We start from the raw sequence: 57,671 nt of genomic DNA on the forward strand, positions 1-57,671 counted from the left end.
TTCCAGGCTTCCATTTCAAAGTGTGACAACTTAGAAATCTACTGACAGCTGTCTCACATCTCAAGTTTTAGCCTGTTGCACTTATTGTATTACTCCAGCGTCCACAGCGGAGAAAAACGCTTTAAATGCGATGTCTGCGAGAAAAGGTTTGCCCGTAAATCCGACCTCATCAAGCACGGACTAATCCATACTGACAACATGCCCTTTAAATGCGATAACTGTGGCAAGGGTTTTGTCCGAGGTGATCGACTCAACAATCACATGGCAAGCCAACACTCAGGAGAACGGCCCTTTAAATGTGACCTCTGTGGTGGCGCCTTTCCAAATGTTACTGCTCTCAAAAGACACGAAAGAGGTCATGCCAGTGGCAGAGTCCTTTTTTATTGCCCTGCCTGTCCGAAAACATTCAGGCTCGAAAATTACTACAGGAAACACTTAAAGGATAACCACCCTGACCAGGGGCGCCAATTATCCATTAGTAACCAGGAAGACAGTGATGCTGGCCCGATTAGCTGTGTCACTCATACGTCAGAGTCAGAAATGGGTATAGTCACCGCCGTATCACAGATAACTTCTCGCCGTGGAAAAATGGTTTTAACTGAAACGAGAACGACGGGCACGGACACGGACACGGACACGGACACATCCAACGCTCACCCGTATCCCATATCAACAACAACGATCGTACAAGACTCAGGCGCTGTTTCAGTGACTGAGCACCCAACAAATACGGGTTCCTTACCCAAATTATTCAGCCTTAACGAAATACTCGATGAACACGACCTGGATTTCGCAAAGTGGCGAGAGGACTCCTGATGCTCCCAAGTGATCCCAACGACCTGATACTAAGTCTGAACTGAGACTCGTACTATACTTTAAGGGTAAATTCATCAGTTGAACGCTATTTTCCCCAAAGGAGTATGGCCCCTGGCAAGTTAAAAGCGGTCAACCGCTGCGTTGCGATTAAATGAAACGCCCTATACTCAGCAGAACAGAGGACTCTATGCATATCTGTCAAGAATGTGGAAAGCAGCTTTCGTCGCAAAGTAAATTAATTGACCACATGCGAACCCATACGGGAGAAAAGCCCTTTAAATGCGATACCTGCCAGAAAAAATTTTCCCACCAACGTGATCTCTCCAGGCACGTACTAAGGCATACCGGAAACATGCCCTTTAAATGCGATAACTGTGGGAAGGGTTTTCTCCGAGGTGATCAGCTCAGGGCTCACCTGTTAAGCAGGCACTCAACAGAACGGCCCTTTAAATGTGACCTCTGTGGTGGCGCCTTTGTAGATGCTAATACTCTGAGAAGACACAAAAAACACCATGACAGTGGCACAGCCTATCTTTATTGCCCTGTCTGTCCCTCAAAGTTCAGGCTTGCGACCCTCTACAATCAACATTTGACCGATAACCACCCCGGCCACCAGAAGCATCAAGTATCCATTAATAGACAAGAACTCCCTGGTACTGGCTCGATTAGCTGTATCACTCATACGTCAAGCTCATCAGAAACGGGGATCGTCGTTGCTGTATCACAGATAACGTCTACCCATGGAAACGTCGTTGTAACGCAAACGAGTACCACTAGCACAGCCACAGGATCATCCACAGCCACAGGACCATCCACAGCCACAAGCGCATCCGCCGCTCACCCGTATCCCATATCAACAACAACGATTGCACAAGACTCAGGCGCTGTTTCAGAGACAGAGCACCCAACAAGCCCTCCACCGGGATTACTCGGTCTCACCGAAATACTCGATCATCACGATTACCAATTCGCAAAGTGGCGGCATGATCCTGATGCTCCTTTGTAGCACCAATAACCTGTTATTGCCCTGACAAGCTGAATGCCAGCGGTGCGTTGCGGCTCCTTTCAAGCAGGCGTTACTGGTCATTTCTACTGTCCGCTGTCCAGTTTGCCAGTTCTTACGGTCGTTAGAAGCCGTCTTAGAAAAGGCGATTGGTATTAAAATGCCGCATTGCAGTTAAATGATTTGTTGCCATTTGATCGTTGGTAGCAAGGTCAGCGGTTTCTCAATCCACTGATCCGCCAGATTTTACCAAAAGTATCACAGATTGATGATTGACAATTGATGCAATTTTTTTCAGTGACTATATGCTTATCAAGCCACTGACTCTTCAGCTTATTACCAATAACTATCACAGACGCGTGATGTGCAATTTTAAAATTCATGCGATTTTTTTTCAGTAACTATACTCTTTGCTGAAGCACATTCTGGTGGCATAGCTCGTAATGATCTGTTCGCGATCAGTAAATGATTAATGCTGTCCAGTCCGCCTTTCTCGCACTTTCTGGATTTTAGGCCGAAATTATCTTAAGTCCGACAGGCTCCTGGTACTTCCACCAGAGTTGGTCTGGAGCAAACGTTTTAGTTTTGATGATGTGCGAATAAAAAATAGTATTTCAACCAACACAACCCATTAAGGAGGAAAGGAGTATCTGCGGTTATAAGTGTTAAGAGTCCGTAGTTATTCCTTGTTAATAACCATGCCAGTCTTGTTACTTTTTTTGCTGTTTCTTTTCTCTCACCAGTGCAGCGCTGCAGGAGGTGAGGAATATGCTTGTTTTTATGAACCATCAATTGAACCATCAATATTGAGCAACCAACAAGTTGAAGCTGAGGCATTGAGTGCTATCGCCAATTGTATGTCCAGTTCCAGTATGCTAAATAAGGACTGGGCACCGAAACAAGTAAAAATGATACACGATGAGATAAATAGTATATCCACTGAGATAAATGATTTTTTACACTGTAAAGTTTATCAATCAAGTAACAACCACTCACTTAATCAGTTTTTTTTTAATTACGGTCTTTCAAAAAAAAATAAAAATAGAAGTAAAGTTATACACGTAAATACTGAAGGCAGCTTTCTTGCGACTTTTATTTTTTACGGAAATATCAATAATGAAAATGCTGTCATGGTAATCTCTCATATATTATCTAAAGGTAATACAGATCAGGTTTTGGTAATAAAGTCATCCGATCTTGAATCTAACATTACCGAGATTAGCAGCATTTCCAGATTTATCGACAGTCACGACGGAAATTATTCACATGACCGAATTGTTTTTAAACTTCATGAAAAAATCTCAACTAATCGTACTAATTTCATCTATTTGTGTGATATAGAGAATGATCCAGAAGAGGCTGGGGCTGATATATTAGAAGAAAATGGATACACTACTTTCACAGTACGTTCAGGGAGAATAAATATTAACCAGGTACCCAAGTAAAATGTGTTATAACATTTTTTAAAAACAGTTTCCTGGGAGCCGGTGTGACTGCGCCACCCCGGCGCAGTTTGAGATAAAGGTTCAAAAGCTTTCTTGTAGCCGTTCTCTCACATCATTAGCGAAATCTTCATACTTACGCAGAGCTGTTACTTTTACCTGAACATGCTGGCCATGCTTTTTCATAATCGGGAGGTCAAATAAAATTCTATCGAGATCATCGGGACTTCCTACCTCGACGACACAGAGTACCTTTCTCTCGCCTACACATTTCCACAGATCAACAACCGTTCCTCCTGCTTTTGCAGATAGCGCTGTATCTGCTTCCTCTGCCCATACACTGAACAATTCTTTTTGTGACATTTCAGTCGGGTACTCAACTTGAAAATCCAAAAAATACAACATTTTTATACTTCCTTTTTTTGTTATGAATCGCCATTATAGCCCTGCAAAAAAGGAAAGCACGTAAAAAATTGCCCCTGAATTCAGGTTTAGCCCACTGCCACATTCGGCAAGCTTTTTGCGGCCTTTTTGCCACAAGGTGTGGAGAGAAGGTTCCGGGGTAGCTTAACAGCATGCTTCAGCAATAGCCCCTTTATTAAAGCCTTCATAGGCGATGACCTGAACAATTTGCCCGGGATGTTGAGCAGCGAGTGTTTCAGCAATGTGCTTCACTAAAAGCTCAACAGTAGTGTCACTTTGGATCACGCAGGCGCATTTTTTGGGAATCGTCAGCTCAAAATCCCCTTGTTTAGCCGTGTATCCAAACGTCAGGTGCTCCTGCCCATGGATAGTCTCCGTGGTCAGCAAGTCTTCTTCGCTACCAATGTAAATATCTTTCCATAAAGCTGCCCAGTCACTTTCCAGTAACGGGTTTCTCTGCCCGTTGACAGTAATATTGATTGCTGAGCGATGGCCGTGAGCAATGCGCTGGCAATCACCCTGGTGCTTCTTAAGCCCATGGCTGTAGTGATAATAAGCCCCGTCAATAACCTCAGGGGACAGAGTCAATTGGATACCTGACAGATTATCGGGAAGCTCTGCCATAACACGGCTTTCCAGAATTGGCTTAAGGTTGGCAGGTGTGATTTCATCAGCAGCAACAGTCAAAATGGCTTGTTCAGGCGCTTTGCATTCAATCAGCCCACCCTCATCTGTTGTAAGGCGAACAGTGAGATAACCATTCTCGCCAGTGCAGTGCAGTTTGTCATGGGATAATGGCACTAACAATCGGTGATCAGCCAGATGATCGATCCAGGCCTTTACCTGCTTTTTGACATGACCAAAGTCAAAGACCATCCCCTCTTCATTCAGATCACCGGTTAAGATAACATCCACAATCCAGGTCTCACCAACCAAACCGCGCTTTGGGCAAAGGTAACTAAAATCCAGCGTTGTCAGATGGTTGACAAATAGTGATGCCATAATCATAAAAAAACTGAGTGAAAGGATGAGGCATTCTACGCCTCTTTCCCGCCCTTGAAAATGCCCTTTGTTTTTTTCTTTGATTTCTATTATAAAAAGCAGTCTTAAAAGCCCTGCTAAGTACATGACCATTTGCTTTTCAAGTTGGTCTACAGGCCTTGCAAGGCCTGCCAGAAAGAAAATATATGTTTTCATTTGGTCATGTACTTACCACTTCGGCGTGCCATAAACGGGTCTAAATAATTGCGGTAAGAGAAAGAAAGGCTTTTTTGGTGTAGGGTATGACCAACAGCCCATGATATCCCGGGAACCTGTCGAACCTAAGACAATTTCGGCCTAAAATCCAGAAAATTCTGACTCGCCCTACTGAATTTTATGCTCGAAAGCATAAGTCCGACAGGCTCCTGGCGTGAGGAACGGTTATTGAGCACAGAAATAACACAACAAGATCTTGATTTTGATAGCACCCATATATGGCATCCTTATACTGCTACGGTGAATCGTCCTCCCATGTACCCTGTTATTGGTGGTGAAGGAGTCCGGTTAACCCTCAGTGATGGTCGCGCCTTGATTGACGGTATGTCTTCCTGGTGGTGCACGGTTCATGGTTACAACCACCCCCGGTTGAATGCTGCCCTAAAGACACAGGTGGACCAATTCTCCCATGTAATGTTTGGCGGGTTAACCCACAAGCCCGGCATTACCCTGGCGCGTCAGCTGGTAGCTATGACACCTGAGCCATTGAATACCGTGTTTTTTGCCGATTCAGGCTCTGTTGCTGTGGAAGTAGCCATTAAAATGGCCATGCAATACTGGCAGGCGAGGAAGCAACCCCGTAAGCGAAAGATGCTAACCGTGCGTGGGGGGTATTTCGGTGATACATCCGGCGCAATGTCAGTGTGTGACCCGGAAAATGGGATGCACCACTGGTTTTCGGGCATTCTTCCTCAGCATCATTTTGTCCATCGCCCCGGCTGCCGTTTTGGTGAGTCCTGTGAAGACCAGCATCTTTATGAAGCGCGGACGTTTCTGGCCGATCACCACCAAACCATTGCCGCTGTCATTATTGAACCCGTGGTTCAGGGCGCTGGTGGAATGTACTTTTATTCACCTGACTATCTGGTCAAACTGAGGGCATTATGTGATCAGTATGGTGTCTTACTGATTCATGATGAAATTGCCACAGGGTTTGGACGCACGGGTCAATTATTTGCACTGGAACACGCGAATGTCATCCCCGATATTATGTGTGTCGGTAAAGCGTTAACAGGGGGCTACATGACCCTGGCGGCGACTCTTTGTTCAGAGCACGTTAGTACAACTATTTCTGAGCAAGGCCCGTTCATGCATGGGCCTACCTTTATGGCTAACCCACTGGCCTGCGCTGTAGCCACTGCCAGTCTGGACATTCTTCAGGAAGGGCACTGGCGTTCACAGGTTCAAATGATTGAGCAAATGTTGACAGAAGGGTTAATGCCGTGTGCCAGTATGCCAACAGTTGCCGATGTACGGGTATTGGGCGCTATTGGTGTGGTGGAGATGAAAAAAGCCGTTGATATGCAGCAAATCCAACCAGAATTTGTCAAACGGGGCATTTGGGTACGCCCCTTTGGTAAGCTGGTCTATGTGATGCCTCCCTACATTATCAGCCCTGATGACCTGAATACATTATGCTCAGGGATTCGCGATGTTGTTTGTAGACAGAATGTCTAGTGCAAACAAGCGTTAATAGACATACAACCATCACTTTGGTCACTCCTGCGAAGACGGGAGTCCATTTTCTGGTAGATTCCCGCCTTCGCGGGAATGACGACTGTATGGGTACTAGCGCTTAACAGCACTAACCATCGTTTTTTCTCAACCAATAGCCAAAACAGGCCGCCAAAACCGCCTGCTACCCATCAATGGCTATTTATAACTGATCAACTCAATGATGCGGTTGAACGGGGCTCTCGGGTAGTTGTCTCTCAAGGCGAACTTGGTGTTAGTGCTGTTATCTCCGGGGTTATAGGCCACCTGAGCCCCATAGAGTTTCATCGTCTTTGATTGCGCCTTTCCCAGCCTGTTATGAATAGCATATACCTGCTTTGAGTTCGGTAGCGCTATGGCCAGGTGAGCAACAGGTTCGGGAAGACGTTGTACAGAGGCTTCCCCCTTTTTTTGTAGCAAAGCCATCTCGCTGGCAGTCATGAATAAACTGGCCTGCCTTTGCAGGGTTGCCTCAATGGATTGCGGATTCTGGTTATTGAGCGCGGATGCCTGAAACAGCTCAAGACCCGCTTTTGTAGCGGGGTCACCATTAACAGTGAAAAAAATTCTGCCGATGGTGACGCCAACAACCTGAGGATCCGTCTTACGGAAAACTTCAACCACTTGTACGGACGGGAATATCAGGTTTCCCTCTTTGGTAACGCCTTTGCCTGGTGGATATTTGTCATGACGCAAGCCCAGTTTGGCAGACTGTTCAGACAATATTTGCAAGTACACATCCATAGGGCCAAAAAGCTCTCTACCCACATGATCAATACGGTGCGCTTCCAGCCGCATACCTGGAATATCATTTTGAACAAGGCGTTTAATCACCTCAGAGTGAGGCCGGGCAAAAAGCAGTGTCAATGCCTGATCAATGGCTCGCAAGTCAAGCGCTACCAGATGGTCTATGGTTGACCTGTCTTTTACCCCCCTTGCATGAAAGTAAGGGATCACCTTTTCTACATAGCGTTTATCCTGTTTAATAGCATAATACCGCAAATTGAAGGTAGCCGCTGGCGCAATACCCAACCAATCCCTGGCTTCGACTACTTTAAGAGGTGATGGCGTGTTGGAATAGTTGGGATAGTTGGGATAGAAAGCGCAGCCTGAAAAAAATGGCAAGGGCAACAATACCAGCAACAGGCTGACTGCTGCTTTTGTTGTCATTGGTGATAGCATAACTGTTCCTCACATCGTGCTCTGTATATAGCATTTCTTTATAATTAGTGTCTGCCCGAAAACCCACAAATAATCCGATTCAGGGAGCAGCAGCCAAAATTTTTGGTTAAAATTCAGCCTACTCATTTGTGGGTGCTACTTTTTGGTTAATTTTTGCTCATTTTGTGAACAACTTTCCGATTTTTGAGCACAGGGCAACCTCACCCAAAGGTGAACCTGGTTGCCAACAAGCCCGTTTCTCTTTTCAGGCCGCTTTTTTACTTGTCTGGGCTGCCTGCTTTTGCAGCAAGGTACCCAATCGATACAGATTCGTACCCAAAACTGCCAGCGACACATAACGACGGAAGCCATCAATGCCAGTATCCGGGCATCGGTCCAGCCCATGTCGTTCGAGGGCATTAATATCAGATTTTACAGCGGAGTGCTTCCTTTTTGCTCTGATAAACTCCGGGTGTCGCTCACGGAGCCTGTCCTGTTCTGACCATTTGCCCTTTTTGGGCAACACTGTCCGGTCGAGTAATTCTTCCAGTTTTTCAAGATTTTCTTTTGACCAGAAACCCCGGTCATAACTGACTTGTGATACCTGGGGAAATCGCTGTTTGGCACCTTCCGCAATAGGTACAGTCATTTGGTCGTCCGTCTGTTTTTCCATGACCAGATGATGCAGGGTAAAGCCAAACTGATCCTGCAATACGCAGACTCTGAGGCCAAGTTCCACGGGGGTGCCAGCCTTACCTTTGCTGATCCATTCAGTATGACGTTCGAATAAAGAAAAAACCTTCTCATTATGAGGGATACTTTCATGATTCAATACACGACGGACAATCAGCTGACACTGGTAGTCTGAATCTTTTACCCAACGTTCCAGTTCTTTTAGCCGCAAGTCCCCTGGCGTACGTGCTCTCAGGAGCTTTAAGGTGACTTCTGCCTTGCTAATAAGCTTCTGACTGTAGGCAACATAGTCGGCATGGGCAGCTTCAATATCATTCTGCCGGACATCCCGAAGCGCCTCGTTGGCCGAGGTGGATCGTTTCAGGTTGCGGGCTTTGTGAAATCGCTTCTTATGCTGCTCCTGCAAATAGCGGCTCTGCCGCCACAGGCTTTCATGCTGCTCCGAAGACAAAGTGGTTGCCCACTCTATCAACTTGCAAATAGCATCCCTGAGCAGGTTGATATCCGTCGGAAAGTGAACATTGGTTTTTACGACGAACGAGTCAGCGCGGGCGCATAGCCGCTCTTCTTTTTTTTTACCAATTCATGGCCAGCATTGACGACGATCTGATTGATCTGGTCCAGAATTTCCGGTGTGAACAACGAGATGTTGTCTTGCAGGGTTTGCAGTTTGTACTGGTGTTCACAGTAAGGCCCATGGCCTAGCATCTTTCGGAGAGTTCCATGCTCGTTAGCCAGCTCAAGAAGCCGGTCGTAGTCGCAGTTAATGACCAGCCGCAAGGTGCCAAAAACCAACACCCTCCAGAGATCCATTCCGGGACGCCCGTTACCTTGGTCGGTAGTTATCATCCCCTCAAGCACGTGAAAAACCTGATTCCTCAACTCTATATTTGTCCAGATATATTGCAATGCCAGGAGCAAGCGGGGAATGTCATCCCTTGACCTGAGATTGAATGTAATGGCAGAGATATCAACCTCGCCAGGGTGCATTTGTGGATTAATGGTCTGTCGCATAAATTCGGGAACCGTCTGTCGTGGAAAATCCTCGTTTCTTAAATTAGGCTATAAGCCGCTATTTTCAAGTGTTTGAGGGTTTTCGGACAGGCACTACTTAGCAGTTTTTTCAACCTGCTGTCAATGCGTAAGTTCTAAAAACAGTTTTCGCAAAAAAGTTAATGAATCTAAATATAAATTATTTTATTTCAAACAGTTATAAGAATATGATGAGACGATAAATTATATCCATTGTCTTTTTTCATGTCGGTAAGCGCCATTGCAACAGCTACACTTTCCCCAGCTTATGGCTATTTTGGTCATGCTGGTCATCTTCGGTCCCATGGGTATCGATATTTTCCTTCCGTCCTTTACGGTGATAGAGGACTACTTCAACACCACTGCCGATCATGTGCAGTACACCCTGAGCCTGTTTATTTTAAGTATGGGACTGTGCCAGCTCATTGCCGGCCCAATGATCGATAAGTATGGCCGGCGTAGAGTAGTTCTCGTCGGCATTGCCTTGTACGGTGCAACGGCATTACTGGGCGCCATGGCGCAGTCTATTAATATGCTGATTATTGCACGAGTCCTTCAGGGAGCCAGTGCCTGTTGCACGACAACCGTTGCTTTTGCCGTGGTCAGGGACATCTTTAGCACCCGTGAGTCTGCCCAGGCGTACAGTTACCTCAACGGCGCACTGAACATATCACCAGCATTGGCGCCGATGATTGGCGGGTTTTTAGGGACAGTATTTTCCTGGCAGGCGAGCTTTCTGTTTATGGCCACCTTTGCCGTCGTCGCTTTTGTAGTTGTCTGGTTTAAACTCCCAGAAACCCAGCCACCAAAGTCTGAGAATCCTTCGTTATCCATAGCAGACAGTTATAAAGTATTGCTTACCAACTCTGAATTTATGATCAACACGCTGTTCGGCTTGGGCGCCATGGCATTTATCATTAGCTATGTGTCGTTTGCGCCGCAGCTGCTAATAGGTCAATTGGGGCTGAGTGAGGCTGTTTTCTCCCTGCTCTTTGGTGCTAATGCGCTAGGCATTATGGTTAGCTCAGTTTTAGCAGGACGCTACATGCACGCCCTGGGCGAAAATGGCTGCACTCTAATAGGTTGTTTACTGATGACTGTTGGTGCTGTGGGAATGCTGACAGGTTACTGGCTGCACGGTGTCACTGTTGCGGGCTTTATTATTCCTGTCATGGCAGCCAGTGCCGGTTTTGCCTGGCTCCTTGGTGCCACTACAGGCAAAGCTATTGCCGGCTTCTCTCATATTGCTGGGACGGCCTCTGCATTATTGGTGTGTATTCAGATGTTAGGCGCAGCGTTGATTAGCATCCTGATACAGGCCAGCCCCTCCCCTGTCCTAATAAATCTGGCCGTATTAATGGCCATAGCGGGCTTGTTGCCACTGATCCCGTTTTTTTTCAAAAAAAGATAAAACTTGCTCCTTAAAAGCTGCTCATATTAAATTGATCTGAGGCACTACTTCTGAACACCCCACTCTTATAGTTAGACGACTATTTGAGGTGAGCAATGGCTACTTTCATAGCGTCAGAGGTAGCCAATACTGCTGGGCTAAACACAAGATAACACAAATCATGAGCCGAAAAACTGATTGCTGAGCGTCAATGCCTGTGTAAGAAGCTATTCACTATGATCCACTGATGAACAGAAAAATACTCGCCAGACAGTGTTTGAATACCTCGAAGGATACCACTACAATAGAAAACGGCGACACAGCACTTTATTCTATTTCAGCCCATAGCAACGCCAATCAAAAAAAATTGTATTGTATAGACGGATGTCTAATTTTAATTTCTCAGATCATTCTCCAAGTTTTTTCTCTCTGCCAGGTGCTAACCATGACGATTATAAACGGCTCCCTGTTTGAAGATATAGTTAAGTTTCATAAGCCAGAACACAAAGCCAATACAGCAGCAATCGTAATTGACGAAATGGATAAAAAATCTGGATTTGAAACTGTTAAAAACTGGGGTATAAGAAAACAAAACCAGGAAGAAACACTTCTTTTTTGTAAAAAAATAGGGTGTAAAATTATTGTTGTGCATGAAGAAAGTTATTCACGCCCAAAGCATATTTATGGCTCTATCGGGGAACCCGATTTTTCATGCATAAAGCACGATTCAGGGGTGCTTGAACAGAGGACAAATCCGCCTTTACTCCCTTATTTGATAAAAAATGAGATTACTAGCCTCGTTCTTATGGGAGGAAGGTATGATATGTGTGTACGAGCCTGTTTGATAGGACAGAGTTGTTTTGGGTCGAAATATCCTGGCCTTCTAAATTGTCAATTCACAGTGCTTACATCTCCAAGCTTACTTTACAGCTATGAGCCTGAACTTTATGATTCAGGTAATAAATTTTCCCTATCTGCAACCTATTTCAGTTATGAGAAAGTTGAGTATATGGATGAAGATTGTTGGCCAATCTTTGCGCTATTTCGGGGAATGAGATTCTATACAAAAATTCATGAATAACACTATTGATCTGATGCGCTACTCTACTTCTGGATCTACTTCTGGACACCCCACTCTCATAGTTAAACGACTATTTGAGGTGAACAATGGCTACCACAATAAAAAACGGCAACACAGTACTTTAGCTATGTCAGCCCTGAACAGTACGAGCCACAAATAGTTGCGCCGTAGGGTGTCCATTTTTAATGTTTTTAATGCCTCAGATAACTACCTATGTATGGGTTTTCCATGTCCATGCTCCTGTCTCAATGTTCGGGATTTGCTGCACTTCCCCTTGCTTGTGACTGGATCAATGTTTGACCTGCCGTTCTAACTTCTTGTAGAAGTTTTCATGAGACCCAAAAGACACCAGCTCCAGAACAAGCTCTCCATCATTAAAGTAATAAGCCAGCAGGGTGAGTTGACTCACCATTTTAAACTTATGCACTTGCAGATGGCTTATAGCTCCTTTCTTCTTATCTCCAATGCTCGGATCAGCAGCGATGGCTTTGACAGCCTTATCCAAATCAGCTTTTTGGTTCTGATTGAGTCTCTTAGCTGCACGCTGAAACTTTGCTGTCTGGAGTATCTTGATAGCTTTAGCCAAAATTGTACTCCGCCAGGAGCCCGTGTTTTCGCTCTTCTTCTGCTTCAAGTAGCTCCTCAATGAAGTCTATGGGTAAATCAGGGTTCTCCTTTGCAGCCCTCCCGAGACTGGCCCAATATTCCACCTGCTTGGCAGCAGAACGCTTTTTAACTTTGCCGGTAAGCATTGCTGCATCGACTAACTCTGCGTCAAGTCTGAGCGATTTACTTGCCATTATAATTTTCTCCTCAAGAATTGTTGCCAATACATCAACATTGTAGCAAAAAGCAACATTTAAGGCAGAAGTGGTACATGGCCCGTAACCGTGATAAAACTTCATACAGGCAGGACGAAATGCTTATCTAATGCTGAGTAAACCAGATGTTGAATGGTCAGACTGGAAAAATTAACCATTTTACAGTTGCTTCGGGCTGTTTCGGTGCAGATTTTGCCCGTTTAACAAAACGATCATTTTATCAAACTGCTATCTGACTGATTGGTAAATAGTGCCTGTCCGAAAACCCTCAAATACTTGAAAATAGCGGCTTATAGCCTAATTTAAGAAACGAGGATTTTCCACGACAGACGGTTCCCGAATATTACTCAACCGGGCCGTGTTGCCAAAAAAAGGCAAATGGTCAGAACAGGACAGGTGAGGTTGCCCTGTGCTCAAAAATCGGAAAGTTGTTCACAAAACGAGCAGAAATTAACCAAAAAGTAGCACCCACAAATGAGTAGGCTGAATTTTAACCAAAAATTTTGGCTGCTGCTCCCTGAATCGGATTATTTGTGGGTTTTCGGGCAGGCACTAACTAACAAGGGTCATGGCTTCTAGTGTTGTATCTGTTGAGTAAAAAAGAGCAAAACCTACTTTCTTCTTCCATTGCGTTCTCAGCATGACAAGCCTGATCTGGCGTTTTAAACATTTAGAGTAAACGACTGCTGCCCAAACCTCTTCACCTGTTTCCAGCACACCGGTATAGGTGAATCTACGCAAGTCACTTTCAAAACACACCTTGCCATCGTAAACTTTGGGGCGTCCACGACCTGAATAGGTGCCTGTGTAGAGCCATAGAAGGTCTGCATCGCGCCTCAGCTTACCAACAATTTGAAGCCCTGTTGCGGTAACTGGAGAGACAAACCTTTCTTTGAAATAGTAAGCGTCAACGGCAAGATAGCTAATTCCCATAGATGCAAGTTGTCTGGCCAAGCCTGTGACTTGTTCAGCGTAAAGGTCAACACGACTCTTCCCTGTTTGATCTAACGTCTGGAAAGCCTTTAAAGCAAAAGCAGTATTGGATAACAGCTCAACGACACAAAACAGGGACAGTTCAAGGCCAGACTCAGTACGGCTTGTGCAGCCACGCCAGAACATACCCAGTCCATCAGTGAGTTTGCCGCTTTTGCTCATAAAACGGGCATCCAGCGCGGCAATCAATACGGTTGCCCTTTGGCACAGATCTTTAAGCGTCAGGTGGTTGAACTCAAAGAAATCGAACACTTTGGGATACCAGCGCTGAAACCGCTTCTCACTCATCGGTGAGTATCGACTCATATCGCGAAAATTGGCTTTCCCTTGCACGACAATGAGCGCAGAAAGAAGCTGAGCGATAACTGTCTTCTGAGGCTTTTTGACACTGGACATAGTATTCAGCGTAGTCTTAACTATGGTATCCATGAGAAGCATCTGGGGATAGTTAGACTTTTAAATCTCTCTGATTATCGTTGATGTCTTCTCATGGCGCCAGCTTGGGAAAACTGTCCGCAGTATTGATTTATTAGTACAAAAGAAAAATAGACCGAAATTAGCCTTAGTCAAGTTTATGGGTGTCCTATATATTGTACTGTATACTGTCTGTGCGAATTGGTGAAGGCAATCATCTGCGAGGGATAGGAACTCTTGGCTATACTTGTTCATGGCTTGCTCGGAAGGGAAATATTTACTCTTGTGACTTTTTATAGTCGCTTCTTTCCGAGTAAGCCTTGAATTATCAAGGGCTGCGACCTTAAGTCAGTGCCATTGCTCTATATTTCTCTATATTTTTCGTAGACCAACTTGAAAAGCAAATGGTCATGTACCTAATGCCACGCTAGCTAAAAGATCAAGCCCTTGTAGAGCGGGTTTTCCATCTTGCGAAACCGTTACTGACTCTCCGCCATTGAATTCCCGAACCGTTACAAGCGCGCTGCCATAACGAGAATGTAACTGAGATACCTTTTCGATAATGCCTTCAGCTACAACAGTCTCATGGGTTACGCAGTCAACTGTGGTTCCATCGGGTAATTGCTCGCTGATTGTGGTTGTGGTTGGGGTTGTGGTTGTGGTTGTGGTTGTGGTTGTGGTTGGGGTTGTGATTATTCCGGCATCATCAACGCCAGGATGTTGTTTTGTTACGTGCGTTTTGGCATTGGATGATTGAGAAAACATTTTACCACAAATGTTACAACTGTAGGGTTTCTCTCCGGTATGGATTCTTAAGTGAGTTTTGCGTTCGGAGGCAGTTGTAAACTTTTTATCACATTGAGAACAAGGAAAAGGTTTTACCCCCCCGTGTCTTCTTATTTCGTGTCTTTTGCGAGTCTCATTTGTAGCAAATTTTTCATCACAGTGCTTGCAAGCATAACGCTTTTTTCCCGTATGAAGTATCATGTGAGCTTTAAGATTACTATCGCTAACAAAAGAACTTTCACATTGAGTGCAAACACAAGGTCTTTCTCCTGTGTGTGATCTAATGTGTATGAGGAGTGTGCCTCGTCTATCAAAAGCTTTATTGCATAATTTGCACACATGTTTAGTCATATCGAAGTTCCTTCCAATGGGAGAGCTCCTGTGCCAATTGTAGCCCATCACCCATGAAAAACCACAAAATTTGCACTTTTGTTTAACACTTTTGTACAGTTATTTTTTCGCTATTTCTGTTAGCCACTTCGAGCGGTTTTCTTCAGCAAAATAGTCGTTCAGGGACACGAACCAGTAAAGCCATACAGCACAAAAGCTCAAAAGCGTTAACCGAACGGCAGTTGTTTTTTGATAATAATCTCTAGGGAGAGCTGTATATGATACGGATCTGATATATTAACGTAAATTGACGTCTATAAGGTGAGCTCAGAGTAATAACAATCAGGTGCTACGGAAAATCACGCTCGTCTGACCTTAATCCTTAAACTCCAATGCTACGCTAGCTAAAAGATCAAGCCCTTGTAATTCACTGAGGGCTGAAAGAGCGGGTTTTCCGTCTTGCGAAACCGTTACTGACTCTCCGCCATTGAACCCCCGAACCGTTACAAGCGCGCTGCCATGACGAGAGTGTACCTGAGATACCTTTTCGATAATGCCGTCAGCTACAACAGTCTCATGGGTTACGCAGTGAACTGTGGCTCCATCGGGTAGTTGCTCCCTGGTTGTGGTTGTGGTTGTTGTTGGGGTTGTGATTATTCCGGCATTATCAATGCCAGGATGTTTTGTTGTTACGTGCGATTTGGCATTACCCTCCACATTAAACCTTCTATTACAAACGTTGCAAATGAAAAGTTTGTCTCTGGTATGAATTCTTAAATGATTGGTGAGTCCGGTGGCAGAACTAAACTCTTTACCACATTCAGAACAAGGAAAAAGTTTTCCCTCCGGGTGTACTCTTGATACGTGACCTCGGACATGTTCTCTTCTAACAAATGTTTTACCACAGTATTCGCAACTAAAAGGCCTCTCTCCCGTATGTGTTGTTTTGTGCCTTATAAGGGCACTATGGTCAGCAAAAGCCTTTTCACATTGACGGCAAATATAAGGTTTTTCTCCTGTATGTGTTCTCGTGTGCGTGAGGAGTTGCTCACTTCTGTTGAAAGATTTATCGCATGCTGAACACTGATATTTACCCATGTCGAAGTTACCTCCAGTGGTAGACTCCATTTGTCAATTGTAGTCTATCTCCCCTGAAAACTACAGAGTCTGAACTTTTGTTTAACATTGTTGTCCAGTTAATTTTTCGCTATTTCTGTTAGCGATTTCGAGCCGTATTCTTCAGCAAAATAATCGTTCGGACACGAACCAGTAAAGCCATACAGCACAAAAGCTCAAAAGCTCAAAAGCGTTAACCGAACGGCAGTTGTTTTTTGATAATAATTTTTGAAGTAGAGCTGTATATGATACGGATCTGGTATATTAACGTCATTTGACGTATATTAGATGCGCTCAGAGCTATAACAATCAGATGCTATCGAAAATCACACTCTGACCTTAATCCTTAATCTTTGATGCCACGCTAGCTAAAAGATCAAGCCCTCCTAATTGACTAATGGCTGAAAGAGCGGGTTTTCCATCTTGAGAAACCGTTACTGACTCTCCGCCATTGAATCCCCGAACCGTTACAAGCGCGCTGCCATGACGAGAATGTACCTGAGATACCTTTTCGGTAATGTCGCCAGCTACAACAGTCTCATGGGTTACGCAGTGAACTCTGGTTCCATCGGGTAATTGCTCGCTGGTTGTGGTTGTGGTTGGGGCTGTGATTATTCCGGCATTATCAATGCCAGAATGTTGTGTTGTTACGTGCGATTTGGCATTATGCTCCACTCTAAACCTTCTATTACAAATGTTGCAAATGAAAGGTTTCTCTCCGGTATGGGTTCTAAAATGAATGTTGAGCGCGCGGGAAGAACTAAGCGCTTTACCACATTCAGAACAATGAAAAAGTTTTCTCTCCGGGCGTATCCCCTTGTGTACCCTTAATACGTGATTTCGGGCATTTTCATTTCTAAAAAATCTCATACCACAGTCTTCGCAACTAAAAGGCTTGTCTCCCGTATGTGTTCTTTTGTGCCTTTTAAGGTTACGACGGTCAGCAAAAGTCTTTTCACATTCATCGCACATAAAAGGTTTTTCTCCTGTATGTGTTCTCGTGTGCGTGAGGAGTTGCTCACTGTTGGGGAAAGATTTATCGCATGCTGAACACTGATATTTACCCATGTCGAAGTTACCTCCAGTGGTAGACTCCACTTGTCAATTGTAGTCTATCTCCCCTGAAAACTACAGAGTCTGAACTTTTGTTTAACACTGCTGCCCGGTCAACTTTTTCAACATTGCGTCAGGTTCTGTTGACAGTCTTTTTAGGCGCTGCAACCACAATACAAGCACTCACTTTATTGTCAGTCCCTTGTTTTCCAGCCGGTTAACCGGCAAGATAAAAGACAAGTAGTTACTGATAGTTGCTGACAAACCAATAATAACAGGCACACTGGCATGTTTAATGACGGAGTCTACTCAATCACAGCAAATAAACACGCACGTTTCCAGGCTGCTCTCACTTACCTTGGTCAACCCATCGGTCATGCTGAACTCAAGCACAGTGGCATGTGGTCTGTTTATATTAACGATCTGGATATCTTCAGAGCGTCCCCTCCAAAGCAGCGGGCAGCGGGCAAGTTTATCTCCCTCGGTGCTGCACTATCTGCCTTGTGGGAACAGCGGTTTGATGCGGTAGCAGAGCTTCATACCAAGGCGTTGCCCCAGACTTTCGCCTAGGAGCCTGTCGGGCTTAAGGCAATGTCGGCCTGAAATCCAGAAAGTGCGAGAAAGTGCGAGAAAGTGCGGCCAGAACTTCCGATCAATTTGCTTAAACAGGTCAACTATTCGCACAAATTGATCGAAAATTCTGACTCGCCCTACTGAATTTTATGCTCGAAAGCATAAGCCCGACAGGCTCCTAACAAAAGCCCTTGCCTTGCGCTTTTTACAAAAGATCATGAACAGCTTCTCAGAGATCAGGACTCCTGTTCACGCTGGCGTGCGACTTCCTTCATGCTTAACTTAACGCGGCCACGGCTGTCGATATCCATCACCACCACATCCACCTGCTGATCCATTTTCAGGTAATCACCCACGTTTTCAACACGGTGATCAGCAATCTGAGAAATATGAACCAGACCATCAGTACCCGGCATAATGTTGACAAACGCACCGAAATCGACAATACGAGTAACGGTACCGCTATAGATCTTGCCAATTTCTGCTTCAGCGGTAATACCGTATACACGATCGTACGCCGCCTGGCAGGCTTCCCTGGAATCGGCAAAAATCTTTACCATGCCATCGTCATCAATATCAATAGCCGCGCCTGTTTCTTCACAGATAGAGCGAATGGTTGCACCGCCTTTACCGATCACGTCACGGATTTTGTCCGTATCAATTTTGATCTTCATGGTCATCGGTGCGTTCGGTGAAAGCTCAGTACGGGAGCTGGCAATCACTTTATTCATTTCACCCAGAATGTGGAGGCGTGCCTGAAGAGCCTGCTCCAGGGCAATATCCATAATTTCTTCGGTAATACCGGCAATCTTGATATCCATTTGCAAGGCGGTAATTCCTTCGGCAGTCCCGGCCACTTTAAAGTCCATATCGCCAAGGTGATCCTCATCACCCAGAATATCGGTCAGAACCGCGAATCGCTCCTCTTCTTTCACCAGACCCATGGCTATACCGGCCACTGGCGATTTCAATGGAACACCTGCATCCATCAACGCCAGGCTTGAACCACAGACAGATGCCATGGAGCTGGAACCGTTGGACTCAGTGATTTCAGAGACCACACGAATGGTATATGGAAATGCTTCTTCCGTTGGCAGAACTGCCTGCACGCCACGACGTGCCAAACGCCCATGACCAACCTCACGACGCCCTGGCGCCCCCAAACGACCACACTCACCCACAGAGTATGGAGGAAAGTTGTAGTGCAGCATAAACGGGTCTTTACTTTCACCTTCAAGGGCATCAATCAACTGCGCATCACGAGCAGTACCCAAGGTAGCGGTGACTAACGCCTGGGTTTCACCACGGGTAAACAAAGAAGAACCGTGGGTCTTTGGTAAAACGCCCACTTCCGCATGAATACCACGAACAGTCTTGCTATCACGACCGTCAATGCGTGGCTTGCCTTCCAGGATATTCCCACGTACGACGGTTTTTTCCAGTTTGCTGAACGCCGCGCTAACGTCACCTTCAGCAAACTTGCCTTCTCCTTCGCCAGCGAGTGCAGCAATTGCATCCTGACGCAGTGCATTCAGCCTGGTATTACGATCCTGCTTGACAGTAATCTGGTAAGCCCCGCGAATACCCGCTTCAAACTGTTCCGCCACAGCAGCTTTTACTTCAGTTTTTTCTGGGGCTGGCTCCCAGTCCCAACACGGCTTAGCGCACTCAGCTGCCAGTGCTTTCACTGCATTAATAACAACCTGATACTCTTCATGGGCAAAAAGTACGGCACCGAGCATTTCGTCTTCAGTCAGCTCTTGTGCTTCAGACTCAACCATCAGCACCGCATCAGCCGTCCCGGCGACGACCATATCCAGCTCAGAGACTTTCAGCTTTTCATAAGATGGATTCAGGATATAACCTTCTTCTTCGGTAAAGCCAACACGGGCAGCACCCACAGGACCATCAAAAGGAATACCGGAAATAGCCAGAGCGGCAGATGTCGCCACCATACCCAGAATGTCGGGATCATTTTTCTTGTCCACAGACATCACGGTAATCACCACCTGCACTTCGTTCATAAAGCCTTTCGGAAACAGGGGGCGGATAGGGCGGTCTATCAGACGGGAGGTCAGCGTTTCTTTATCACTGGCCCGGCCCTCACGCTTCATGAAGCCTCCAGGAATACGACCGGCCGCATAGGCTTTTTCCTGGTAGTGAACAGACAGCGGGAAAAAGTCCTGGCCGGGCTTCGCTTCACGGGCACCCACAACGGTAGCCAGCACAGTTGTCTCGCCCATTGTAGCCAATACAGCACCACTGGCCTGACGTGCCACACGCCCGGTTTCCAGGGTGATGGACTTTCCTCCAAATTGGAAGGTTTTGGTTATCGCAGTCACAATAGTTTCCTAAGTCAGTGAGTAAAACAATCATCCGACCAGCATCCCTACTGCCACAGAGATGGATGCAATTCCAAAGGTCGCGGCCTACCCCTTGGAATTGCACCCCTGATTGACAGTCTGCCGATACACAATGATTAGGATTTTATAACGCAAAACACCGCCAGCCACAGGATTGCGGCTCGCGGTGCTTTGACTATCAGCAGCAGCAGAAACTCACCACCGCCGTGTACAGCTGAGTGCTGACTAACGACGCAGACCCAGGCGGCCAATCAGCGTACGGTAACGCTCAACATCCTTGCGCTTCAGGTAATCAAGCAGCCGACGGCGCTGGTTTACCATACGGATCAGACCACGACGAGAGTGGTGATCTTTATGGTTTGCCTTAAAGTGAGACTGCAAACCTTCAATGTTTGCGCTGAGCAGTGCAACTTGCACTTCAGGTGAACCGGTATCGCCTTTAGAGCGACCGAATTCTTTAACAATCTTCACTTTCTTTTCAGCAGTCAAAGCCATGAAACATCTCCAATACAGTATGCGTTAACCAGGGATACTGGTCTTCAAATCGGGCATAACCGTGCACACTAACAGTTAGCCTTCCGCCAAAGTCTCCGTAAACCCGGCAACTCTGGCTACAGTACCATCCAGGAGCCTGTCGGACTTAAGACAAGCTCGAAAGCATAAGTCCGACAGGCTCCTGGAAGCTATCATTCCAGGATGCGGAGTTTATCACTCTATTCGCGTTCTCACCAGTCGCTTTGGCGCAACGCGTCCATCATCCATAATTTCACCCATACCGAGAAAGTAACGACCTGCCTGCTGCCCCTGCAACTCACCATAAAGACGGACCAGTCCATGGGTCGGTGCCCGGGGAACCAGTACCGGCTGCCCCTGTAAGACATAAAAACTGCTGTGCTCACCCAGCATCACCTCAGGCCAGTCGCTAACGGCGGTATCCAACGGTTTTAACAGTGCGTCCAGCGCAGCATTACCGGCGCGATTTCGCTGGCTGGACAGGGCTTTGAGCTGCTCAAGCTGGTCAGCTTCCAGTGAGTCACGACCTGCTTCATCCATTTGCCCGAATAACGCTTCCAAGTCAGTAGCCTGCTCTGCGCTCAAGGCTGCTGAACGCGCATTATTTTTAATCGCTTCCAGCTGCTCCAGGGTATAGGCAGTCTGTTCTTCATAAGGTCCCGCTTTGATTCGGCGCAACTGTGCCACATAGGCCAGGCAACCCAACGCGTGACCAATATCTTCAGCCAGCGCGCGAATGTAGGTGCCCTTTGAGCAGTCTACTTCCAAAACACACTGCGTACCGGTAAAGTCAATCAGCTCAACCCGGTGAATCATCACTGTGCGTGATGGTCGCTCCACTTCAATACCCTCACGTGCCAGCTTATACAACGGCTGACCATTATGTTTGAGGGCAGAGTACATGCTGGGCACCTGCTGAATTTCTCCACGAAACTGTGTCAGTACCGCTTCAATATCAGAGCGGGTCACCTGGACGGGTCGCTTTTCCACCACCTCACCTTCAGCATCGCCTGTCGTGGTTTGCACGCCCAACTGAACAACAGTGCGATAGGATTTATCTGACTCCAGCAAAAAACGGGAAAATTTGGTCGCTTCACCCAGACAAACTGGCAACACGCCTGTTGCCAATGGATCAAGGCTTCCGGTATGACCTGCCTTGGCCGCGCCAAACAACCGCTTCACTTGCTGGAGCACATCGTTGGAGCTGAAGCCTGACATTTTATCGACCACAACAATACCATTAACCGGACGGCCCCGGTTACGTCTTCTGTTTGCCATGCTGTTACTCCCCGCTCTTTTTCTGCTGATCTTTCGCTATGGCACGCTCAATGAGCGAACTCAGGTGCTGACCTCGTCGAAGACTGTTGTCAAAATAAAAACGCAACCGGGGAGTGGCGCGCAACTTCATGGCCCGTGCCAACTGGCTTCGCAGGAAGCCGGCCGCACCGTTTAACACGTTAATGGATTCATCGATTTGTTCCTGACCCTCAACGCCCATGCATGAAACATGAATATCGGCAAAGGCCAGGTCACGGCTGATATCAACGGCACTCACCGTTATCAACCCCAGGCGCGGGTCTTTCATCTCCAACTGAATGATCTGAGCCAGTTCTTTTTGAACTTGTTCAGCCACTCGCTGGGTACGACTGTATTCTTTAGCCATCGGTACTTTCTGTATTACACATCAAACAGCACTGATAAAAATATCAGTGTTCACTGACACCAACCCTGCCTTGTCATGGGCTGTCAAAACAGCGTTGGTATAAACTACAAAAGCCCGCAGGGATAATTATCACTGCGGGCCTTGCCATGAAACAATCAAGAAACCTTGATTACAGTGTACGCTTCACTTCAACGGTCTTGTACACCTCGATCTTGTCACCCGCTTTTACATCGTTGTAGCTCTTAACAGCGATACCGCACTCCATGCCGTTACGGACTTCGTTGACGTCATCCTTATAGCGTCTGAGGGACTCCAGCTCACCTTCGTAAATCACCACATTCTCGCGCAGTACGCGGATACGATCATTACGATAAACAGTCCCTTCAACCACCATACAGCCGGCAACCGCGCCAAACTTCGGTGAACGGAAGACATCACGCACTTCAGCAACACCCACGATGTCTTCACGGGTGTCAGAACCGAGCATACCGCCCAGTGCTTTTTTCACATCATCCACAATGTCATAGATCACACTGTAATAACGCATGTCAAGTTCTTCCGCTTCCACTACCTTACGGGCAGAGGCATCCGCACGCACATTGAAGCCAAAGATGACGGCATTGGAAGCCAGGGCCAGGTTTGCGTCAGTTTCAGTAATACCTCCAACGCCGCCGGAAATCACCTTCACTTCCACTTCTTCGTTACCCTGCTCCTGCAGCGAAGAAGCCAGCGCTTCAAGGGAGCCACGAACGTCAGCCTTCAGAACGATATTCAGGACTTTCTTCTCCGTAGAACCCATGCCGGAGAAGACATTTTCCAGTTTGGCCGCTTGCTGGCGAGCCAGTTTCACCTCACGGAATTTACCCTGACGGAACATGGCGATTTCACGGGCTTTTCGCTCGTCCTTCACAGCCTGCATTTCATCACCCGCATCGGGTGTACCATCCAGACCCAGAATCTCAACCGGGATAGAGGGTCCAGCTTCCTCAATGGCCTTGCCATTTTCGTCCAGCATGGCACGCACACGACCGTACTGCTGGCCCACCAGAATGTTGTCACCCTGCTTCAGCTTACCGCTTTGTACCAAAATCGTAGCCACAGGACCGCGACCACGATCGAGGCGTGACTCCACCACAACACCTCGAGCCGGACCATCATCAACGGCTTTCAGCTCCAGGACTTCAGCTTGCAGCAAAACGGCTTCCAACAGGGCATCCACACCTTCACCGGTCAATGCGGAGACAGGCGCAAACTGGGTATCCCCCCCCCACTCTTCGGGGATAACGTCACGGGCAGATAGCTCATTCTTTACCCGATCAGGATCAGCTTCTGGCTTATCCATCTTGTTCACCGCAACAACAATGGGTACCCCCGCTGCTTTTGCATGCTGAACAGCTTCTTCAGTCTGAGGCATAACACCATCATCGGCAGCAACCACCAGAATAACGATATCCGTTGCCTGGGCACCACGGGCACGCATCGCGGTAAATGCCGCGTGACCGGGCGTATCCAGAAAGGAGACTATGCCCCGTGGGGTTTTCACGTGGTAAGCGCCAATATGCTGGGTAATACCGCCCGCTTCACCCGCTTGTACACGGCTCTTGCGGATATAATCAAGCAAAGAGGTCTTACCGTGGTCAACGTGTCCCATAACGGTCACGACCGGCGCACGAAGCTTCTCTTCACCATGGAAATCTGCTGCCGCATCTTCAACCAGCGCGTCCTCAATCGCATCTGCCTTGGTTAGTTTGAATTTGTGCCCCATCTCTTCAACCACGATAGATGCCGTATCCTGGTCGATTACCTGGTTGATGGTGACCATTGAACCCATCTTGAACATGGTTTTAATCACGTCAGCCGCTTTAACCGCCATCTTCTGCGCCAGCTCACCCACAGTCACAGTCTCGGGAATAGAGACCTCGCGCACCACAGGTGCCGTCGGCTTGGTAAAGCCATGGGCTGACATGGAATCCGGTGTCACGGTTCTTTGTGCACGACGGTTATTACTGCCGCGACGACCTGATTCACGACCACCTTCACGACCGCTACCACGACGCTCACCGCGGCGTGGGCGATCTTCCAGATCTTTACGGTCTTTACCTTTAGCCCGCTTGTTACGGCTCTTACGACCATCTTCAGACGGAGGCGGTGGTGCATCTGTGGCTACAACCGGACCACGGCCGCTGGCCTCATCACGACGCGGCGGGCGGGAGCCGCTATCACGGTATGACGGACGGGCATCACCCTCTCGACGGGCCGGACGCGCATCACCACCGCGGCGCGCTGGGCGATCACCTTCGCGGCGAGAACGGGTGTCACTGTCACGGCGAGAAGCGGTATCACTGTCACGGCGAGAAGCGGTATCACTGTCACGGCGAGAAGTGGTGTCACTATCACCGCGCGTATCAGCTACTTTGCCATCACGACCACGACGGTTATTTGTCTGCGCCTCATCTTTCTTAACGTAAGTCCGCTTCTTACGCACTTCAACGTTAACAACCTTGCTCTTGCCAGTGCTGCCAGCTACCTTCATTTGCTGAACAGTACTTCGCTTCAGCGTCACCTTACCTGCTGCCGATGAGCGATCATTGCTGCCATGGGTGTTTTTCAGGTGTGTCAGCAACTGGTGTTTTTCCGCATCCGATACTGACTGGCCACCTTTTGTCTGTGGCAAGCCGGCATCCTGCATCTGTTTTAACAACCGCTCGACGGGGGCACCGACCACTGCTGCGAGCTGTTCTACGGTTACTTCTGCCATTAACGCTTCTCCTCTCGGTGACCCACTCAGTTACCTGCTTCTTCAAACCAGGGTTTACGCGCGGTCATAATCAACTCACCCGCCTGCTTTTCATCAACACCTTCTATATCCAGAAGTTCATCGACAGACTGCTCAGCCAGATCTTCCATTGTTAATACACCGCGACTGGCAAGTTCATAAGCCAGCTGCTGATTCATGCCTTCCATACTCAGCAAATCCTCAGCCGGCTGGGCACCTTCGAGTTTTTCTTCCTGAGCTATGGCTTGAGTGAGCAGTTTGTCTTTGGCTCGAGTCTGTAACTCATTAGCCAATTTTTCATCCATACCGTCGATTTCAAGCACTTCTTCAACGGGTACATAAGCAATTTCTTCCAGACTGGTGAACCCGGCAGTAAACAGCTGTTTTGCCAGTTCACTATCAAGGCCCAGCGTATCGACAAATTTCTGAACAGCTTTGCCTGCTTCTTTCTGCTGCTTCTCAGCAGCATCGCTTTCAGTCATCACGTTCAGGTTCCAGCCGGTCAACTCACTGGCCAGTCGAACGTTTTGCCCATTGCGGCCAATAGCCTGAGCCAGATTGTCTTCTGCCACCGCGATGTCCATGGAACTGGACTCTTCGTCTACTACAATGGAAGCCACTTCAGCAGGCTGCATGGCATTGACAACATACTGCACCGGGTTTTCATCCCAGAGCACAATATCCACACGCTCATTGGCCAACTCACCGGATACAGCCTGGACACGCGCGCCGCGCATACCGACACAGGCGCCCACAGGGTCAATACGCCCGTCATTCGTCTTTACGGCGATTTTTGAACGCAGCCCCGGATCACGGGCAGCCCCTTTAATCTCAATCACTTCCTCAGAGATTTCCGGTACTTCAATACGGAACAGCTCAACCAGCATTTCCGGGCAGGTTCGCGACAGCATCAGCTGAGGGCCACGGCCTTCGGTGGAGATTTCATTCAGGTGCGCCCGAACACGCGTCCCCACCCTGAAGTTTTCACGAGGCAGCATTTGATCTTTGCGCATCACAGCTTCAGCATTATTACCCAAATCAATAATAATGCTTTCACGGGTGGTCTTCTTCACTGTCCCTGAAATCAACTCGCCCAGGCGATCACGGTAAGCCTCCACCATTTGCAGGCGCTCTGCCTCACGCACTTTCTGAACAATGACCTGTTTGGCCGTTTGTGCCGCAATACGACCAAAACCGACAGACTCAACTTCCTCTTCCCAGATACCACCAATCTTGATGCTTTCATCTTTTTCCTGACCTTCGTCAAGCGTCAAGTGCATACCGGGAAATTCGAAATCCTCATCAGCCACAACCGTCCAGCGACGAAACGTCTCGTATTCTCCAGTATGTCGATCAATAGCAACGCGAATATCGACCTCAGTTTCGTAACGTTTTTTGGTTGCCGTTGCCAGCGCTATTTCCATGGCCTCGAAGATCACTTCGGGCGGCACACCTTTTTCATTGGATACGGACTCTACGACCAACAGAATCTCTTTACTCATGCTCTGCCTCGCCTATGCTTATGCCAACACTTCTCTGGCCGCAAACCGGCACTCGCCGACCTGAATGGTTCAAAACCTGCCCATAGCTTTTTATATAAAAAGCCATGAACAGGTTCTTATATTAAATACTCTCTCCCCTGATTTTCTCAGAACCGGGGAATCACCTGCGCCTTCTCAATACTCTCAATGGGCAGAAGAAGCTCATGACCATCCGTTTCAATCACTACATCCTGACCTTCAATGCCTTTGATCAGGCCACGGTATTTTCGGCGACCTTCAAACGGTATACGTAACCGCAGCGCCACTTCTGAGCCCTTCCACGCGTCATAGTGCTCCAGCCTGAACAACAGACGATCCACGCCAGGAGAAGATACCTCCAGGGTATACTCTCCGCTAATGGGGTCTTCAACATCCAACAGGCTGCTGAGCTGGCGACTGATTTTCTCACAGTCTTCCAGAGAAACACCATTATCACTGTCAATATAAATACGGAGCAGCGAACGACGGCCCTGAGAGTGAAATTCTATACCCCAAAGACAATAGTCGAGCGACGTCACGATCGGCTCTACCAAGGCCTCTAGCTGCGACTCTTTACCTGCCACGACTGAAACACCTGTACACGCGACCCATAATGCACAGTTTTCAACGCTACGGTGAAAAGACTGCGCACAGAATCTAAAAACAAAAAAAGGGCTATAAAAGCCCTGTGCTGAGCGTAGCAAGTGTTTGACAACAACAAGCCACACTGAGAAGGCCTTAAAATAAGACCTCCCTTTAATAATGCGCCACCAGCACCAGCTCTATTGAATATGCACATTAAGGTCGCAATAGAGCCTAATAAAAAACCCCACTATAGGGGGTATAAGGTGGTAGCGGGGGCTGGATTTGAACCAACGACCTTCGGGTTATGAGCCCGACGAGCTACCAAGCTGCTCCACCCCGCATCATAACCTCTATCCAGTATAACGAGACAATGTTTGACCAACAACATTTTTAGTTACTGATCAGTATATTAAAACAGGAAGCCAACTTTCTGATGCCAAAGGTGGACTTGGAAATATTTACATAACAACAACTTATATCGCTTTTTTGGTGAAACAGTGACAACCCTGAACCCAAAATGTACCTGTACCTTTATACCGGAGGCCATACTACACACAGGAATGATTAGTTTCAAGCGTTATTCTTAGCATCCTCACCACCGCCGTAAAACACGCCGTAAAAGGCTGTCGCAGATCACCCCTTACCAATAACGGGATAAGCCTTATTCGACAACCCGCTCTGCCTTTCGCACTGTTAAGAAATATGCGCAAAAAGCGGAGGTATTTTTTACTTTTCCTGCCCGATAGCGTAATCGTAAGCAAACGCCTCTCAGGAAAAGAGTACCAACAATAGCCTGTGCCGCAAGCCGCCCTTACATCACCCCATTCAATCTGAATTCAGCATCTGAGCACTTTTAACTTGCTGCCCGTGCTGAATGGGACTCAAAAAACCATCAAACACAGCCCTATGGACTAAACTCTCAAAAAACCTACTCGCCCTTAACAGAACAGAGTGATTGTATGGGAAACTTTAACTGTCCATTCTGTCCAAAGAGTTTTAACCATCAAGCCCTGTTTAAAAGACACCTATTAACCCATACCGGAGAAAAGCCTTTTACATGCGATACCTGCGGGAGGGGGTTCAACCAAAAGTCTTCTCTAAAGAGACACGAACTACTCCATACCAATGAAAAGCCCTTTAAATGCGATGTCTGTCTCAAGGGCTTTACAGAGAGAAGTAAACTTACCAAACACATGATAGTACATACAGAAGACAGGCCCTTTAGATGCGATACCTGCGGCAAACGCTTTAAGGCAAAAGAATATCTCAAACAACACGCAAAGTCTCATAACAAAACGCGCCGTAGTCAATATTGCCCTATCTGTAACATAGAGTATTTTGTCAGCGACGACACTCTCCGCTATCACATAGAACAAGACCACCCCGGCATCCCGTGGCCTCAATCAGCCATTCGTACAGAGGAAATCCCCGGCGTTGGGAGGGTCAGCTGCGTTACTCATACATTTACGACGCCAACGGGTGTCGTCACCGCTTCGTCAATGATCAGCTCCCCTTTTGGGAACGTCGTGTATACTCAAACAACAAGTACAGCCACAAGGACAAGCACAAGGACAAGCACAAGCACAAGTACAGGCACAAGCACAAGCACAAGCACAAGCACAACCACTACTCAAGCCCATTACCCGTTAGAAACAGCAACGATTGGGCAAAGCTCAGATTCTTTTTCATTGCCCGCCAACCCAATAAGTGATGACCTTGATCTCTACAAGATACTGGATGAAAAGGACAAGGATTTCGCTCAATGGCGATTTGACCCCAATGCTTCCGATTAACGGTTAAGTACATGACCAAATGAAAACATATATTTTCTTGCTGGCAGGCCTTGCAAGGACTGTAGGCCAACTTGAAAAGCAAATGGTCATGTACTTATACCTACAACCCGTTTTTCTTTTCTCGAACGAGACCATAACTTACCTCTAAATGTTACCGTCCGGTTAAGAAAACCAAGCATAATTGAGCAAAATTCGGCCAAAAAATGGTTTTTATCTATTCCATACTCTGGCGTAAGCCAATAACCTATGGTACGGGACAAAACCTTCATAGACCAATAACACCATAATGATGGCAGGAAAATCTTCAAAACTTATCAATTCTGAGAACACATAAACAATCCAATCAATTGTTACAAAAACTGTACATTTTATTTGTCTTTCCTTTCTTATTATGAATTTCACCGACTATTATAGATCTGGCAATTCAAAAAACTGGCTAGCTGTAATTAATTATTTAGCTCATCATCTTTATGATGCATAAAAGATTACACAGCATAGCCACTTAAACATATTAAGTCCTGATTATGTTATTATGCATTAGGGGTATTTTTCTATGAAGCATCTTTTTCACCTGATGGTTTTATATACTTTTTCATTGAATATATATGCTGCAAAACTTATTGTTTCTTCCAGCATGCCAGGCCATGGGCTTGGTGATTATCTATATGCGAAAAAACTGTTTGATATGCTGCCTGATAAAGAAAACGATAAAGCACTGATCCTTTCTGGAACATTTGAAGAAAAAGAACATCTTGAAAAGATATTAACCATTGATGAGCTATAAAAACCAAATTTTATTTGGGCTGATGTATTTGTCAGCAAACGGGGTGTTCGAATATTTAATGCAGATACAATCGAACAACAATTATCCAATCTTTTTAAACATGACAAAATAGATGTTTTTTATGTAGCTATATCAATAAATGATGATATTCAAGAATCCTGTACTTTATTACATGAACTGTTAAAAAAAAATGAATTAAATAATTATAATTTTATTGGTGAAATGCAATATGGATTGCCATCAAAAGCCAACGCTATAAAGTCATTCAAAACCATCTTATCGGGCCTTGCCGGTTCAGAGAACATGGAAGGGCTCAATCAATATCGCCGCTGGCTAACTGATACAGCTCACACTCCATCTTTTGTTGATAAATTACTCTCCCTTGGACATTGTTTGCCCATCTCTTGGTCCGTATCGCATTTTGGGGATGAATCTACTCAAAGACGTTTTAACAATATTAAAAATTCCGGGGAATCCGTAAAACAAATATCGAAAAAAAGACAAGACTGTATGCACTTTGGACTTTTTAATAAAAAAAATAAGCGGATTGGTTTTTTGATAGAAGACCTGAAAAAAGATAGTGATAAACGCGAATTAGCAAATAAACTAATAGAAGAAGAAAAAGACCACCCCTGGTTTTTAAAAGAGCTGACAAAAAAAGAATATATGGAAGATCAGGAGCAATGGTTAATAGAAGGGGATTTCTTTTTAGGCTATATGCAAACTAATTTTTCTTTGATTGACTATATTGCATCAACAGTAAAAATAAATAAAAGTGATGATTTAACGTATATCATCAGTTCAACTGCGTTCATGATTTTTGGAGAAGATTTCCTTATTGAAAATACATCTGAAAAAACAAGAGAGCTAGAAAGATTGCTTTACCATATTGCTAAAGACAATGGTTTTAAAAAAGTAATATACAGAAATTCTGACATGGCCAGAACCTTAAGCTTTGACGTGGCTGATGCTAAATCTGACATAACCAAAACCTTAAGCCCTGACGGGGCTGACGATAAACCTGACAGAGTGATGACTATTTTAAATCCTTTCCCATTAAAAAACAGTTCATTTTTATTGTTAATGCAACTTTCAAAATTTGATGTCGTTGGCTGCACGGGTGATCAAAGTTTTTATGAAGCTATAAATACAGGAAAAATTCCTCTGCATGAAAACGTGCCTCACTTATTTAAATTCCATAAAAAACTATCAAAAGAGGCAAAAAAACTAGGGCTAAATACACTGGCTAATTTTTTCAAAACGTTGCGAGCCGATGAAAAAAGTGAGTACTTGAACAGCATTGAAATAAAAGCCGAATGGGATACATTCAGGAACCATTTGTTTAAAAACCACAATGCTACCAATTACCTTACTGAGTGGTTTGGTCAGTAAATACCATCAAATATCGATGTAATGCACTATTTCTGATCATCTTAGGGTAGCGGCAATTTTCTGCGTTTGCCGGTTAAGGATACGCCTTTGGCTTCATCGCCACCTTAAACTTGTCGCTTTTTTAGGTTTTCTTTCAGACTGGTCGGATGACAAATACAGTATGGCATTCAACAAAATTATCCGATAAAAAGGGTAGCTCAAAGTGAAAAAAAGAAAAACCAGGCATGCGCAAGCAAACCTGTAGGGGCAATAAGGGGCCAGCAGCCTGTCGGACTTAAGACAATTTCGGCCTAAAATCCAGAAAGGCCAGAATTTCCCATCAATTTGCTTAAACAGGTCAACTATTCGCACAAATTGATCGAAAATTCTGACTCGCCCTACTGAATTTTATGCTCGAAAGCATAAGTCCGACAGGCTCCTAGGTAGAATTAACGTGAAAAAAAACGCCATAAGAAATGTGTTTTCTTATGGCGTTTTTTCTTTGGTGCCGAAGGGGGGACTTGAACCCCCACGCGCATAGCGCACCACCCCCTCAAGATGGCGTGTCTACCAATTCCACCACTTCGGCTATATCACCGGCAAACCCACTTAACACAGCATTAACCTATTGATTCTCAGCAGGTTTTTCGCCAGCTTGTTTGCTTTCAACGGGTGTGGACTTTATCACAGGCGCATCAATATCGACAGCATTTTTTTCAGAAGATATTGGCGCGTCACCGCTAGGCACAGGCTGCTCAACCTCAACAGGCACACCAGCGTTGCGAACCACATCAACTTTGTCCCTCGCCATCATCGCCAGGCCAAAGCTGGTCAGAAAAAACAGCGTTGCCAATGCCGCTGTGGTGCGACTTAAAAAGCTGGCAGACCCCTGAGAACCAAACACTGTCTGTGAAGCCCCGGCACCAAAACTGGCACCCGCCTCAGCACCTTTACCCTGCTGAATCAGAATAAGTCCAATGACAGCAGCCGCAACTAGAACATGAATAATAAGAACTATGGTTTCCATCACTATCCCGCAGCGTGACAAATCGCTTTAAAATCTTCAGCGACCAACGAAGCACCACCAATCAGACCGCCATCGACATCTGGTTGTGCCACTAATTCCGCAGCATTTGCCGCCTTCATGCTGCCACCGTATAGAATGCGTGTCTTTTGAGCCACTTCTTCACTGGTGCGCGACAGCAACCCACGAATGGCCGCATGTACCTCCTGAGCCTGCTCAGGCGTCGCAGTCAACCCTGTACCTATCGCCCAGACTGGCTCATAGGCAATAACAAAATCACTCAGACGCTCAATACCCGCCTTCTCAATAACGCAATCGATCTGGGCAGCAACCACCTTCATGGTATCACCCCGCTGGCGCTCTTCAAGACTTTCACCCACACAAAGAACCGGGGTAATACCCTGATCAACCAAACAGCAAAACTTGGCAGCAACGTCCTGGTCTGTTTCTTTATACAGCGTCCGACGCTCAGAGTGGCCAATAATGGCGTACTCACAGCCTAAATCTTTTGCCATCAATGGTGAGGTTTCCCCCGTATAGGCACCTTTCGTTTCAGCAGCAACATTCTGCAAGCCCCACTTCACCCCTGTACCCCTGAGGATATCGCGAACTTGCTGAATATAAATAGCAGGCGGACACACCAGCACTTCGGCCTTTGACTCCAGGCCGGAAATAACACCATCTAGAAGCTCTGAAATACTTTGGGAAGAACCATTCATCTTCCAGTTTCCAGCTATCAGAGGCTGACGCATTGGAATGCCCTCATTACCCTTTGCAAGCCGGGTATCATACCTGAGCCCTTCATCTCAAACAATAACCGCAGAATAAATAGTTCAGGGGCTGCTCTCCCTTGTGCCCTGAAAGAACTCTGGTGAAGGCGCAAAGCAGACCTTCCTCTTCCCGACTTAAAAGAAACTGCCCTACTTTTTGACATCCTCCCCGACATAAATGAGGCCATCAATACAACTTCGCAATTTGCCAACTCCATTGCCTATTCGGTATCACCATGGTGATGCCATAAACAAATCAAAGAAGCCGGTTTTGTTCGTTAAACAGTGGGCTATTGAGCTTAACATCAACCTTTTTCCCTGCGTTTCTGTTGATCCTCGCTCAGCATCGAAAGGTGACTCACCAAATCAATTTCGTACTCCACCTGGCCTGAAGGGGTATTAACCAATACGACATCTCCCTCTTCCTTGCCAATCATCGCCCTGGCAATAGGCGAGTTTACCGAGATTTTACTGGCTTTGATACTGGCTTCATCATCACCAACGATGGTATAGGTGACTTTCTCGTCAGTATCAAGGTTAAGCAGCTCCACAGTAACCCCAAAAATAACCTTACCCGTTTTTTCAATAGCAGTAATATCAATCACCTGGGCATCTGCCAGTTTGGCTTCGATATCATTGATACGAGCTTCCACCAACCCCTGCTGTTCACGGGCAGCGTGATATTCAGCATTTTCTTTTAAATCGCCCAACTCACGCGCTTCAGCAATAGCTGCGGATATACGGGGGCGCTCAACCCCTTTTAACTGTTTGAGTTCTTCGCGCAGCGCCTTTTCGCCTGCGACGGTCATCGGATATCGGTTCATTCTTTTACCCTGGTGAAAGCCCTGCTATCGTATGGGATGGCAGGACCTATGGACTGCTCTTATTTCTCGATAGATAGCAGCAGGCAGCCCATCAACCCGGTCTTACGTCTCAGGACGCATTACCGGCATGTAAGTCCTGGAGTCGTCTAACCACTTTCTCAGAACCAAATGCAATGGCGCGAGCCACAGCCTCAGCACCCGCCATAGTAGTGGTGTAAAGCACTTTATTAGTGAGGGCAGAACGTCGAATGGTGTAAGAGTCTGAAACGGTCTGACGACTATCAGTCGTATTGACCACAAAGGCTATCTCACCATTAACGATCATGTCCACCAAATGTGGTCGTCCCTGTTTCACTTTATTGACCGTTGTCACCGGCAGTCCTGCTTCCTCAATCACCTTGGCAGTCCCCCGTGTCGCCAGCAATTCGTAACCGGTATCCATTAATAACCGGGCCAACATGGGCACTTCACCTTTATCGAAGTCCCGCACACTGATAATCACCCGGCCTTTTTTCTGGGGCAGCTGCATTTTAGCTGCCAGCTGAGCTTTGCGATAAGCCTCGGGAAAAGAGGCGCCCACCCCCATGACTTCGCCCGTGGATTTCATTTCAGGCCCAAGCAAAGGGTCGACCTTCGGGAACTTGTTAAAGGGGAAGACAGCTTCTTTTACACTGAAGTACGATGGCACTATTTCTTGCGTAAAGCCCACCTGCTCCAAAGACTGCCCCATCATCACCTTGGCCGCAAGCATAGCAAGGGACCGACCGATACACTTGGAGACAAAAGGCACCGTCCTTGATGCGCGCGGATTCACTTCAATGACATACAACTCACCATCTTGAATGGCCAGCTGAACATTCATCAAACCTACAACCCCCAGCTCTAACGCCATGGCAGAAACCTGCTCACGGATTTTATCCCGCATGCGTGGACTCAAGCTGTACGGTGGCAATGAACAACCCGAGTCACCCGAGTGAATCCCTGCCTGTTCGATATGCTGCATAATGGCACCTATTACCACCTGCTTACCGTCAGAAACGGCATCCACATCCACTTCAACGGCGCGGTTCAAAAAGGAATCCAGCAATACCGGACTATCATTAGAGACCTGAACCGCTTCGCGCATATAGCGGTTCAGTTCGTCCTCAGCATTGACAATTTCCATGGCCCGACCGCCGAGCACATAAGAAGGCCTGACCACCAGCGGGTAGCCTATTTCCCGGGCCTTACGAATCGCTTCATCCGTGGAACGTGCCGTTGCATTCTGTGGTTGCCGCAGGCCCAAACGCTGGATCATTTGCTGAAAGCGCTCACGGTCTTCAGCAACATCAATAGCTTCAGGGCTGGTACCAATTATAGGCACACCCTCTGCTTCAAGGGCGCGGGCAAGCTTTAGTGGCGTCTGACCACCGTACTGCACAATCACGCCAACCGGTTTTTCTGTTTGTATAATAGCCAACACATCTTCAAGGGTCACAGGCTCAAAATACAAACGGTCAGAGGTATCATAGTCGGTGGAGACTGTTTCCGGGTTACAATTCACCATAATGGCTTCGTAGCCATCTTCCCGCGCCGCCAAAGCGGCATGGACGCAGCAATAGTCGAACTCAATCCCCTGACCAATCCGGTTAGCACCGCCACCGAGTACCATGATCTTGTCTTTATCAGATGGATTAGCCTCACACTCTTGTTCATAAGTGGAATACATATAAGCGGTAGAAGAGGCAAATTCAGCACTACAGGTATCTACACGCTTGTACACAGGTTTGATCCCCTGCGCCTGACGATAGTCACGGACATCTGACTCAGACACATTGAGCAACTGTGCCAGACGCTGATCACCAAACCCTTTTCGTTTCAAACTGAACAGGGTTTCCCTGGACAGGTCTGATAGTTTTGTCCTCACCAGCGCCAGCTCTTCTTTTACCAGGTCTTCAATTTGCGCCAGAAACCAAGGGTCAATCTTGCAGGCATCAAACACTTCATCTATGCTCATCCCGGCTCGAAACGCGTCAGCCACGTAGTACATGCGATGCTCGCTTGGCGCGACCAGCTCAGCGCGGATGGTATCCACCGCGTCTTCATGACCCGGATCGATCACCGGGTTAAAACCCGTGGCACCGGTTTCCAACCCACGCAACGCTTTTTGCATGGACTCTTGAAAAGTCCGGCCAATGGCCATCACCTCACCCACCGACTTCATCTGCGTGGTCAGCCGGGCATCAGCCTGGGGGAATTTTTCAAAGGCAAAACGTGGAATTTTCGTGACAACGTAATCAATAGCAGGCTCAAAGGATGCCGGAATGACATCACCGGTAATTTCATTGCGCAACTCATCCAGGGCGTAACCCACCGCCAGCTTGGCGGCAACCTTGGCAATCGGAAAGCCCGTTGCCTTGGAGGCCAGCGCAGAAGAGCGAGACACGCGCGGGTTCATCTCAATCACCACCATTCGGCCAGTGTCGGGACAAATACCAAACTGTACGTTGGAACCGCCCGTCTCTACACCAATCTCACGCAGCACCGCAATCGATGCGCTGCGCATGATCTGGTATTCTTTATCGGTCAGTGTTTGCGCGGGCGCAACGGTGATAGAGTCGCCAGTATGAACACCCATGGGGTCAAAATTTTCAATGGAGCAGACGATAATGCAGTTATCATTTTTGTCGCGCACCACTTCCATCTCGTACTCTTTCCAGCCAATAAGGGATTCATCAATCAACAGCTCATTGGTAGGTGACAGATCAAGCCCCCGCTCACAGATTTCCTCAAATTCATCACGGTTATAGGCGATACCGCCCCCGCTCCCGCCCATGGTGAACGACGGCCTGATAATGCAGGGAAAGCCCACCTTATCAAGGGTCGCAAAGGCGTCTTCCATGGAATGGGCAATACCCGAGTTAGGTGTCGCCAGGCCGATATTTTTCATGGCCTGATCGAACAGGGCACGGTCTTCCGCTTTATCAATGGCCTCACGGGTTGCGCCTATCATGGTGACCTTGTGTTTTTTCAACACGCCTTCACGGGCCAGATCCAATGCGCAGTTCAGTGCGGTTTGCCCCCCCATGGTGGGCAAAATGGCATCAGGCTTTTCTTTCTCGATAATCTTTTCAACGATTTCCCACTGAACAGGCTCGATATAGGTGGCATCTGCCATGCTTGGGTCGGTCATGATGGTGGCCGGATTGGAATTGACCAATACCACGCGGTAGCCTTCTTCTTTTAAAGCTTTACAAGCTTGAGCACCGGAATAGTCAAACTCACAGGCCTGACCAATAACAATCGGGCCAGCACCTAGAATCAGAATACTTGTTATGTCAGTACGCTTTGGCATCATCATTCTCACGCTATCAGAGAGAAACCGCTACTTGCCGCTTCTCACTAGTTATCCAGATATCCTGAAATCAGGGGGCAGTTACACCGGCAGGGTTTCCCGTACGGATGCTGTTTTTTTTGCTTTATGGGCTTCAAGCAATGCCAAAAACCGGTCAAACAAGCTGGCTACATCGTGTGGCCCCGGACTCGCTTCAGGATGCCCCTGAAAACTGAAGGCAGGCACGTCTGTCCGCTCAATCCCTTGCAAAGTACCATCAAACAAGGAGCGGTGAGTGGCACGCGCATTCGCGGGCAGTGAATCCTCAGCCACAGAGAAACCATGGTTCTGACTGGTAATCATCACCTTTTTAGAATCCAGATCCTGTACCGGGTGATTGGCACCGTGATGACCAAACTTCATCTTTTCGGTGCTTGCGCCACTGGCCAGAGCCAATAACTGATGCCCCAGGCAGATGCCAAAGATAGGCAACGCCTCTTTCAGCAGCGTTTGAATAGCCGTAATAGCATACTCGCAAGGCTCAGGATCACCAGGCCCATTGGAGAGAAAAACACCATCGGGATTCATTGCCAACACATCCCTGGCAGGCGTTTGAGCCGGTACGACGGTCAACCTGCAACCACGCTGCGCCAGCATGCGCAAAATATTGCGCTTAACCCCAAAATCATAGGCAACCACATGCCAGGGACGCTCGACAGGCTGTTGGTGGCTGTCTGTTGCCAGATCCCACACGCCTTCTGTCCAAAGGTAGCTTTGTGAAGTGGTAACGGCTTTCGCCAGATCCATACCTTTAAGACCAGGAAAGCCTTGAGCTTTGGCAATAGCCCTTGCTTCATCGACCTGATCACCGGCCATGATACAACCGGCCTGCGCGCCTTTTTCCCGCAGGATACGGGTTAAACGGCGGGTATCAATGCCAGCGATAGCCACAGTGTCGTGGGACCTGAGGTACTCATCAAGGGGTTGCGTGTTGCGCCAGTTGCTCGCTAGCAGAGGAAGATCACGGATAACAAGACCACCCGCGTGAACCCTGTCGGACTCCTGATCAAGTACGTTGGTGCCAGTGTTACCAATATGGGGATACGTGAGCGTAACAATCTGCCGGGAATAAGAGGGGTCGGTAAGGATTTCCTGATAACCGGTCATGGCGGTATTAAAAACAACTTCACCACAGGTTTCGCCGTCGGCGCCTATGGCCTTTCCCCGGAAAATACTGCCATCTTCCAGAGCTAGAATGGCTATCTTAGTCAATGGTCTCTCCTGTTACTCCGTTACTGCTGTCGGCAACACCATCATAGCCTTGCCTCCCCCTGAAATAATGGTTGTTCTTCAGGTGCGCCCAAACCCAGACACAAAAAAACGAGACACTTGTGGCAAGCATCTCGCTGTCTGGCATGCTGCCGATTATCGCAACAATTTTTTGACCCAAATTTTTTCAAATTTATCATAACCCATCAAAAAGAGATAGTTTTTAGTGGGTAAATGTCTCGTTTCCCCGCTCCGCGTGGTAACGCATACGCTACCAAAATACAGGCACAGTCCGTTGATAAGGCTGAATACCACGGTTATGCCGGTGCTCAGGATCTGGTGCGGATCTGGCGCGAAAGGGATTACCAGAGGTATATCGCTCAGGGTGAACAAGGCAAGCATTCTTACGCGCGGAGGCCGCTCCAAAAGTAGCGAGCGAAGCTGAAACAAGTTAAAAAGCGGCAAAAAAGAGCCGTTTACGCAGAATTACTTACAGGATCGAATAATACCTCAATTGACTCTCCTAAATGCGCTTTACACCATTTCTTGTTACATTGGGTTTCCTATTTAATACTGTAACTTATTTACGGTCTTATTAAGTTTGAGGTGATTCGCACGCAACGAAACAGTGACATCTGCAATCCCGGCAGTATTATACCAACAAGAGGCATGACGGGTCTGTTTGTTTACAACACTCAGATGTTCATCTACGTCAGAGGTGCTGCAATTTTGATCGCCAGCTGCCCAAACAGCATAATTTTGTTGATTTCTTACGATAAAAGAGTAGTTGCCACATTTAAATTTCACAGCCATATCAGGACCGTAGTAATTCGCCTCTGATCCCCCCCAGTAATCTGAAGCACCCGGGGCCACCGACTCAGGTGGGTTGTGATACCAGTAACCACGCCTGAGATAAGTGCTGGTTGATTTGCATGTATATTTAGTATCGTTATGAAAATTTACTCGCAAATACGTTTCGTCGAGAAAACTGGCGAAACTATAGCGCGTAACAAATATTGTGGCAATGAAGGCCGCGAAAGTCAGTAATACCCGCTTCATCCTGTCTACCTCACGCAATAAGATTTAAACCGTTAAGATATCTAATACTAACTGAATCTCCCAGTTGCGCCTTACGCTACCAACGAACGCCAACTCTGCGCTGAAGCTCCTCGCAATAGCCAAGCCATGCCTCTTTGTTTCTATTATTCTGACGTCCAGTTTATAAGCCCCTACAATGGTTAAAAGAGGCAACTGGTTTTACCAGTACTTTTAAAATACTGGGTAACGCTAATGATTTCCACTTTATTTCAAAACAAGAATGGCATAAAAAAATATTTTTAATCCCGATAAAACTTTTTAAAGAAATCACTGTTGTTCATTTAAAAAACCATCGTCATCTATTTTTTTTCATAAGGCGTTTCAGAATTTAAAACAATATCACCTCAATTTTATTACCCGGAATAAATTACGCTGTTTCCCTTTGACGTTTTTTGCAATTTCTATTGCACATTTTCCCTTCAGATAACCAGCAATATGGGATACCAGATATTTTGGCGAAATACTAACGCACATATGAATGTGATCAGACATCAAGTGCCCTTCCAGAATCTTGTAGTTTTTCCTTCTGGCAAGCTCATGGAAAATTTCTTCAGGAAACTTACGCAAATTTCCATATATCACCTTTCGTCTTCTCTTTGGGATAAAGACAATGTGGTACTTACAATCCCAACGAGTATGGGCCAAACTCTTGTAGTCTCTCATAGGTTTACCTTCAATTTTCTTGGTCGGAAACTGAAAGGTAGTTATTGCCGCTACGGTTAAACCTATGAGAGTCTCCCCGGCATAGCCGGTGGTTTATCAGTGATTAATTAACCGGGCAACACTGTTAAAAAAAGTGCGACTTTTGTAGTTTTTCAGGGATGATAGACTACAATTGCCAGATGGATTCTCCCGTTGGAAGGAACTTCGATATGGGTGAACATATCTGCAAAGTATGCAAAAAAGTCTTTGGTAGAAAAGACCATCTCCTCACGCACGTTAGATCACACACAGGAGAGAAACCCTTTGTTTGCACTCAGTGTGAAAAGGCTTTTGCTAACAATTCTCGCCTTAAAGCTCACATGAAATCACATACGGGAGAAAGGCCTTATGGTTGCAGGCACTGTGATCAACGATTCACTAGAAATGAAAGTGCTCAAAGACACGAATTAAGAAAACATGGGGGGATAAAACCTTTTCCCTGTCCTCACTGTGACAAAGCGTTTATTACTGAGTACGATCGCAAAATTCACATAAGAGTCCATACCGGAGAGAAACCTTTCACTTGCAACATTTGTTATAAGAAGTTTACTGCAAAGAACAGTGCCAACAGGCACGTAATAGAACTACACCCTGATATTGATGATAATGCTGGCGTAATCACAACCACAACCAGCGAGCAATTACCTGATGGAACCACCGTTAACTGCGTAACCCATAGGACTAAAGCAGGCAGCGTATCTCAGGTACATTCTCCCCATGGCAGCGCGCTTGTAACGGTTCAGGAATTCCGTGACGGAGAGTCAGTAACGGTTTCGCAAGACGGAAAACCCGCTCTTTCAGCCATTAGTCAATTAGGAGGGCTTGATCTTTTAGCTAAAGTGGCATTAGAGATTGAGGATTAAGGTCAGGCGAGCGTGATTTTCGGTAGCGCCTGATTGTTAGTGCTCTGAGCCCGCCTGATAAACGTCAGTTAACGTTAATATGCCCGATCCGTATCATATACAGCGCTGTTTAGAGATTATTATCAAAAACAACTGCCGTTCGGTTAACGCTTTTGAGCTTTTGTTTTTGTGTTGTATGGCTTTACTGGTTCGTGTCCCTGAAACACTATTTCGCTGAAAAAAACGGCTCGAAATGGCTAACAGAAATAGCGAAAAATTAACTGGACAACACTGTTAAACAAAAGTTCAGAATCTTTGGTTTTCAGGGGTGATGGACTACAATTGACAGATAAAGTCTGCCATTGTGTGGAAGTTCAACATGAATGAAAATGTAGAAAATATTTGCAATTTATGCAAAAAAAAACTCAGTAGCCCGTGGAGTCTCACCAGGCACATAAGAGCACACAAGGGAGAAAAACATCATCATTGCACTGAATGTGGTGCGAATTTTGTTGAAAAATGTGATCTCACCAGGCACAAGAGATCACATACGGGAGATACGCCTCATCATTGCCCTGGCTGTGATAAAAAATTTGGTAGAGCTGACCAACTTAAACTTCACGTAAGAACAGCGCACAAGGGAGAAAAACCTTACAGTTGTCCCCACTGCAAAAAAACTTTTGCTACTTCTGGCGATTGTACCAGGCACATAAGAATCCATACCGGAGAGAAACCCTACAGTTGCAGCGCTTGTGGTAGAACGTTTGCTCAATTGAGTAATGCCTCACAGCACGTAAGAAAAGTGCACCCTGGTGTTGATGGTGCTAAAGTAATTCGAACTCCAACTCCAACTCTAGCCGCAACCGTAACCGCAACCGCAACCGCAACCACAACCACAACCATAACGAGCCAGCAATTACCCGATGGGCAGCCGGTTACCTGCACAACCCACAGGTTTGAAACTGGCAAGGATGCTCATCAAGAGGTATCTCGATTCTATTCTCCCTATGGCAGGGCAACTGTAACCGTTCAGGAATTCCGTGACGGAGAGTCAGTAACGGTTTCGCAAGAGGGACAATCCGCTCTTTCACCCGTTACTCAATTACAAGGGCTTAATCTTTTAGTTAAAGCGGCATCAGAGATTGAGGGTTAAAGTCAGACGAGCGTGATTTTCGGTAGCACCTGATTGTTAGTGCTCTGAGCACACCAGATAGACGGTAAATGATGTTAATATATCAGCTTCGTATTAACTTCGGGGCTATTTCAATGTTTGCTATTGTGTGGTTAAGCTGGTCAATTGACCGGCTTATGCTCTCGAAAGTGGGCATTAGAAAAGCGATGGGTATTGCGCCTTGCTGAGAAAGTTTCTCAGTATTCAAGGAGCCTGTCGGACTTAAGACAATTTCGGCCTAAAATCCAGAAAGTGCGGGAAAGTGCGAGAAAGCGCGGCCAGAATTTCCGATCAATTGGCTTAAATAGGTCAACTATTCGCACGAATTGATCGAAAATTCTGACTCGCCCTACTGAATTTTATGCTCGAAAGCATAAGTCCGACAGGCTCCAAGGTTATCAATTATGTGCATGAAGCTCTTCATTCAGTGCGATAGCTGACTTATGTATTAAGCACTCAATGGCACCGCTGAGGGAGTTGCGACGGAAAAGTAAATCAGACTTGCCGGCAAGCTCTGCTGCTTTTACTGTTTTGACGGGTCTGTGAGCACCGTCAAGTATTTGCACCTTACTACCAGCGGTCAGGTAAAGACCTGCCTCAACGGTACAGCGATCACCTAATGGAATACCAATACCGGCATTTGCGCCAATCAGGCAGTGTTTGCCGACAGAGATAACAATAGTATTTCCGCCTGAGAGTGTACCCATGGTGCTACAGCCGCCACCGAGGTCTGATCCTTCACCCACCATGACGCCGGCAGAGACGCGGCCTTCAACCATACTTTTGCCTTCGGTGCCGGCATTAAAGTTAACGAACCCTTCGTGCATGATAGTGGTACCTTCACCAATATAGGCACCGAGGCGAACACGCGCCGTATGGGCGATACGAACACCGCCAGGCACAATGTAGTCAGTCATTCTGGGGAATTTGTCGATGGAATTAACGGACAGGAGCCTGCCTTGAGCGCGCGCTTGTAGCTGACGAATGGGTAGCTCATCGAGATCCACGGGCCCTTCATTCGTCCATGCGACATTGGGTAACAGGGCAAAAATACCTTGCAGGTTGATTTGGTGTGGCTTGACCAGTCGATGGGATAGAAGGTGGAGCTTCAGATAGGCTTCAGGGGTTGAGGTGGGCTTGTCATCCGTGGCCAAAATAGTGATTACCCGGGGCTGTTCACTGACTTCCAGGACTTTCATATCTTCTGCCAGGGCATCTTCATGGCAGGTTTCAAACAGTTCTTCCAGGGCATGGCAGGTTGTGCTGTCCAGGGGAATAACGGCATTTCCTCCGGTATATTTTACCAATGGGCTGATGCTGGCAAGTAACCGCGCGGAAGGACTCAGCAGGGGACGTGGGTAAAAGACGTCCAGCCACTCACCTTTTTTGTTAACTGTGCCGGTGCCGATGGCGAGGCTGAAGCAGTCGTCGTTCATTAAAATGTCCTTTTTGTAAACAAAGTAGTGTAGCGCTCAGGGTCAAAACCCAGAATAGGTGCCTCTCCCAAGTCCAGCAGGGGTCTTTTTATCATAGCCGGATTTTCAAGGATAAGGGGAATGGCGGTTTCCGGGGTAAGGTTGTTTTTTTGCTCTTCAGGGAGCGCGCGCCAGGTGGTACCCCGCTTGTTGACTAATGCTTCCCACGGCATAAAGGTCAGCCAATGGCGAAGGAGAGCTGGGTCCAGCCCTTCCTTGCGGTAGTCATGGAAATGGTAATCGATATTTGCGTCTTTCAGCCATCGCCTGGTTTTGCGCATGGTATCGCAACCGGATATCCCGTAAAGAGTAATCATAAAAAAAATCTATTTTATCTTGTCAATATGATTCGTAGCTCTGAGCATTGCCTGATGACAAGAGTCTCCATCTACAACATTAGCGCTTGTATTTATAACTTCATCCTGTTCTGGAACTCGTGAGATAACCACATCAGGCGCAACAGTGTAACCATCTCCGAGGAAATTCCGCAATTCCGGGTGCTCGGCGGCCAAATGCCCCAGCTCAGCAAGATGTCTGTACTGCTCATATTTTCCAAGTACAGATTGCTTCCTGCCGCTGATCTTCTGGACTTCCCAGTTTCCCGGCCTGAGGCTGCCTAACCTCAAAAAAGCGTTCTTCAGGTAGAGGGCGCAAGCTTCTTCGAACTCGTTGCCAAGTGTCTGACCATCTTTCTTTTTCCGATCTACTAAAATTACCCCCGCTTTTTTTGCAACCTTTGCGGCGAGCAAGTTTGTGACCAGAACACTATGCTTCTGTCCGTTATCTGCATTGCTGCATATGTAGTTAGCATCAAATTTGGAAAAAGGAGCATGAGTGAGAATTTCATTCTTAATCAGATAGCGATGAAAATTAACTCTCTCTTCAGATAGTATGCTCATGCGGCGCATTCCTTTGGTTTCACGCGTAATGCTTCGATAATCTGAGATCCGATAGCTTTGGCAACTGGAGGGGGAAAAGCATTTCCTACTTGTCGATAGGCATGTGTTTTACTTCCGTAAAAACTCCACTGATCAGGAAAGCCTTGAATTCGTGCAGTCATTCGGACATTGAGAAGAGGCATATTTTCACAACCTTCTTGAATAGAGCCGTCTCTTTTCATAGCGCCCCTGAAGTCCACTCCCGGAATTTCGTCATCATTAGCCAATCGATGAGCATTAACCCCCAGTTCTCGCCACTGACGTTTCGCGCGAGTAGGGCCGAGATCAGGCCCTCCGTGCTTCTTGGAACCTCCAACCAGCGTAGGAGCAATCTTGTTGGCTCTCTCTCGCCACTGGTCTGCGCCTTGCCAGCCTCTTTCTGAAATCAGATCATACAGGGTATCACCAACAGTTGCCGTATTTCCTGTTGGCTCAGGCCAGATGAAATTTCTGAAATCTTCCTTAGGCATTGCAACCAGAATAACTCTGGGCCTGAGTTGAGGTACCCCATAATCACTGGCTTGATGTAACTTCCATTCGCTTTCGTATCCCATGGCAGCCAGTTCCGAAGATATTTTGTCCCGATACCAGCGGAACTTTTCCTCAAATAAACCGGGAACATTTTCAAGCATTACAGCTCTTGGCTTTACTTTATTCACAACCCGCAAAGCTGTGGGAAACAGGTCTCGCTCATCTTCATGGCCTAATTGTTGACCCGCTTTACTAAATGGGGGGCAAGGAACCCCACCAGCAACAAGATCGATACGATTGGCATATTCAGCCGATGATTTGGCAAACTCTTTCAGGTCTCCTTGGATAATATCACCCCAGCCGAGACCAAGCTGCCTGTTATTTAGCCGTAAGGTTTCACAGGCATGATGATCGATTTCAATAAGTGCCGCATGTTGAAAGCCTGCTTCATGTAACCCCAGCGCCTGACCTCCCGCACCAGCACACATTTCAATCGCAATCATCTAAAACCCTCTATAAGTTGTTTAAATCAATCCATTGTAACAAGGTAGAAGCCTGTTGGAGAATACGAAAGAATCTATATGGTTTAAGTCACATAAAAAGCTCACAATTTGAGATACCGCAGAGGGTTATCATCGTATTTTCTCCGAAAACAACGTGAAAGTGGGAACGTACTATGCCAAGAAAGCCAGCAGGTTTCGACCTGACGACCAGTGATTTTCAGGGTAGGAATAATCCTGTAGTTCAACCTCCCGGGTGCTATGATTTTGGTTACCGGGGCTTTTTATAGCGACCGTATTGTGTCTGGCAAGTTGGACGCCTGAAAGTATAAATGACCAGTGGTCTGCCATTGCCAGGCAAGTGTACAGCCGTCGTTCAGGCTGTCAGCGCGATAGCGCAGTTAGCGCGATAGCGCAGTTAGCGCAGGCTATTGGCATAAACTCTGAGGGGGGAATGGACGGGATAATAGTATGAAAAAGCCAGATGCTTGCGGCAGAATATTTATTCTGAAAGATCGTCACAAACTCCATAATACTGCCCGGGTTAAAGGAGCGCGTTCATCGGTATTAGACGAAGGCAGTTACGGGAGGCGTGTATTTTCGGGCTTTGTTTTTCGGGGTGACAGCAGAGCGCCTGAACGCATCTTCAGTGACGGATTTGAGCCTTTTCCTCAGTATCGTTTTAATCCTGCGAACGATACTGAGGAGGAGTTTATGGCGGAGATCACAGGTGAAAAACGTGGCTATACTCAAAAATTTGGCATTTCTACAGCCCTTTCTGCCCGGATTGCAGGATATTATACGCATTTTAGCTACGACCGTGGCCGCGATTTCCAGTATTTCGTCTCCCAGACAGTTAGGCAGCAAAGAAGTAATGCGAGCAGGCTCTCGTTTTGGTTTCAATGGACGTTCGAAGTTGGCCCGCTGTTTAGCAGCCCACATCCTTTTACGGGCTACATTTATTTGATCGACGCAAGATTAATGAGCGGTTACGCTATAAAAGTACCACCATGGCTTCGGGATACCAGATTAGTCAATTTGGGCCTCGATGCGCATTTACTACAAGAAATATATGAAGTGAATTTCATGCATGCAATACCTGCTACAGCCATTGTTGGTGTTCTTTGGTCACACAAGCAAGCGACAGTTAAGCAATGTATGGATTCACTGAATTGGATTTATCATAGAGACCTTGAACTTACCCTCGGTGAAAACCCTGAATATGATGGGGATGCAGCCAGTGTGGCCAAACTTTTTGAATAGCAAAAGACGGTCAGTGATTTTTATGGTATGGATAAAGAATAAACCATTTGCAGGGATGCGAGCGTGGATAAACCCAGCCTACAATGTCGTTACCACGGCCTGGCCGGTTTGTGTAAAGATACCCCTTTACCCGGCGAGGATTATTGTTTCTGGCACCACCTTGGTGTTGACAAGTCTGGCGCGGATGTTTGTGCCAGGCTGGAGTCCCGTGCAAAAACGGGCGAACCCATGGAAGGCTTTGTACTTAAAAAAGCGAATCTGGAAAATATCAATCTGGTTAACAAATCAGGCGAGCCCTTCCGGTTAATTAATGTTGACCTCAGTCGTGCCAATCTGAAAAATGCCCACCTTTTTAAAGTGGATCTCAGTGGTAGTTGTTTATTGAAAGCCAACCTGTCGAACTCTAATTTACACTGCGCCAATTTATCTGATTGTAATTTACTGGGTGTTAACTTTAAGGGCTGCCGACTGGAAAAAGTGATTTGGGGAGAGACTGTTTTACAGGCGTCTATGGCCAGGGGACACCGAGAAAATACTGAAGGATGTTCAAACATTGAGCTGTATGAGGAAGCAGAAGAAGTCGCGAGAAACATTCGAAAAAGTTGTGAGGCTCAGGGATTGTTTGATATTGCCGGGAGCTTCTTCCATAAAGAAATGGTTTTTCGTCGCCACCAGTTACCCCGGCGCTCACTCAGCAGGGGGTTATCAAAAGGTGTTGATTTGGTCAGTGGTTATGGTGAAAAGCCAGGACGAATCGTTCTTTTTTCCACCGCATTTATCTTTTTGTGCTCTTTGTTTTACTTTTTTTCAGGGCTAAGCAGTAGTGGGCAGCCGGTTGGCTTTGATGGTTCAAAGACGGTAACTGAGAATATCACAGCCTGGCTCGACTGCTTGTATTTTAGTGTAGTGACGTTTACGACACTGGGGTATGGTGACCTGACGCCTTTGGGGCCTTCACGGTTGTTTGCCGCCCTTGAAGCTTTTACCGGCAGTTTTTCCCTGGCACTTTTTGTGGTGGTATTTGTAAAGAAAATGACCAGATAGCAGGCTAAAATTTGGTTGTCCGAACAACTATCTTAGAAGCAGTCTTAAAAAACTCCGGTGATTTTCTCCGCTTGCCTGAACTGATTGAACATTCGGTCAGATGTTTAGTGTGCCGATTTGCACGGGTTTTGAGGATTTCCCCTGTAGTTACTGCTATTTTTAACTACTGCTACTTTTTTGCACAGGTATATGAAGTGGTCCAAGTGTCTATGGTTTAAACCAGAACGGAAAAAAGCAGTATGAAAAAGCCAAAGGCGTGCGGCAGAACATTTCGTCTGGAGAGTCGTTATAAAATCCATAATACTTCTCTGGTTGCCGGGGCCGGTTCATGGGCATTACCCGAAGGCAGTCGCGGAAGGCGTCTATTTTCAGGCTTTGTTTTTCGTGGTGATACGAGAGGGCCTGAAGTCATTTTCAAGGAAGGGTTCGTGCCGCTTTATCAATTAAGAGCCGACCAGGATGTGGATCTTTTTATGGATCGCATGACGGGAAATATAGGTCAGGGATACACCTACGGTTGTGGCGTCTCCACCGCCATTTCTGCCCGAATTGCGGGCTATTATGTGCAACACAATAACCCCTGTCCTTATGAAGCTCAATGTGCTGTAATGGATCGTTCGCACTGGCTTTCGAACTGGTTTCAAATGACCTTCGAAGTGGGTCCGTTGTTTGCGCCGTATACTTATAGTGGCTTCGTTTATTTGATTGATGCACGATTAATGAGTGGTTACGCCATACCTGTACCAGAACGTTATCGTGATAAGCTATTAGTTAATATTGATTGGCGAAATGCGGAGATGCTAAAAGAAATATATGAAGTGAATTTTATGCATGCGATACCTGATACTGCCATTGTCGGTGCTGTTTGGTCAGATAAACATGTTACCGATGATGAATGTAAAAAGTCATTGGATTGGTTGGAGTATAAGAACCTTGAACTCACCCTGGGTGAAAATCCTGAATATGATGGCGACGCGGCCAGTGTGGCTAAACTTTTTGAATAGACATAAGTGGACAGTTATAAAAGATTGATCCCTGGGATCAAGTCAAACGGTCATGAGTCAGGTCAGGTTGTGACTACTACACACAACGTATTGAGAAGACTAATCTGACACGTCGCGCCTGCCTGAAGCGGTTAACGGGCAGAACTGTCTGTTTTTCTCGGTTAGAAGAACGGCATGACAGGAACATCGGGGCGTTCATCTCAAGAATGTGGTATCAACCTATTTCAAGCATGACTGCATAGATAGAGTACGTCTATGACGTACTACGATACCGATTCTTGGTATTTTTTCCGTAAGCCCCCTGACTTCTACTAGCCCGGATATTTCATAAACTCCCCTAGAGCCGCAAGGAGCATGTTTATGAAATATCCGGGCTAGAGGGTGTCGCGAAACTTTTAATTTTCTCCGTCGTCATCTCGTACAGGGATTGTAAGGGATCTGTGCCACAAGGACGTGAATCACTAAACTCGCATGATGCGTGCGGTTAGCGTGCCTTCCATAGCGTGTGGTTCCTGTACATTCCCTGTACAGGATGACGGTGGGGGGCGTATTTCAGCGTTTCGCGACAGCCTCTCTAAGCAGGGGATATAAGTACTTAAACTTGACTTCGTGCCTGAATAACACCTTTTAAGTGTTCTCTGATAGCAGCAATGGGCGACTCCCATAAATTGGGGGTGGGCTCAGAGTTGATAAGAATGTTCATATTGGCATTGGCCTCAAAAATGAGCATATTGTCATTTTTATCCAGATGACAGTCGATACCGAAATAATCAAGCTTCAGTCGTTCAGCAATTTGCTCTGTCTGTTGGCCAAGGCGTGGCCCCAGATCTTTGTGGAAAGTGTTGATTAACGCTCTTTCCTGATTCAGCAGCTCTGCATGTTTTGCCATAAAAGGGCGCGCTGTCCGGTGTACCATCCAGTGTTGATCAACCATCATATGACGCAGATGAGGCACACCTTCGACAACAACAATACGGTATTTGCGGTAATGTCCTTGCTCATCCTTATAATCTTTAAAAGCACTCATATAATAAGGCCGCCCATCAATAGCAAAGCGGTACAATGTCTGTTCAAGCTGTTCTGCATTCTCGATCCGGGTCAGGCTTTTGCCACCGTGTAATCCCGCTTCACGTAACAGAACCGGACCACAGAAATGGGCTTCGTAGTGCGCTTTTACATCCTCGGGGGTATGGGGAATAAAGCGGATAGTTTTGGGAACAGTCACTCCTTCAATGTTAGCAAGAATGTCAGCAACCTGGTCACGACGTGTGTTTTTAATGGCTTCTGGCGGGTTGATAACCGGTACGCCCTGTTGTTTGCAGAAAGCTATGCAGCGAGACAGTGCCTGTCCATGGGTATCAGCATCACTTATCTCGTTAAAAATCACCGCTGGCTTGAAGGGGAAGGCATAACGCTGACGACCATTGGCACCAGCGAGAATAAAGCGCCTTGTCCGAAACTCCCGACTCTTCTCCATTGAGGGGGCGACACTGCTGGAACCGTTGAGTAAATACTGAAACTGTCCTTTATCATCGAGCACGGCTTTTACTTGATTATCATCAGCTATGCCACTAACAAACAGTACATCCATTATTATTTCTCCAAATCATTATTGTTTTATTGTCGTTATCAGGAGACGGTGGGCAGCATTAATGACGCTGCATGGTAATATACAAAAGCTCCCACTTGAGTTCGACACCCGCGTTTGTTGTTTTAAACCCTACGTAAGTATTGAGAGCGTTGTAGATATCCTGGTCATCCACAGCGTTGAGTCCAAACAACAAACGGCAAAAGTAGACCATATCCTGCTCGTTATTGAACAACCAGCCGCAAGGCTTTACAGCCTGTTCCAGCAGATGGAGGTCAGTTATACCGGCAGAACCCGGAAAGGGAGTATCCACTTGCAAATAAACCCCTCGATGTCCTGTGCCATTACGCAGCCCCGCGAAGTCATCGAGAAAGTGACTGATACCGCTGCCTGCGGCCACATCAGCAAAGCAGGCATAACCGTTTGCTGTTAATGATTGGGCAACGGATGCAAGAAAGCCTTCTTTGTTGTCAATATGGTGTAAGGCAGCTAACGAAATCACCAGATCGAAGCTCTCTGCCGGGAGATCCAGGTTCTCCAGGTCAACAGGTTTTATTGTGTCAGATGTATGAAATGGCTGGCTCGGGTCAGCGCTATAGAATCGACAATGATCTGGAAGGTGCTGAGAGAGATAGCCTCCGCCTGAGGGTAAATCCAGTACGTTCTTCACATGGCGGGTGTTCAGCAGGTCAAATAATCCCTTGAACTCCTGGTCTCTGCTATGCGGAAATAGTTGCATGGCAAGGTCATAAGGATGACCCCGCTGTTGAAAAGTGTCCGTATACTTATTATTCATTTAAAAAATCCTGCTACTGCTGCCAGTCATCTGGTACATGCCAGACATGTACACGACAGGTATGTTTATTATTTTTGTATGGGAGCCTGTCGGACTTAAGACAATTTCGGCCTAAAATCCAGAAAGTGCGGCCAGAATTTCCGATCAATTTGCTTAAATAGGTCAACTATTCGCACAAATTGATCGAAAATTCTGACTTACCCTACTGAATTTTATGCTCGAAAGCATAAGTCCGACAGCCTCCTAGCAGTCACAGCATGCCTGAAATGAACAGAGATTTCACGCTGTTTATGGGGAAATACTTATATTAAGAAGCAGTCTTAAACGTCATGCTCCTACTGCGGCTAGGATAAATGGGTCTAAAAAGTCGCTTTTGTTCGTCAAATAGTCCCGCTATTCTCCTCACAAAACCGACTTTTTATCCGCCATTTCTCGCAGTCCTCGCTACGGGCAGACTTTTAAGACTGCTTCTAAGAAAAAAGCACAGTGGGAATCTAAACTGTGCTTTTATGGGGGCAACCGATTTTCAAGAGGCGCTCTGAGACGTATTGTGATCAGGCGTCGTCTTTAGTGAAAACTGATTCTGCTGCGGTTATAACGCGCCAGGCGCTTGCTGACACCTTTTACTTGAGCAAGATCGTTCAGGCTGTCGAAACGGCCATAACGGCTTCTGTAGTTAACAATAGCCTGTGCTGTTTTGGCACCGACAAATACCAGGGTATTGTCTATTTCATGGGCACTGGCAGTGTTAATATTCAGGCGCTCAGACTGACCGGCGTGGGCGGTAATAGCTGCTGCTGATACAGCGGCAATGATCAATGAAGGGACTTTAAAGAACTTCATGTGCGTACTCCTTGCACTCGTTAAAATAATAATCCTCACTAATCGGTTTAGCGCGGAATCCTGACACCTGCAACGATTTGGCAAAAAATCCGTTGAATGGCCAATTTATAGCCACATGGGAGCCTGTCTATAGGGAAAGTGTCAAAAAAACTGACGTTTTCATACTGATAGTTTTTCTGACTACCGTAATGAGCTGGCAAGCTGGACGAAGAACAAGGTGAAATGACGAGTAAAAACAAGCTGTTGCGAGGTATTTCAACGCAGGGCTGGAGTTCATCGAACGAGCGTAAAACCCCGTCCTTCAGAGGCTGTCGCGAAACGCTGAAATACACCCCACACCGTCATCCTGTACAGGGAATGTACAGGAACCACATTCTATGGAAGGCTAACCGCACGCGTCATGCGGGTTTAGTGATTCACATCCTTGTGGCATAGATCCCTTACAATCCCTGTACGGCATGACGACGGAGAAAATTAAGAGTTTTGCGATACCCTCTTCAGGACGGGGAGGATGTCAATCTCCGTTTCCTCTGACCCTCACTAGGCACAGACGTTTAAGACTACTTCTTGATCTTGTGACGGGCTATTGGAATTATGCTTTTGCAGCCTTTGAAGGCGCTTTCGCGGTTGTTTTTGAGGCATTGACAGCCCTTTTTCGGACGGTGACTGTTCTTTTTGGCGTGATGGGCTTTTCCGGGGGGGGCGCTGCTTTTTCTGCCTCCTTTTGCACAGAGGTGGTGTTCTTTTCAATGGCTTTGAGCAAATCATTGAAGGATTCTTTTAAACAGCGTGCATAGAAACCCGGATCTGGCATCATATCACGGCAACACGTAAGACTAATTGTCAGATTGCCGTTGTAGCTGAAAATAATATGAAAAAGGCCAATACTGTCCATACAGATGCCAGTACCGTAAAAGCGCACCATTTTTGAGCCAGCCTGATACAAGGGAATCTGTGGCCCGGCAACATTGGTAATGACGGTATTTACAATGGGGTTAATATGGCTGAGCAGGTTGTATTTACTGATGGTTCTGACGGCCAAGTTTGATACGGTGTTAGGCAGTAGTTGCGTGACTTCCATCAGTTCCATAGAACCCATGGCTTCATGATTATTTTTTGCACGCCCATTGGCAATATGAATAGCGTGCAAACGCTCCAGTGGATCAGCAATATCGGTATAGATACTTGGAAACAAGAAGGATATTTGGTTGTAACTGTTCAGGCTCTCCTTTTTATTGCGAACAGATACAGGGACCATGGCATTCATGGATGTTTCTGGCAATTCTCCTTTTTGGCTTAAGTAGCGGCGTAATGCGCCGGATACGATAGCAACGACTACATCATTGACTTTCAGGCCATTGATTGATTTTGATATATGCTTTATGTCGTTCAGATCAAAGCTTACCGCTTCAAATACACGATGGGGTGTAACCTTTTTGTTAAAACGTGTTTTGGGCGCGTTGCCAAAAGAGCAGCTTTTACCCGTTACAGCTTTTCTCAAAGTGCCTTTTAACAGAGGTAAACTGTACTTGGCAACAACTTTTCCCCGTTTCCAGATATTGCTATAGCTATTGATAGAGGCTCTGGCCAGTAGCTCAATGGATGTGGGTATGCGGTCTACAATCCAGGGCTGTTGTGGTTCAGGGTTTGTTGCATTGGGGCTAAGGTCATGCATTGCTGCCAGCAGCATGGCACCTCCCTGACCATCTATGAGGGCATGATGAATTTTTACCACCATTGCGTAACAACCTTTGGGCAACCCATCGATATGATCAAGTCCTTCGATGATATACATTTCCCAAGGGGGACGATTCATATCCAGAGGACGTGAGTGAATACGTGCCATTTGAATGCAGAGCTGACGCCAGTCACCAGGGGTTGGTAGCGCAATATGACGTATATGGAATTCCAGATCAAAGTCAGGGTCGGCGATCCAGTAGGGGTAATCAAGGCCAGCGGGTACCCGGACATAGCGGTTGCGCAATGCGGGTGTTTTATGCAGCCTGCTTTTGAAGAAATTCAGAATGTTTTTGAAGCGTACGGGTTGTGTTTCAGATGTTGAGGGGTCATAGATTGCCAGGCAACCTATATGCATTGGGGTTGTTCCCATTTCCAGGTTGATAAAAGCTGTATCCAGCGCTGAAAGTTGCTCCATGGTATAGGGCCCAGTAAATAGTAATAGCGACTGTTATACTTATAGCCAGACCTGCCTGGTATGCTATTCACCGCGTATTTTCAACACTGGCATCACACAACCGGCCTTTTTCAAAGCTCATTTGCCAGGCGTGCTGGATTACGGCACAGAGACAGGTACCCGCCTGTTTGATGATAAACGAAAGCGGGTGGTAAGTAGGTTATGGCAAATATTATGAGGGAACTGTTGTAGAAGTAAAGCGTATATCAGTCAATGTTACAGCTATATACTCTGGCTTTTAAACGACAGATGTATATTTTTCGTAGGGTTCCCAGCAATGATCTGGCTGAGCCAGGCGGTCACCGATCACTTTCAGCACTTCGGCGCTGAAAGGTAAACCAAGATGGCTGGCATCTACTTTGATATTTTCAGTGAAAGGGGTATTTTTTTCTTTGGCAATGTGGGAGGGGATAACACCGTCATTGTCTGAGTAGATTGAAATACAATGAACCTTGTCTACAGGGTGGATAATCTGCTCAACGAGTTCATCAATGTTTTCCTGTCTGCCCGTTAACCGGGCGATAATTTCGTAAAGTTTCCAGATAGTCGCATGTTTGGGGGAGCCGCCGATAGGGCTTCCAAGGGATATCACCGTGCGAACCTGTTCAGGGTGACTTCTGGCAGCTTCCCTGGCAATAAGTCCCCCAAGGCTCCAGCCAATCAGGCTGACTTTTGTGGAGGATGCCATATAGGTATGCTTGAGAAGATCAGAAACCCGGTGCAACATATCGCCCTCGCGGGTTTGTCCAAGATTAACTCCCTGATCCCAGGGGCGAGCGTCGTAGCCCAAAGCCTCCAACCGTTTACGGAGAACGGCTGTCGCTTTGTCATTGGTCATAAATCCCGGAAAGACCAGTACAGGGTGTCCATCTCCGTGGGGGACGTGTTTTAGCTCTGATTGCCAGTCATTTCCGGAGCGAATATCAGATACAGCTCTGACTAGGTCGGCAGCGACATGAATAACGCTTGATTTCTTATTCTTATTAGTCATGAGTGGATCCGTTAGCATATTGTGCTTGCCAAAGAACATCATTAAATCTCTTCAGGAAAATTATAAGCAAATAGACAGTTTTCTGTTGTTTTTCCTTTTTTAAGTATGCATATTGTCAAGGAAAAGTGCCACTTTTTCAGTGAATATCAGTGAATGCATTTCCTCATTCGGGGCGTGGCAGTGAATAATATAACCAGCGTCGTCTTCGCGAAGGTGGGGGAATGGTTGTTGAGACTGTTTTTGCCTCTGCGAAGGTGACGGTTTGTTAGTCGGTTTTTTCATGCTGCTATCTTGAGCAGCCGTCTAAAAAGCTGTTCACAATCTTTTCTGAGCTGCAACCGCTGATAGCCGATAAAAGCTGCCTGTTTTGAGCTTTTCTTCGCTATTGATAGTATAGCGCATCAGGCTCTCAGAAAATCGAAAAATGGGCAGCTTTTCCCATCAGTTTACTTTTTCGCAAAAGGTCATGAACAGCTTCTTAACAGTTGTGTTGCTGATGCGGTCTGCGAAAATGGGGTTAAAAAGCCGATTTTTCCTTAAGCAGCGAACTAGCCTTTCACCCCCGTTTCCCTTGAGTCATGTTTTACGCAGCCGTTTCGAACGCTTTCTGGAGCCTTGTTGTACTGCTGATGTTATCAGGCAGACACTGACTCCAAATGCTCTTTGATGACTTTGTACTCTGCCCGTACCAGTTTATCAACGTTCTTGCCTATGAAGTTGCACAGGGCATTACCCACAAAAGGTATAGATGAGCTGATGTCAATGGTGACAACGTTTTCACACCCTTTTTCTGTCTGACACAGATGCATGGTGCCGTTAATACGGGCAGGTACACCAGAAATCTCGACTTTAAAATTACAGTGCCAACCATCAGCCTGTTTGTTCCATTCTTCTTTCTGGCGAGCGCGGTTCCACTCACCAACAAATTTTTTTAATGGCGCTGGTGTATTATCGTCAACAGGCACTTCACGGCGGGTATCAACCAGCAAATGACTATCCTCAAGGGAGACCGTTTTTGCTTTAAAGTTTCGAGCACCCAGCGTTGTATATTTTTTCGCCATAAAGTCAGCATCTGCAAATAATGCGAAAACGGCATCAAGATTCTGGTCGTACTGGTGTGTCTGGTTGATTTTCATACAAATTACCTGAAATAAATAATATAGACTCTGGTCAGGACGGGCAGCCCTTGGTATAAATTCGTAAGAGTAACGCTTGTGTCGTATTTTCCATGAAAAACATCTAGTTATAAAGAAATAACTGTTGTTTTTATGCGCTTTTCACGGTGTTCTCCTGATGGAGCGGTATCTGTGAAAGGTGTTAATGACGATGAAGCTACGGATAGAAGCTGTGAGTCCTGATATTTATCCGTTGTACAGGCGAGTAGTGACTATCGATAATCATTAACAAAAGACGGCTAATAAGCCAATGGAGTAATGAATGTATAGTAAAATTTGGCTGGCTGGTCTCGGAGCTTATGGCCGTTCTGAAAAGCTGGGTAAGGAAAGTATCAGGTTATTTGACGAGCTCGCTGGTGAAGGGGTTGATGTCCGCGAACGGGCAGCACAGAAAGTGACCAGTCTGAGACACCGGGTAAAAGACGGCTTGCAGAAGAATGTCAATAAAGTGAAGGGCTTGCTTTATGTGAGAGCAAACAATGCTGATATTGATGCTTTATCCCGTCAGGTAGAAGAACTCAGTGTTGCTGTGAATGCTCTAGCGAAGCAGTCGTCGCAAACAGCAAAAAGTCTGACAGCGACTACCGCGCATAACCGAAGGGGAAAAGTCTAACCCGGATATTTCATAAACTGCCCTGAGAATTGCGCGGAACCTTGCGGTTCTAAGGGATTTTGCGAGGGAGCGCCGTACCGGGGAGTACGGTCGACTGAGCAAAACTCCCTTAGAGTCGCAAGGAGCAAAACTCCCTTAGAGTCGCAAGGAGCAAGCAAGGCCAGGAGCATGTTTATGAAATATCCGGGCTAACCCCATGGGCACAATTATGTTGAATGTTTAAAGTGGTAGTATGAAGTTCCCGGTAGTCGGCTAAACGTGTGATTTTGAACGTTGCTTCCCTGTGGGGAACAGGGCATGTAAAGAGACGTTACAGGTTTATTCCGCTACCAGGTTCTACTTGTATTCAGTTACAGGCACTTCAAACCCAGGAGCCTGTCGGACTTAAGACAATTTCGGCCTAAAATCCAGAAAGTGCGAGAAAGTGCGAGAAAGTGCGAGAAAGTGCGGCCAGAATTTCCGATCAATTTGCTTAAATAGGTCAACTATTCGCACAAATTGATCGAAAATTCTGACT

The 57,671-nt window shown here is 46.6% G+C and carries 51 protein-coding genes, 2 tRNA genes and 5 pseudogenes; 20 read left to right on the plus strand and 38 right to left on the minus strand.

The window, feature by feature from the left end:
• Positions 1-84 precede the first annotated feature (84 nt).
• From V4C51_RS17800 to V4C51_RS00410, 4 genes and pseudogenes are all read left to right on the plus strand, one after another.
• A pseudogene (locus V4C51_RS17800) lies at positions 85-174 on the plus strand (hypothetical protein); the annotation flags it as partial.
• Positions 175-198: 24 nt separating this feature from the next.
• Entirely contained in the window at positions 199-816 is a 618-nt protein-coding gene (locus V4C51_RS00400; protein ID WP_330924069.1) for a C2H2-type zinc finger protein, read from the plus strand.
• A 187-nt stretch (positions 817-1,003) separates the two neighbouring features.
• Positions 1,004-1,822 (plus strand): C2H2-type zinc finger protein, encoded by an 819-nt coding sequence (locus V4C51_RS00405; RefSeq protein WP_330924071.1) that lies wholly within the window; start codon positions 1,004-1,006, stop codon positions 1,820-1,822.
• A 695-nt stretch (positions 1,823-2,517) separates the two neighbouring features.
• Positions 2,518-3,264 carry a hypothetical protein gene (locus tag V4C51_RS00410; RefSeq protein ID WP_330924073.1) on the plus strand — a complete coding sequence of 249 codons (747 nt, stop codon included), beginning with the start codon at positions 2,518-2,520 and terminating at the stop codon, positions 3,262-3,264.
• A gap of 81 nt (positions 3,265-3,345) precedes the next feature.
• Here V4C51_RS00410 and V4C51_RS00415 read toward each other — a convergent pair whose 3' ends face one another.
• Together V4C51_RS00415 and V4C51_RS00420 are read right to left on the minus strand one after the other, a co-directional pair.
• Complete coding sequence (locus V4C51_RS00415; RefSeq protein WP_330924075.1) at positions 3,346-3,666, minus strand: muconolactone Delta-isomerase; 321 nt, start codon at positions 3,664-3,666, stop codon at positions 3,346-3,348.
• Between the two features lie 162 nt (positions 3,667-3,828).
• Positions 3,829-4,881 carry a 6-carboxytetrahydropterin synthase gene (locus V4C51_RS00420; RefSeq protein ID WP_330924077.1) on the minus strand — a complete coding sequence of 351 codons (1,053 nt, stop codon included), beginning with the start codon at positions 4,879-4,881 and terminating at the stop codon, positions 3,829-3,831.
• Between the two features lie 180 nt (positions 4,882-5,061).
• Between V4C51_RS00420 and bioA the strand changes: the two genes are divergently transcribed.
• Positions 5,062-6,399 (plus strand): adenosylmethionine--8-amino-7-oxononanoate transaminase, encoded by a 1,338-nt coding sequence (bioA, locus tag V4C51_RS00425; protein ID WP_330924079.1) that lies wholly within the window; start codon positions 5,062-5,064, stop codon positions 6,397-6,399.
• A gap of 195 nt (positions 6,400-6,594) precedes the next feature.
• On the opposite strand, the gene V4C51_RS00430 is transcribed toward bioA, so the two are convergent.
• A complete protein-coding gene (locus V4C51_RS00430) occupies positions 6,595-7,617 on the minus strand; it encodes a hypothetical protein (RefSeq protein ID WP_330924081.1) in 1,023 nt (340 codons plus the stop codon).
• Positions 7,618-7,861: 244 nt separating this feature from the next.
• A protein-coding gene (locus tag V4C51_RS00435; RefSeq protein ID WP_420797620.1) for an ISNCY family transposase occupies positions 7,862-9,303 on the minus strand; the annotation gives its coding sequence in 2 pieces (ribosomal slippage) (positions 7,862-8,868 and positions 8,868-9,303; 1,443 coding nt in all).
• A 259-nt stretch (positions 9,304-9,562) separates the two neighbouring features.
• Between V4C51_RS00435 and V4C51_RS00440 the strand changes: the two genes are divergently transcribed.
• Both V4C51_RS00440 and V4C51_RS00445 read left to right on the plus strand, forming a co-directional pair.
• A complete protein-coding gene (locus tag V4C51_RS00440; protein WP_330924085.1) occupies positions 9,563-10,732 on the plus strand; it encodes a multidrug effflux MFS transporter in 1,170 nt (389 codons plus the stop codon).
• 424 nt (positions 10,733-11,156) lie between these two features.
• Complete coding sequence (locus tag V4C51_RS00445) at positions 11,157-11,792, plus strand: hypothetical protein (RefSeq protein ID WP_330924087.1); 636 nt, start codon at positions 11,157-11,159, stop codon at positions 11,790-11,792.
• 289 nt (positions 11,793-12,081) lie between these two features.
• Here V4C51_RS00445 and V4C51_RS00450 read toward each other — a convergent pair whose 3' ends face one another.
• The 8 genes and pseudogenes from V4C51_RS00450 to V4C51_RS17810 form a co-directional block, all read right to left on the minus strand.
• Positions 12,082-12,378 carry a type II toxin-antitoxin system RelE/ParE family toxin gene (locus V4C51_RS00450; RefSeq protein WP_330924089.1) on the minus strand — a complete coding sequence of 99 codons (297 nt, stop codon included), beginning with the start codon at positions 12,376-12,378 and terminating at the stop codon, positions 12,082-12,084.
• Positions 12,371-12,697 carry a TA system antitoxin ParD family protein gene (locus V4C51_RS00455; RefSeq protein WP_330924091.1) on the minus strand — a complete coding sequence of 109 codons (327 nt, stop codon included), beginning with the start codon at positions 12,695-12,697 and terminating at the stop codon, positions 12,371-12,373. Before V4C51_RS00455 ends, V4C51_RS00450 begins: the two co-directional genes overlap by 8 nt.
• 468 nt (positions 12,698-13,165) lie before the next feature.
• Positions 13,166-14,035: a hypothetical protein gene (locus tag V4C51_RS00460; protein WP_330924093.1), complete on the minus strand. Its 870-nt coding sequence runs from the start codon at positions 14,033-14,035 to the stop codon at positions 13,166-13,168.
• Between the two features lie 393 nt (positions 14,036-14,428).
• Positions 14,429-14,785 (minus strand): hypothetical protein, encoded by a 357-nt coding sequence (locus V4C51_RS00465; RefSeq protein ID WP_330924095.1) that lies wholly within the window; start codon positions 14,783-14,785, stop codon positions 14,429-14,431.
• Positions 14,786-15,511: 726 nt separating this feature from the next.
• Positions 15,512-15,853 carry a hypothetical protein gene (locus tag V4C51_RS00470; RefSeq protein ID WP_330924097.1) on the minus strand — a complete coding sequence of 114 codons (342 nt, stop codon included), beginning with the start codon at positions 15,851-15,853 and terminating at the stop codon, positions 15,512-15,514.
• Between the two features lie 54 nt (positions 15,854-15,907).
• A pseudogene (locus tag V4C51_RS17805) lies at positions 15,908-16,264 on the minus strand (C2H2-type zinc finger protein); the annotation flags it as partial.
• A 327-nt stretch (positions 16,265-16,591) separates the two neighbouring features.
• Complete coding sequence (locus V4C51_RS00475) at positions 16,592-17,224, minus strand: C2H2-type zinc finger protein (protein ID WP_330924099.1); 633 nt, start codon at positions 17,222-17,224, stop codon at positions 16,592-16,594.
• 24 nt (positions 17,225-17,248) lie between these two features.
• Positions 17,249-17,320, minus strand: a pseudogene (locus tag V4C51_RS17810) (C2H2-type zinc finger protein); the annotation flags it as partial.
• Positions 17,321-17,593: 273 nt separating this feature from the next.
• On the opposite strand from V4C51_RS17810, the gene V4C51_RS00480 reads away from it, so the two are divergent.
• The gene (locus V4C51_RS00480) at positions 17,594-17,875 is read left to right on the plus strand and encodes a hypothetical protein (protein WP_330924101.1); all 282 of its coding nucleotides are present in this window, start codon (positions 17,594-17,596) and stop codon (positions 17,873-17,875) included.
• 239 nt (positions 17,876-18,114) lie between these two features.
• Here the strand turns inward: V4C51_RS00480 and pnp are convergent, their stop codons facing one another.
• From pnp to V4C51_RS00520, 8 genes are all read right to left on the minus strand, one after another.
• On the minus strand, positions 18,115-20,220 hold the full coding sequence (pnp, locus tag V4C51_RS00485; RefSeq protein ID WP_330924103.1) for a polyribonucleotide nucleotidyltransferase: 2,106 nt from the start codon (positions 20,218-20,220) through the stop codon (positions 18,115-18,117).
• A gap of 246 nt (positions 20,221-20,466) precedes the next feature.
• On the minus strand, positions 20,467-20,736 hold the full coding sequence (rpsO, locus tag V4C51_RS00490) for a 30S ribosomal protein S15 (RefSeq protein ID WP_330924105.1): 270 nt from the start codon (positions 20,734-20,736) through the stop codon (positions 20,467-20,469).
• A gap of 213 nt (positions 20,737-20,949) precedes the next feature.
• A complete protein-coding gene (gene truB, locus V4C51_RS00495; protein WP_330924108.1) occupies positions 20,950-22,032 on the minus strand; it encodes a tRNA pseudouridine(55) synthase TruB in 1,083 nt (360 codons plus the stop codon).
• A gap of 4 nt (positions 22,033-22,036) precedes the next feature.
• On the minus strand, positions 22,037-22,417 hold the full coding sequence (gene rbfA / locus V4C51_RS00500) for a 30S ribosome-binding factor RbfA (protein WP_330924110.1): 381 nt from the start codon (positions 22,415-22,417) through the stop codon (positions 22,037-22,039).
• Between the two features lie 169 nt (positions 22,418-22,586).
• Positions 22,587-25,175 (minus strand): translation initiation factor IF-2, encoded by a 2,589-nt coding sequence (infB, locus tag V4C51_RS00505; RefSeq protein WP_330924112.1) that lies wholly within the window; start codon positions 25,173-25,175, stop codon positions 22,587-22,589.
• Between the two features lie 26 nt (positions 25,176-25,201).
• A complete protein-coding gene (gene nusA / locus V4C51_RS00510) occupies positions 25,202-26,695 on the minus strand; it encodes a transcription termination factor NusA (protein ID WP_330924114.1) in 1,494 nt (497 codons plus the stop codon).
• 146 nt (positions 26,696-26,841) lie between these two features.
• Entirely contained in the window at positions 26,842-27,297 is a 456-nt protein-coding gene (gene rimP / locus V4C51_RS00515) for a ribosome maturation factor RimP (protein WP_330924116.1), read from the minus strand.
• A 265-nt stretch (positions 27,298-27,562) separates the two neighbouring features.
• A tRNA-Met gene (locus tag V4C51_RS00520) sits at positions 27,563-27,639 on the minus strand.
• 852 nt (positions 27,640-28,491) lie between these two features.
• Between V4C51_RS00520 and V4C51_RS00525 the strand changes: the two genes are divergently transcribed.
• The 3 genes from V4C51_RS00525 (at position 28,492) to V4C51_RS00535 (ending at position 31,267) form a co-directional block, all read left to right on the plus strand.
• Positions 28,492-29,091, plus strand: a complete 600-nt coding sequence (locus V4C51_RS00525) for a C2H2-type zinc finger protein (protein ID WP_330924118.1) — start codon at positions 28,492-28,494, stop codon at positions 29,089-29,091.
• A 553-nt stretch (positions 29,092-29,644) separates the two neighbouring features.
• A complete protein-coding gene (locus V4C51_RS00530) occupies positions 29,645-29,875 on the plus strand; it encodes a hypothetical protein (protein WP_330924120.1) in 231 nt (76 codons plus the stop codon).
• A gap of 222 nt (positions 29,876-30,097) precedes the next feature.
• Positions 30,098-31,267 carry a hypothetical protein gene (locus V4C51_RS00535; RefSeq protein ID WP_330924122.1) on the plus strand — a complete coding sequence of 390 codons (1,170 nt, stop codon included), beginning with the start codon at positions 30,098-30,100 and terminating at the stop codon, positions 31,265-31,267.
• Between the two features lie 482 nt (positions 31,268-31,749).
• Here V4C51_RS00535 and V4C51_RS00540 read toward each other — a convergent pair.
• The 6 genes from V4C51_RS00540 to carA all read right to left on the minus strand — a co-directional run bounded on the left by V4C51_RS00540 (position 31,750) and on the right by carA (position 38,449).
• Positions 31,750-31,835, minus strand: a tRNA-Leu gene (locus V4C51_RS00540).
• A gap of 36 nt (positions 31,836-31,871) precedes the next feature.
• Entirely contained in the window at positions 31,872-32,273 is a 402-nt protein-coding gene (secG, locus tag V4C51_RS00545) for a preprotein translocase subunit SecG (protein ID WP_330924124.1), read from the minus strand.
• A gap of 2 nt (positions 32,274-32,275) precedes the next feature.
• Positions 32,276-33,022: a triose-phosphate isomerase gene (tpiA, locus tag V4C51_RS00550; protein ID WP_330924126.1), complete on the minus strand. Its 747-nt coding sequence runs from the start codon at positions 33,020-33,022 to the stop codon at positions 32,276-32,278.
• 323 nt (positions 33,023-33,345) lie between these two features.
• Positions 33,346-33,864 carry a transcription elongation factor GreA gene (greA, locus tag V4C51_RS00555; protein ID WP_330924128.1) on the minus strand — a complete coding sequence of 173 codons (519 nt, stop codon included), beginning with the start codon at positions 33,862-33,864 and terminating at the stop codon, positions 33,346-33,348.
• 109 nt (positions 33,865-33,973) lie between these two features.
• The gene (gene carB / locus V4C51_RS00560; RefSeq protein ID WP_330924226.1) at positions 33,974-37,198 is read right to left on the minus strand and encodes a carbamoyl-phosphate synthase large subunit; all 3,225 of its coding nucleotides are present in this window, start codon (positions 37,196-37,198) and stop codon (positions 33,974-33,976) included.
• Between the two features lie 81 nt (positions 37,199-37,279).
• Positions 37,280-38,449 (minus strand): glutamine-hydrolyzing carbamoyl-phosphate synthase small subunit, encoded by a 1,170-nt coding sequence (gene carA, locus V4C51_RS00565; protein ID WP_330924131.1) that lies wholly within the window; start codon positions 38,447-38,449, stop codon positions 37,280-37,282.
• A gap of 231 nt (positions 38,450-38,680) precedes the next feature.
• On the opposite strand from carA, the gene V4C51_RS00570 reads away from it, so the two are divergent.
• Positions 38,681-38,878 (plus strand): hypothetical protein, encoded by a 198-nt coding sequence (locus V4C51_RS00570; RefSeq protein WP_330924133.1) that lies wholly within the window; start codon positions 38,681-38,683, stop codon positions 38,876-38,878.
• A 135-nt stretch (positions 38,879-39,013) separates the two neighbouring features.
• Here V4C51_RS00570 and V4C51_RS00575 read toward each other — a convergent pair whose 3' ends face one another.
• On the minus strand, positions 39,014-39,505 hold the full coding sequence (locus V4C51_RS00575) for a hypothetical protein (protein WP_330924135.1): 492 nt from the start codon (positions 39,503-39,505) through the stop codon (positions 39,014-39,016).
• A 435-nt stretch (positions 39,506-39,940) separates the two neighbouring features.
• A pseudogene (tnpA, locus tag V4C51_RS00580) lies at positions 39,941-40,207 on the minus strand (IS200/IS605 family transposase); the annotation flags it as partial.
• A 209-nt stretch (positions 40,208-40,416) separates the two neighbouring features.
• Here tnpA and V4C51_RS00585 point away from each other — a divergent pair.
• Positions 40,417-41,109 carry a C2H2-type zinc finger protein gene (locus V4C51_RS00585; RefSeq protein ID WP_330924137.1) on the plus strand — a complete coding sequence of 231 codons (693 nt, stop codon included), beginning with the start codon at positions 40,417-40,419 and terminating at the stop codon, positions 41,107-41,109.
• A 358-nt stretch (positions 41,110-41,467) separates the two neighbouring features.
• Complete coding sequence (locus V4C51_RS00590; RefSeq protein WP_330924139.1) at positions 41,468-42,241, plus strand: C2H2-type zinc finger protein; 774 nt, start codon at positions 41,468-41,470, stop codon at positions 42,239-42,241.
• Between the two features lie 416 nt (positions 42,242-42,657).
• Here the strand turns inward: V4C51_RS00590 and dapD are convergent, their stop codons facing one another.
• From dapD to V4C51_RS00610, 4 genes are read right to left on the minus strand one after another with little or no spacing between them, the layout of a single operon-like run.
• A complete protein-coding gene (gene dapD / locus V4C51_RS00595) occupies positions 42,658-43,695 on the minus strand; it encodes a 2,3,4,5-tetrahydropyridine-2,6-dicarboxylate N-succinyltransferase (protein ID WP_330924141.1) in 1,038 nt (345 codons plus the stop codon).
• Positions 43,695-44,051 carry an ArsC family reductase gene (locus V4C51_RS00600; RefSeq protein ID WP_330924143.1) on the minus strand — a complete coding sequence of 119 codons (357 nt, stop codon included), beginning with the start codon at positions 44,049-44,051 and terminating at the stop codon, positions 43,695-43,697. Before V4C51_RS00600 ends, dapD begins: the two co-directional genes overlap by 1 nt.
• A 9-nt stretch (positions 44,052-44,060) precedes the next feature.
• Complete coding sequence (locus V4C51_RS00605) at positions 44,061-44,633, minus strand: NgoMIV family type II restriction endonuclease (RefSeq protein ID WP_330924145.1); 573 nt, start codon at positions 44,631-44,633, stop codon at positions 44,061-44,063.
• Positions 44,630-45,646, minus strand: a complete 1,017-nt coding sequence (locus tag V4C51_RS00610; RefSeq protein ID WP_330924147.1) for a DNA cytosine methyltransferase — start codon at positions 45,644-45,646, stop codon at positions 44,630-44,632. The genes V4C51_RS00605 and V4C51_RS00610 overlap by 4 nt, the downstream gene beginning before the upstream one ends.
• Before the next feature lie 468 nt (positions 45,647-46,114).
• On the opposite strand from V4C51_RS00610, the gene V4C51_RS00615 reads away from it, so the two are divergent.
• The 4 genes and pseudogenes from V4C51_RS00615 to V4C51_RS00630 form a co-directional block, all read left to right on the plus strand.
• Complete coding sequence (locus V4C51_RS00615) at positions 46,115-46,906, plus strand: hypothetical protein (protein WP_330924149.1); 792 nt, start codon at positions 46,115-46,117, stop codon at positions 46,904-46,906.
• A 63-nt stretch (positions 46,907-46,969) separates the two neighbouring features.
• Complete coding sequence (locus V4C51_RS00620; protein ID WP_330924151.1) at positions 46,970-47,950, plus strand: ion channel; 981 nt, start codon at positions 46,970-46,972, stop codon at positions 47,948-47,950.
• 239 nt (positions 47,951-48,189) lie between these two features.
• Positions 48,190-48,954, plus strand: coding sequence for a hypothetical protein (locus V4C51_RS00625; RefSeq protein ID WP_330924153.1), 765 nt, complete (start codon positions 48,190-48,192; stop codon positions 48,952-48,954).
• Between the two features lie 77 nt (positions 48,955-49,031).
• A pseudogene (locus V4C51_RS00630) lies at positions 49,032-49,196 on the plus strand (IS1 family transposase); the annotation flags it as partial.
• Positions 49,197-49,549: 353 nt separating this feature from the next.
• On the opposite strand, the gene V4C51_RS00635 reads toward V4C51_RS00630, so the two are convergent.
• The 3 genes from V4C51_RS00635 to V4C51_RS00645 all read right to left on the minus strand — a co-directional run bounded on the left by V4C51_RS00635 (position 49,550) and on the right by V4C51_RS00645 (position 52,181).
• Positions 49,550-50,545: an ATP-grasp domain-containing protein gene (locus V4C51_RS00635; RefSeq protein WP_330924155.1), complete on the minus strand. Its 996-nt coding sequence runs from the start codon at positions 50,543-50,545 to the stop codon at positions 49,550-49,552.
• A 58-nt stretch (positions 50,546-50,603) separates the two neighbouring features.
• Entirely contained in the window at positions 50,604-51,338 is a 735-nt protein-coding gene (locus V4C51_RS00640) for a class I SAM-dependent methyltransferase (RefSeq protein WP_330924157.1), read from the minus strand.
• Positions 51,339-51,905: 567 nt separating this feature from the next.
• Positions 51,906-52,181, minus strand: coding sequence for a ComEA family DNA-binding protein (locus V4C51_RS00645; RefSeq protein ID WP_330924159.1), 276 nt, complete (start codon positions 52,179-52,181; stop codon positions 51,906-51,908).
• A 222-nt stretch (positions 52,182-52,403) separates the two neighbouring features.
• Between V4C51_RS00645 and V4C51_RS00650 the strand changes: the two genes are divergently transcribed.
• On the plus strand, positions 52,404-52,616 hold the full coding sequence (locus V4C51_RS00650; RefSeq protein ID WP_330924161.1) for a hypothetical protein: 213 nt from the start codon (positions 52,404-52,406) through the stop codon (positions 52,614-52,616).
• A 157-nt stretch (positions 52,617-52,773) separates the two neighbouring features.
• Here V4C51_RS00650 and V4C51_RS00655 read toward each other — a convergent pair whose 3' ends face one another.
• The 3 genes from V4C51_RS00655 to V4C51_RS00665 all read right to left on the minus strand — a co-directional run bounded on the left by V4C51_RS00655 (position 52,774) and on the right by V4C51_RS00665 (position 56,502).
• The gene (locus tag V4C51_RS00655; RefSeq protein ID WP_330924163.1) at positions 52,774-54,336 is read right to left on the minus strand and encodes a WS/DGAT/MGAT family O-acyltransferase; all 1,563 of its coding nucleotides are present in this window, start codon (positions 54,334-54,336) and stop codon (positions 52,774-52,776) included.
• A 277-nt stretch (positions 54,337-54,613) separates the two neighbouring features.
• On the minus strand, positions 54,614-55,366 hold the full coding sequence (locus V4C51_RS00660) for an esterase/lipase family protein (protein WP_330924165.1): 753 nt from the start codon (positions 55,364-55,366) through the stop codon (positions 54,614-54,616).
• 635 nt (positions 55,367-56,001) lie between these two features.
• Positions 56,002-56,502 carry a DUF2505 domain-containing protein gene (locus V4C51_RS00665; protein ID WP_330924167.1) on the minus strand — a complete coding sequence of 167 codons (501 nt, stop codon included), beginning with the start codon at positions 56,500-56,502 and terminating at the stop codon, positions 56,002-56,004.
• Positions 56,503-56,803: 301 nt separating this feature from the next.
• Here V4C51_RS00665 and V4C51_RS00670 point away from each other — a divergent pair, with 301 nt between their 5' ends.
• Positions 56,804-57,154, plus strand: a complete 351-nt coding sequence (locus V4C51_RS00670) for a phasin family protein (protein WP_330924169.1) — start codon at positions 56,804-56,806, stop codon at positions 57,152-57,154.
• The last annotated feature ends 517 nt before the right edge of the window (positions 57,155-57,671 follow it).

Source organism: Candidatus Sororendozoicomonas aggregata (genome assembly GCF_031528575.1).
Classification (GTDB): domain Bacteria; phylum Pseudomonadota; class Gammaproteobacteria; order Pseudomonadales; family Endozoicomonadaceae; genus Endonucleibacter; species Endonucleibacter aggregata.

Bases quoted from the DNA above. Each gene is read 5' to 3' on its own strand.
- V4C51_RS00400 (WP_330924069.1), top strand. From the start codon at position 199: ATGCCCTTTAAATGCGATAACTGTGGCAAGGGTTTTGTCCGAGGTGAT.
- V4C51_RS00405 (WP_330924071.1), top strand. From the start codon at position 1,004: ATGCATATCTGTCAAGAATGTGGAAAGCAGCTTTCGTCGCAAAGTAAA.
- V4C51_RS00410 (WP_330924073.1), top strand. From the start codon at position 2,518: ATGCCAGTCTTGTTACTTTTTTTGCTGTTTCTTTTCTCTCACCAGTGC.
- V4C51_RS00415 (WP_330924075.1), bottom strand. From the start codon at position 3,666: ATGTTGTATTTTTTGGATTTTCAAGTTGAGTACCCGACTGAAATGTCA.
- V4C51_RS00420 (WP_330924077.1), bottom strand. From the start codon at position 4,881: ATGAAAACATATATTTTCTTTCTGGCAGGCCTTGCAAGGCCTGTAGAC.
- bioA (WP_330924079.1), top strand. From the start codon at position 5,062: ATGCTCGAAAGCATAAGTCCGACAGGCTCCTGGCGTGAGGAACGGTTA.
- V4C51_RS00430 (WP_330924081.1), bottom strand. From the start codon at position 7,617: ATGCTATCACCAATGACAACAAAAGCAGCAGTCAGCCTGTTGCTGGTA.
- V4C51_RS00445 (WP_330924087.1), top strand. From the start codon at position 11,157: ATGACGATTATAAACGGCTCCCTGTTTGAAGATATAGTTAAGTTTCAT.
- V4C51_RS00455 (WP_330924091.1), bottom strand. From the start codon at position 12,697: ATGAAGTTTTATCACGGTTACGGGCCATGTACCACTTCTGCCTTAAAT.
- V4C51_RS00460 (WP_330924093.1), bottom strand. From the start codon at position 14,035: ATGGATACCATAGTTAAGACTACGCTGAATACTATGTCCAGTGTCAAA.
- V4C51_RS00465 (WP_330924095.1), bottom strand. From the start codon at position 14,785: ATGTTTTCTCAATCATCCAATGCCAAAACGCACGTAACAAAACAACAT.
- V4C51_RS00475 (WP_330924099.1), bottom strand. From the start codon at position 17,224: ATGTGCGATGAATGTGAAAAGACTTTTGCTGACCGTCGTAACCTTAAA.
- V4C51_RS00480 (WP_330924101.1), top strand. From the start codon at position 17,594: ATGTTTAATGACGGAGTCTACTCAATCACAGCAAATAAACACGCACGT.
- rpsO (WP_330924105.1), bottom strand. From the start codon at position 20,736: ATGGCTTTGACTGCTGAAAAGAAAGTGAAGATTGTTAAAGAATTCGGT.
- truB (WP_330924108.1), bottom strand. From the start codon at position 22,032: ATGGCAAACAGAAGACGTAACCGGGGCCGTCCGGTTAATGGTATTGTT.
- rbfA (WP_330924110.1), bottom strand. From the start codon at position 22,417: ATGGCTAAAGAATACAGTCGTACCCAGCGAGTGGCTGAACAAGTTCAA.
- infB (WP_330924112.1), bottom strand. From the start codon at position 25,175: ATGGCAGAAGTAACCGTAGAACAGCTCGCAGCAGTGGTCGGTGCCCCC.
- nusA (WP_330924114.1), bottom strand. From the start codon at position 26,695: ATGAGTAAAGAGATTCTGTTGGTCGTAGAGTCCGTATCCAATGAAAAA.
- V4C51_RS00525 (WP_330924118.1), top strand. From the start codon at position 28,492: ATGATAGTACATACAGAAGACAGGCCCTTTAGATGCGATACCTGCGGC.
- V4C51_RS00530 (WP_330924120.1), top strand. From the start codon at position 29,645: ATGAAGCATCTTTTTCACCTGATGGTTTTATATACTTTTTCATTGAAT.
- V4C51_RS00535 (WP_330924122.1), top strand. From the start codon at position 30,098: ATGCAATATGGATTGCCATCAAAAGCCAACGCTATAAAGTCATTCAAA.
- secG (WP_330924124.1), bottom strand. From the start codon at position 32,273: ATGGAAACCATAGTTCTTATTATTCATGTTCTAGTTGCGGCTGCTGTC.
- tpiA (WP_330924126.1), bottom strand. From the start codon at position 33,022: ATGCGTCAGCCTCTGATAGCTGGAAACTGGAAGATGAATGGTTCTTCC.
- greA (WP_330924128.1), bottom strand. From the start codon at position 33,864: ATGAACCGATATCCGATGACCGTCGCAGGCGAAAAGGCGCTGCGCGAA.
- carB (WP_330924226.1), bottom strand. From the start codon at position 37,198: ATGCCAAAGCGTACTGACATAACAAGTATTCTGATTCTAGGTGCTGGC.
- V4C51_RS00570 (WP_330924133.1), top strand. From the start codon at position 38,681: ATGTCTCGTTTCCCCGCTCCGCGTGGTAACGCATACGCTACCAAAATA.
- V4C51_RS00575 (WP_330924135.1), bottom strand. From the start codon at position 39,505: ATGAAGCGGGTATTACTGACTTTCGCGGCCTTCATTGCCACAATATTT.
- V4C51_RS00585 (WP_330924137.1), top strand. From the start codon at position 40,417: ATGGGTGAACATATCTGCAAAGTATGCAAAAAAGTCTTTGGTAGAAAA.
- V4C51_RS00590 (WP_330924139.1), top strand. From the start codon at position 41,468: ATGAATGAAAATGTAGAAAATATTTGCAATTTATGCAAAAAAAAACTC.
- dapD (WP_330924141.1), bottom strand. From the start codon at position 43,695: ATGAACGACGACTGCTTCAGCCTCGCCATCGGCACCGGCACAGTTAAC.
- V4C51_RS00600 (WP_330924143.1), bottom strand. From the start codon at position 44,051: ATGATTACTCTTTACGGGATATCCGGTTGCGATACCATGCGCAAAACC.
- V4C51_RS00605 (WP_330924145.1), bottom strand. From the start codon at position 44,633: ATGAGCATACTATCTGAAGAGAGAGTTAATTTTCATCGCTATCTGATT.
- V4C51_RS00610 (WP_330924147.1), bottom strand. From the start codon at position 45,646: ATGATTGCGATTGAAATGTGTGCTGGTGCGGGAGGTCAGGCGCTGGGG.
- V4C51_RS00615 (WP_330924149.1), top strand. From the start codon at position 46,115: ATGAAAAAGCCAGATGCTTGCGGCAGAATATTTATTCTGAAAGATCGT.
- V4C51_RS00625 (WP_330924153.1), top strand. From the start codon at position 48,190: ATGAAAAAGCCAAAGGCGTGCGGCAGAACATTTCGTCTGGAGAGTCGT.
- V4C51_RS00635 (WP_330924155.1), bottom strand. From the start codon at position 50,545: ATGGATGTACTGTTTGTTAGTGGCATAGCTGATGATAATCAAGTAAAA.
- V4C51_RS00640 (WP_330924157.1), bottom strand. From the start codon at position 51,338: ATGAATAATAAGTATACGGACACTTTTCAACAGCGGGGTCATCCTTAT.
- V4C51_RS00645 (WP_330924159.1), bottom strand. From the start codon at position 52,181: ATGAAGTTCTTTAAAGTCCCTTCATTGATCATTGCCGCTGTATCAGCA.
- V4C51_RS00650 (WP_330924161.1), top strand. From the start codon at position 52,404: ATGACGAGTAAAAACAAGCTGTTGCGAGGTATTTCAACGCAGGGCTGG.
- V4C51_RS00655 (WP_330924163.1), bottom strand. From the start codon at position 54,336: ATGGAGCAACTTTCAGCGCTGGATACAGCTTTTATCAACCTGGAAATG.
- V4C51_RS00660 (WP_330924165.1), bottom strand. From the start codon at position 55,366: ATGACTAATAAGAATAAGAAATCAAGCGTTATTCATGTCGCTGCCGAC.
- V4C51_RS00665 (WP_330924167.1), bottom strand. From the start codon at position 56,502: ATGAAAATCAACCAGACACACCAGTACGACCAGAATCTTGATGCCGTT.
- V4C51_RS00670 (WP_330924169.1), top strand. From the start codon at position 56,804: ATGTATAGTAAAATTTGGCTGGCTGGTCTCGGAGCTTATGGCCGTTCT.